Origin of the sequence: Erwinia sp. MYb375, assembly GCF_037479175.1 — a bacterium.
In the GTDB taxonomy this organism is placed as follows: Bacteria; Pseudomonadota; Gammaproteobacteria; order Enterobacterales; family Enterobacteriaceae; genus Erwinia; species Erwinia rhapontici.
Genome location: NZ_JBBGZS010000010.1, coordinates 1 through 57,130, shown reverse-complemented (window position 1 = coordinate 57,130; position 57,130 = coordinate 1). Strand labels below are relative to the sequence as shown.

The following is a 57,130-nucleotide window of genomic DNA, read 5'->3' as shown; positions in this document are numbered from 1 at the left end:
AGAGCATGGCTCGTGCTGTCGTCCCGTTTTTTACCGTGCATGGTTATGCCAGTAAAATATTGCAGCTTCGTTTGTAGCACAGCTTTACAAGACTGTCTTCTGTTGTCTCGCTTCAGCATAGTTCGAAAAAGGCAGCGTTGCCGTTTTTGTTAGTGCAGCGTACTCTGCGTTAACTGAAACAATGAGAGGATTTTGTGATGCAAGCACGAGTTAAGTGGGTTGAAGGGATGACGTTTTTGGGAGAATCCTCATCCGGCCATCAGATTTTAATGGATGGCAATGCAGGGGATAAAGCACCCAGCCCGATGGAAATGGTGCTGATGGCTGCCGGGGGATGTAGTGCGATTGATGTCGTGTCGATTCTGCAGAAAGGCCGCCATGATGTCGCCGACTGTGAAGTCAAATTGACGTCGGAACGTCGTGAAGAGGCGCCACGTATTTTCACCCATATTAACCTGCACTTTATTGTCAGCGGCAAAGCGTTAAGTGATAAAGCGGTTTCACGTGCGGTCGACCTCTCTGCGGAGAAATACTGCTCGGTGGCGATTATGCTGGGGAGCGCGGTGAAAATTAGTCACAGTTATGAGGTGATCGACCTCGCCTGATCGGATGGACCGGGTGACAGTTTGAAGTGGCATCCCAGGCACCGTCACCCTGTCAGATAAGAGGTCAGCCGATTTTTTTGCCTTCGATCAGGCGTTTGACCAGTGGTCCCATAATCAACTCCATCGCCAGCCCCATTTTCCCACCTGGCACCACCAGGGTTTTGATATGGGAGATAAACGAACCCTGCAACATGGAGAGAAGATAGGGAAAGTCGATATCTTCCAGCCCCTGGAAGTGGATGACGACAAAGCTTTCATCCAGAGAGGGGATGCCGCGTGCCGCAAAGGGGTTAGAGGTATCCACCGTGGGTACGCGCTGGAAGTTAATATGGGTTCGGGAGAACTGTGGCGTAATAAAATTAATGTAGTCCTCCATGGAACGCACCACCGAGTCCATGACCGCTTCACGTGAGTGACCGCGTTCACCGGTATCGCGTACCAGTTTCTGAATCCACTCCAGGTTAACGATCGGCACCACGCCCACCAGCAGGTCCACCTGGTCTGCTACATTGTGTTGTGGCGTCATGACACCGCCGTGCAGTCCTTCATAAAACAGGACGTCAGTCGGTTCCGGCAATGGCTGCCAGGGCGTAAAAGTGCCCGGTACCTGATTCCACGGTACCGCTTCATCATAGGTGTGCAGATACTTGCGTGATTGTCCGGTGCCGTTTCGGCCATACTCGCTGAACGTCTGTTCCAGCAGGCCGAAATCATTGGCTTCAGGGCCAAAATAGCTGACGTGCTTTCCCATATCGCGCGCTTTGCGGATCGCCATATCCATTTCCGGGCGGGTAAAACGGTGGAAACTGTCCCCTTCGACCTCGGCTGCCCGCAGATTAAGCTGCTGAAAAATCTTCCTGAACGCTAGGCTGGTGGTGGTGGTTCCCGCCCCGCTGGAACCGGTGACGGCGATAACCGGATGTTTGGCTGACATGACGTGCAACTCCCTTCAATAGGTCGGACGGATCATAGGTAACACGTTTTACCCGTCCAAGTCATTATGGCTTCACGTATACTTATTCACGAAACTGGCCGCGCGGCATGATGTTGACGGATTCATGCAATTCCGACCACACCAGCACCACCTCGCCGCTGTTGAGCTGGCGACGGACATCGTCGACTTTCTGTTTTAGCGAGCGCTCCTGCTCGCCATAGTCGGTGCCTTCACGCAGCACGAAGGATTCAATCAAATTGTCGAGCGTCTCGGTATCCAGGTCTTTCCAGGGGATAATCATCACTTCTCCAGCCAGGTGTTAAGCCACTGAGGGATGCGCTGTTCCAGCCACATCGCAGGTTTACGCAGCGTGCCGCCGACGAAACCGACGTGCCCGCCGTGTTGCGTCAGCTGATACTCAACGCAGGCGGGCAGTAATGCCGGATCAGGGATGACCTCAGGGGTCATAAAAGGGTCATCTTTCGCGTGGATAACCAGTAACGGTTTACGCACGCCGGGGAGCAACGGCATGGCGCTGCAACGATGATAGTAGTCGCTGGCATCAGCAAAACCGTGCGCGCGTGCGGTAATCGCATCGTCAAAGTCGCGTAGCAGGCGCAGCGATTTAAGCTGAGCCAGGTCGATGGGGAGTGTTCCCGGCCACGCGCGGAGTTTGCGTTCGGCATTCTGCTTCAGCAATCCCAGCAAGTAACGTTGATAGACGCGTGAAAATCCCTGCTCCAGCCGCAGACTACAGGGTTCCAGCATCAGCGGGGCGGAAACCACTACACCGGCATCCAGCAGGCAGTTCTCACCCTGCTTGCCCATCAGGCAGGCCAGCATATTTCCGCCCAGCGAAATCCCCACCGCCGCGGTAGGAACCTGGCCCCATTCATCGCGCAGCCACTGCAAAAAGTAGCTGGCGTCTTCCGTCTCACCGGAGTGATAGATGCGGTTGAGCCTGTTCGGCACACCACTGCAACCGCGAAAATGCATCACTACGCCAAGCCAGCCGCGATCTTTCCACGCCTGAAGCAGGCCGTGCGCATAAGGGCTGTGAAAACTGCCCTCCAGCCCGTGGAACAGGACCACTCGGGGTTTGTGGCGTGCGGCCGCCGGATCTTCACTCCATGCCAGATCGACAAAGTCACTATCCGGCAACGTCAGGCGCTGCCAGTGCGGTTGCAGGGTAATGCGGCGACGGATCAGGCGCGGCAGAATGGTTTGCAGATGCGGATTGCTGGTGCCCGTTAGTGGACGAAAAGCGTTATCCGTCAGGGGGCTAAAATTTATCGGGTAAGAGCTTGTAGGATCCATAGCACGCTGTTAGCTTCGTCAGGTTGTTAATTTTTCAGAGGGGTGGGGAGCACCCGTTCTATGGAACTGAGTCTGTTTTTATCAATGTTGGGCTTTCTGTGGGTCGCGGCGATTACGCCAGGCCCTAATAATATGTTACTCACCGCCTCAGGTGCTAACTTTGGTTTTCTGCGCTCTCTGATGTTACTGATCGGCATTATGATCGGGATGCAGGTGATGCTGCTGATGGTGGCCTTTGGCGTGGGTGGTTTGATTCTGCTTTATCCTTCCCTCCATCTGTTCCTGAAAATAGCGGGCAGTGCCTACCTGCTCTGGCTGGCGTGGAAAATCGGCAGCGCGGAATACGAAAAACTGGAAACGGGTAACGCACCGGCAGCGCCGATGCCGTTCTGGCAGGGCGGTCTGTTGCAACTGATTAACCCGAAAGCCTGGCTAATGGCGCTGGGTGCCGTGGCCAGCTTCAGTCTGGCTGGTGAAGCCTACAAAAACTCGGTGATCGCCATCAGCATTGGCATGGCGCTGGTCAATCTGGTTTCCGGGGTGATTTGGTTAGGTTTCGGCACGCTGATAGGCCGCATTCTGCGTAGCCGCCGGGCCTGGACCCTTTTCAATGTCTTTATGGGGTTGTTAACAGCGGCGTGCGTATTGCTGATCTGGCATTAAAACCGCGGGCGCGGCGTGCCTCGCCCTAGGGTATTTGCTTCGGACCTGCGGTATTCCCCATTTCCCGTAGGGGCCGGGCATACCCGGCCCGGTTACTGCTTAAACCCATCGGTTTTCAGCAGGCTGTTCAGCACGGTGAGGTCGGTCTCGAACGCCAGTGTATCGTTTTCCAGCAGGCGCAAATGCTGCTGGGCAAAGGCGGAGTTCAGTGCTTGTAACGCATTCAAACACTGCTGTTCCACTTCCTGCGTTTTGCCGTGTGTGCTGAGTTGGCCGGAGAGTAACAGGCCGCGTTTCACTACCGTTGTGACCTGCGTCAGGTAACGATCCAGAAAGGCACTGCCGGGTTGGACGTCGTTAGGATCGTCCTGCATACAATCGAGAATACGTTCAGCGTAGCCCATCACACCGTCCAGCTCACTTTGCAATAACGCAGGCAGCGCGGGGTGTTGTTTCAGTTTGTGCAGTTCGAGCCAGTACACGGCGAAAGGACGCTGAGCGGTCGTCAGGACCGGTTTTTCCTCCGGCGCAGGTGGCTCCGGGGCTTGCTCCTCATACTCCTGCGCTTCTTTCTCTCCCGGTGCCCACACTGACTCATCTGCCTGTGGTCTGGGGGGAAAACGAGGCGTTGTGTCGTCTGTTTCCACCTCTTCCGCTTCGTCAGGATCGCGGCTAAACATATTAAGCCGTGAAGGAATCGCTTTACTGCTTTGCTTCAACGCAGTGCGGGCCGACTTCTTTTCAATCCAGATAGCCAGGAACAGAATGGCAGCCAGCAGGTAGAAAAAGTTCGCGTGCCAGACGTCGATATAGGTCACGAAGTACACCATTCCACCCAGCATCAGCAAACTAATCAGCAAGGTAGTGAATGATTTGAAGCGCATAAAAACAGCCAGAAAATAACCTAAGACAGCCATCCAGTAGGGGGCGGCAATAAGGTCACCATACGACAGCCATAGAATGCCAGTGGGCAGGCTCCAGTAAAAGCAGCGGCGGCGGTACATATACAGATGCAGCAACATTCCGGCGCTGGGCCATACCATAAAGATCGTGCCACCTTCCAGCTTCGGGTCGGCAGCCAGTTGTCTGACATACTCGGCAGACCAGTCATTGTTACGGGTAAAGTCGATGAACCAGACAGAAACCGCCAGCACCACAAAGTGAAAGAAGAGTTTCACCACTTTGGAATTTTTATAGAAACTGCTTAACCTGTTATCCCCCGCGTTAATCTCATTATCTGGCGCAAAAACGCGGTTAAATTCAGCCATATTCATCAGTTAAACGACCTTCATGTCGGGAGTTTTTCCGCTATTGATGACCGCCAGGCGTTGCTTCATCTCTGTTTCCATCCCGACCAGCTCCTGCTCAACTTCCAGACGGCGGGTGCGTGCATCAGAGGCAATGGTCAGCGTATCTTCCAGAGTGGTCAGCAGACGCGACTGCACGTCACGCAGCGTTTCGATATCCACTACTGAGCGCTCAACCTGCGTGGCAGTTTCCACACTGCCGCTCTGCAACAGCTCGGCGTTGCGTTTCAGCATCTGATTGGTGGTATCGGCCACCTCTTTTTGCAGGGCAGCCGCCTGGCGCTGAGAATGCAGGGAGATAGCCAGCACCATCTGACTTTTCCAAATCGGAATGGTCGAAAGAATGCTGCTCTGGATTTTCTCTGCCAGCGACTGGCTGTTGCTTTGCATCAGACGAACTTGCGGCGCGGTCTGGATAGCAATGGTTCGCGACAGCAGCAGGTCGTGCAGGCGGCGCTCAAAGCGCTGTACTGCTTCCAGCAGGTCACGCACGCGCTGTGCATCCATCGCATCACAGCTGTTTTGTGCCGTACTCTGTGCGTCAGCCAGTATCCCTGCTTCGATCTGTTGCAACTTCTGCTTGCCCGCAATGATATGCAGGCTGATCTGCTGGAAGAACTCGCGGTTACGCTGGAACAGCTGTTCAAGGGTGGCGATATTACGCAGCAGGGCGAGCTGAGCCTGCTGTAACTTTTCGGTCAGAGTATCGACCTGCTGGGTCAGCGTCTGATACTCCAGCAGCGTGCGCTCCATACTGTTGAACAGTTTGCCCAGTACCGGGACAGAGGCCAGCCAGCTTTTCTTTTGCCCCAGCACGCCGGGGTCGATGCTTTTTACCTTCATCAGCAGATCGGTGATCTGCTGGCCGATCTCACCGGCATCTTTCGCCCGCACTTCGCTCATTAACATTTCGGAAAAGCGCGAAATGCTGTTCATGGTATTAGCCCCATACGCAATCGCCATCAGCGGATCGTTAATATCGATCTGCGCCATCAGCTCGGTAACCTGCTGTTGTTCGGCGTCTGTTAAGGGTGTCCTGGTGAGGGATGTTTCAGTCAGTTCTGCGTTGAGTGGATGTTCCGTCATATTTTGTATCCTTGTGCAAAAGTGGGGGAATCATCAAGCGGGCTAAGGTATCAGGAAATTCGGTCTATAAAAATACTGTGGTGCAGGGGAAATGCGCGACGTGTAAACCCAGTTTATTCTGAAAATACGCTTAACTAAGGCTTTTACCATTTTTTGGCAAATCAATTCACAATTCTTCCTAAGCAAATTTTGATATAAAAAAGAATTTTTAATTACTTTATTACGATAGTAGCGCCCGGTTACAAAGGAGGTGTTCACCAATAACAATAATCTCTGGAGCGGGCTATGGCGGGTAAATTCACACTTTCAATTCTGGCAGCGGCATTGTCACTGACAGCACTCAGCGTTCAGGCAGTCGATGTCACCATCGCGTATCAGACATCAGCAGAACCGGCAAAAGTCGCTCAGGCTGACGGCACCTTTGCCAAAGAGAGCGGGGCGAAAGTCGACTGGCGTAAATTCGACAGCGGCTCCAGCGTGATCCGCGCACTGGCTTCCGGCGACGTACAGATCGGCAATATCGGTTCCAGCCCACTGGCGGTCGCCGCCAGTCAAAAACTGCCTATCGAAGTGTTCCTGCTGGCTTCCCAGCTGGGCAACTCTGAAGCGCTGGTGGTGAAAAAGGACATCAAAAGCCCTAAAGATCTGATTGGCAAGCGCATCGCCGTGCCCTTTATTTCGACCACGCATTACAGCCTGCTGGCGTCGCTGAAGCACTGGGACATTAAGCCGGGCCAGGTACAGATTATTAACCTGCAACCCCCGGCCATTCTTGCAGCCTGGCAGCGTGGTGACATCGATGGTGCTTACGTCTGGGCACCGGCGGTGAATCAGCTGGAAAAAGACGGCAAGGTGCTGACCGATTCCGCCCAAGTCGGGAAATGGGGGTCGCCAACGCTGGATGTGTGGGTAGTGCGTAAAGACTTTGCCCAGCAGCATCCGGAAGTGGTGACTGCCTTTGCCCGCAGCGCACTGGACGCGCAGAAAGCCTATCTTGATAACCCGCAGCAGTGGCTGAAGCAGGAAGACAACCTGACCAAGCTGTCGCGCTTCAGCGGTGTGCCGAATGCCGACGTTCCGGTTCTGGTGGAAGGAAATACCTATCTGACAGCGAAACAGCAGGTGGAGCAGCTTAACGGCCCGGTTAACAAGGCGATTGTGGATACGGCCCAGTTCCTGAAAGAGCAGGGCAAAGTGCCGGACATCGCAACGGATTACAGCAGCTATGTCACCGACCGCTTTGTGAAACCCCTCGCACAATAACAGGAGCCAGAACCATGCTGTCAGTCTCTCATCTTCGCGCCAGCTATGCAGGACAACTGGCATTACAGGATATCAACCTGTCGATCGGCAATGGAGAGCTGGTGGTGGTTCTGGGCCCATCGGGCTGTGGTAAGACGACGCTGCTGAACCTGATTGCCGGATTTATTCCGGCAGACGGTGGCAGCATTACGCTGGACGGCCAGCCGGTGAGCGGGCCGGGCGCCGACCGGGGCGTAGTGTTTCAGCATGAAGGCTTGCTGCCGTGGCGCAATGTACTGGATAACGTCGCATTCGGGCTGCAGCTGGCAGGAGTGGAAAAAAATGCCCGCCGGGCAATCGCACGCCAGATGCTGAAAAAAGTCGGGCTGGAGGGTGCTGAAAAACGCTTTATCTGGCAGCTTTCGGGCGGTATGCGCCAGCGCGTTGGCATTGCCCGCGCACTGGCGGCTGACCCGCGTCTGCTGCTGCTGGATGAACCCTTCGGCGCGCTTGACGCGTTTACCCGCGAACAGATGCAGGAGCTGCTGCTGAAATTATGGCGCGACAGTGGCAAACAGATCCTGTTGATTACGCACGATATTGAAGAAGCCGTGTTCCTCGCCAGCGAACTGATCCTGCTGTCTCCGGGGCCGGGCCGTATTGTCGAACGCCTGTCACTCGACTTTGGGCGCCGCTATGCGACGGGGGAAGCCTGCCGCGCGATTAAATCCGATCCTGCCTTTATTGAACGGCGTGAATATGTACTCGGCCGGGTGTTTCAGCAGCGAGAGGTATTTGCATGAGCTCCCTGATTAACGAAAAAAGCACGGTGCGCCGTGTGAAATGGCGCTGGCCGCTGTCGCGTCAGCTGACACTCAGCGTCGGTACACTTCTGGTGCTGCTTGCAGTGTGGTGGGGGGTTACCGCCTTACAGCTGATTGAACCGCTGTTTCTGCCGCCGCCGCAGAAGGTCTTACACCAGTTATTGACCATCGCCAGCCCTGCCGGGTTTATGGATGCCACACTGTGGCAGCATTTGGGTGCGAGCCTGACGCGCATTGTGATTGCGCTGGTGGCCGCGACGTTGATTGGCGTTCCGGTGGGCATTTTTATGGGGCTGAATAACACCGTGCGCGGCATTCTCGACCCGCTGATTGAACTGTACCGTCCGGTGCCGCCGCTGGCTTATTTGCCACTGATGGTGATCTGGTTTGGTATTGGCGAAACCTCAAAAATTTTACTGATCTACCTGGCGATTTTTGCGCCGATAGCGATGTCGGCGGTGGCCGGGGTAAAAAGTGCTCAGCAGGTCCGTCTGCGTGCCGCCCGCTCACTCGGTGCCAGCCGCTGGCAGGTGCTGTGGTATGTGGTGCTACCCGGCGCGCTGCCGGAGATCCTGACAGGTATTCGTATTGGTCTTGGCGTCGGCTGGTCGACGCTGGTGGCCGCTGAACTGATCGCCGCCACCCGCGGACTGGGCTTTATGGTGCAGTCAGCTGGCGAGTTTCTCGCCACCGATGTGGTGCTGGCCGGTATCTCGGTGATCGCCCTGATAGCTTTTGCGCTGGAGCTGGGGCTACGCGCCTTGCAGCGCCGCCTTACCCCCTGGCATGGAGTACAACAATGAACGAACGTATTAAAATTAAGGCGCTTGGCCCTTATATTGGTGCTCAGGTCAGCGATGTCGATTTGACCCGCCCGTTAAGTGATGCCCAGTTTGAGCAGCTTTATCATGCACTGATCCGCCATCAGGTTCTGTTCCTGCGTGACCAGCCATTAACCCCGCAGCAGCATCGTCAGCTGGCGGCACGGTTTGGCGACCTGCATATTCACCCGGTTTATCCGCATGCGCCGGATGTGGAGGAGATTATCGTGCTGGATACCCATGACGATAACCCGCCGGATAACGATAACTGGCATACCGATGTGACGTTTATTGAAACCCCTCCAGCCGGGGCGATCCTCGCGGCGAAGCAGTTACCCGAAACCGGAGGGGATACGCTGTGGACCAGTGGTATTGTAGCGTATAACGCGCTGTCTGAACCGTTAAAGGTGCTGCTGGGCGGGTTACAGGCCGAGCATGATTTCCGCAAAGCCTTCCAGGAATACAAATATCGCGGCAGTGAGGAAGAACATCAGCGCTGGCAGCAGGCGGTGGCGAAGAATCCGCCCGTGTTACATCCAGTGATCCGCACTCATCCGGTCAGCGGTAAAAAGGCGTTATTTGTTAATGAAGGCTTTACCACGCGTATTGTCGGTCTGACAGAGAAGGAGAGTGATGCGCTGCTGCACTTCCTGTTTGCTCATGTCACCAAACCTGACTTCCAGGTGCGCTGGCGCTGGCAGGTGGGTGATGTGGCCATCTGGGATAACCGCGTGACCCAGCACTATGCCAATGCGGATTATTTACCGGCACGGCGCATCATGCACAGAGCAACGATATTAGGGGACAAGCCCTTTTAACAAAACGGATTGTACGGAGCGAGACAAGGCGCGAGGAGACTCAGTAACACAATCGCAGCCCGGTACAGCCCGTTTTAATTGTCGATCATCAGGTTGCGGGAGAAGGTATGAACATCCGCACCCGGCTTAAGGCGATACAGTTTGGCCTTGCGTGCGCCTGTTGCCACGCTTTCCCCGGTTTCCTCAAACATCGCTGAGGCGTCAAAACGACGGATCAGGCTTTTACGCTGCACCGGGCGGTCGAGGATCGTTTCGGTCACGTCCTGCAGCTGGGTGAGGGTAAAGGCGGCAGGCAGGCAGTAGACGGGCAGCAGGGAGTAGAGCGTTTTTTGCCGCAGCCGTTGCAGGGCTTCGGCAATAATCAGCTGGTGGTCAAAGGCGATATCGCTGCGCTGTGCCAGCCCGGCCAGCGGTTGCCACTGCACATCGCTCACGTCCTCACTTTCTGCGCGGCAGTTTTCCGCGGCGATCAGCGCATACCAGGCGGTGGTCAGGCTCCAGCCGCGGGGATCACGATCTGGCCCTGACCAGGTGGCTAGTTGTTCCAGCCACGGAGGATTGACCGTGGTTTTCTCACGCAGTTTACGCAGCGCCGTGGCTCGCGTGGATTCATCCTGTTGCATATCAATAAACCCTCCCGGTAGCCCCCACCATCCGCGTTGCGGATGATTAGCACGTTGTACCAGTAACACGCACAGCTGTTCCTGCCACAGGGTAAACAGCACGCTGTCGACGGTGACAAGCGGTGCGGCATAGCGTGAGGCATCGTACTGCGCCAGATACTCTTCTTCTGATGACATCATAGGGTTCCTGCAGGAAGTGTCGCTGGGACACACTACCAGTCCCGGCGTAATGATTCAATCACGCCGCCTTTTTTGATGAGTTTTATTTTATTTAAAATCATGGTGTTAACTAGTTTTTCTCGCCACAAGTTATTTTTTACTTGTTAATTAGTGTCTCTTGGTCAATTATATAAATGTCCCTGAGACATTAATAGGTAAAAAGGAGTCTGCGATGATGAAACTGCAATTAACACTCGATGGTCAGGATGCCATGCTGGAAAGCGGCCGTTTTCCTGACGGTGCGGTCTGGGGACGTGTGCTGTCGTCGCTTGATCCGCAGGCCACCACCCTGACGCTGCGTGCCAGTGCGATGCAGACTCTGGATGACCTGATGCTGGTCGCGCAGGTGCTGGATGCGGTACGCCAGCGCTGCCTGCTGCGCCAGACGACTCTTGAGCTGCCGTGGCTGCCCTATGCCCGCCAGGACCGCACCATGCGTGACGGTGACAGTTTTGCGTTGAAAGTGTTTGCCGGTTTTCTTAATCAGCTGTGCTTTGACCGCGTGGTGGTGCTTGACCCGCACAGCGATGTGGCCGCAGGCGTTGTTGACCGTCTGGTGGCGATCCCACAGCATCGCGCTCTGATCCACAGCCGTACACTGCGGGCTGAACTGGCGCAAGGCATGATGCTGGTAGCGCCCGATGCGGGCGCGTTGAAGAAGGTGCATGCGTTGGCGCAGCAGGTTAACGCCGTGGAATACGGCATTCTGGGCAAACACCGTGATATTGCCAGCGGTGCACTGAGCGGATTCGAGCTGTTGAAAGGCAATGTGATGAACCGGGATGTGCTGATTGCTGACGACCTCTGCGATGCAGGGGGCACCTTTATCGGTTCAGCTGCGGTGTTACGTGCTGCCGGTGCGCGTTCGGTCAGCCTGTATGTCACGCACGGGCTGTTCAGCAAAGGAGTGGATCACCTGCTGAGCCAGGGTATCGACCGCATCTGGACCACCACATCACTGGCGGGACATGAACTGGCGCAGGAACGTGTAGAACTGATTGATATCGACACCATTTACCGCAGTGAAGGAGCATCCCATGCAAATTAATCCGATTCTGGCTATCGACGGCTACAAAACCACACATCGCGAACAGTACCCGGCGGGAACGAACCGCGTGTACTCCAACTTTACCCCGCGTGGAAATCGTTATTTCCACTCACCGCTGGCGGATGATGCGCTGGTGTTTTTCGGCCTGCAGGGTTTTTTACAGTGGTTTATGGTCGATTTGTTTTACGACAAATTCTTTGCCCAGCCGGAAGAGCAGGTGGTGGGCGAGTATCAGCAACTGATGGACAGCTACCTGGGAAAAAATAGCGTCAGCGTGGAGCATATCCGCGCACTGCATCGCCTGGGCTATTTGCCGCTGGCGATCAAAAGCCTGGATGAGGGCAGCAAAGTTCCAATGAAAATTCCGGTGCTGACCATCACCAATACCGTTGATGAGTTTTTCTGGCTGGTTAACTACCTTGAGAGCGTGATGTCGGCAGAGCTGTGGAAGTCTTCCACCAATGCTACCGTGGCGCACCACTATCGCCAGATCTGTCAGCAGTGGGCGGAACGGACCTGTGACGATATGACACATGTCGATTTTCAGTGTCATGACTTCTCGTTCCGCGGCATGTCAGGCCTGCATGATGCTGCACAATCGGGGGTGGGCCACCTGCTAAGTTTTACCGGTACTGACAGTCTGCCTTCTATTCTCTATGCGCAGCAGTACTACCGTCCGGCAGCAGGGACGTTTATTGCCGGGAGTATTCCTGCCACCGAGCACAGCGTGATGTGCATGGGGGAAGAGCAGGGTGAGATCGCCACCTTCCGTCGTCTGCTGACGGAGCTTTATCCGGCCGGCTTTGTTTCGGTGGTGTCCGATACCTGGGATTACTGGAAGGTGTTGACCGAATACAGCCGCGAGCTCAAACCCGAGATCATGGCGCGTGAAGGCCGTCTGGTGTTCCGCCCTGACAGCGGTGACCCGGTGGAGATACTGTGCGGCAGCGGCGACGATGCCGACCGCGATCCGGCACGCAGTGCACAGCAGAAAGGATCGGTTGAAGTGCTGTGGGAGATCTTCGGCGGCACGATTAATGCGAAGGGCTACAAGGTGCTGGACCCGCATGTTGGCCTGATCTACGGCGACTCGATTACCCTTGAGCGCGCCAATCTGATCCTGAGCCGTCTGGAGGCCAAAGGTTTTGCCAGCAGCAATGTGGTGTTCGGCGTCGGGTCTTATACTTACCAGTACAACACGCGTGACACCTTTGGTTTCGCGATGAAAGCGACCTATGGTGAAGTGAACGGTGAGGGACGTGAGATCTTCAAACAGCCTAAAACGGACAACGGCATGAAAAACTCTGCGCGGGGCCTGTTACGGGTGGAAAAAGATGATGAAGGGAAATATCGGCTGCTGGACGGTCAGAGCTGGCAGCAGGAGCAGGGCGGGGAGCTGAAAATCCGTTTCCTGGATGGAAAGCTGTATAACGTGGAGGACCTGACCACGCTGCGCCAGCGTCTGGCGGCGGAGTAACGGGACGCGGGTCGGGCATGCCCGACCCCTACGAATGCGCCATCCCGGAAAATCAGTGTCGTAGGGGCATGGCATGCCGCGCCCGGTTGTGTCCCAGAGTGCGCCATCCCGGAAAATTAGTGTCGTAGGGGCATAGCATGCCGCGCCCGGTTGTGTCCCAGAGTGCGTTATCCCGATAAATCAGTGTCGTAGGGGCGTGGCATGCCGCGCCCGGTTTTGTCCCAGAGTACGCCATCCCGGAAAATCAGTGTCGTAGGGGCGTGGCATGCCGCGCCCGGACTGCTGCATCAGGCGTTCATGATCGACTCTAATTCTTCCTGCGCTTCCAGCCATTCCATTTCACACTCTTCCAATGCTGATTTCGCCGTTGCCTGCTGTTGCAGTGCAGCGGTCAGATCGGCTTTGCGGCTCTGTTCGTAAATGGCGCTGTCAGACAGTTTATTTTCGGCGTCAGCCAACTGGGCATTGTGCTTCTCCATCTGCTTTTCCAGTTTCTCAATTTGCTTACGCAGTGGCTGAGTCTGGGTGCGCAGTTCTGCATCGCGGCGTTTCTGGTCTTTACGGGCCTGAGCGCTGTTGGCGCTGTCGGCTTTCGGGGCGGCCTCTGCGCTGGTCTGACGTTGCAGATCGCTCAGCCACTGCTGATAATCTTCCAGGTCTCCTTCAAAGGCTTCGACTTTGCCATCGTGCACCAGGTAGAGATCGTCGGTGGTCGAACGCAGCAGGTGGCGGTCATGCGACACAACGACCAGTGCGCCTTCGAAATCGATCAGCGCCTCGGTCAGCGCCTGACGCATATCGAGGTCAAGATGGTTTGTCGGTTCATCCAGCAGCAGCAGGTTCGGACGTTGCCAGACCACTAAGGCCAGTACCAGACGCGCTTTCTCGCCACCGGAGAAACGGCGTGTTTCTTCCGTGACTTTATCGCCCTGGAAGCCAAAGCCGCCAAGATAGTCGCGCAGCTGTTGTTCAAGCACTTTCGGTGCCAGGCGCACCAGGTGCTGAATGGGGGACTCATCGGCGCGTAAAAACTCCAGCTGATGCTGGGCGAAGTAGCCAAGCTTGATGCCTTTCGACAGGCCGATATCACCTTCCAGCGGGGCCAGTTCACCGGCCAACAGCTTAATCAGCGTCGATTTACCCGCACCGTTACGCCCCAGCAGACCAATACGTGAGCCGGGCACCAGGTTGAGTTTGATCGAGTTAAGGATTTTTCTGTCGCCATAACCCGCGCTGACTTTTTCCATTTTCAACAGGGGATTCGGCAGGCTTTCAGGTTCGCGGAAGCTGAAGGTAAACGGGTTATCAACGTGAGCCGGGGCGATAAGCTCCATACGTTCCAGCATTTTGATGCGGCTCTGCGCCTGTTTCGCCTTGCTGGCTTTCGCTTTAAACCGATCGATAAAGCTTTGCAGGTGCGCCACTTTTTGCTGCTGATGTTCGAACATCGACTGCTGTTGTGAAAGCTTGGTCGCACGCTGGATTTCGAACGAGCTGTAGTTGCCGGTGTACTCGAAGATGGACTGCTGCTCGATGTGCAGGATCTTGTCGACCACCGGGTCAAGGAAGTCCCGATCGTGCGAGATCAGGATCAGCGTACCACTGTAGCTTTTCAGCCAGCGTTCCAGCCAGATCACGGCATCAAGATCAAGGTGGTTGGTCGGTTCATCCAGCAGCAGAAGGTCTGAGCGGCAGATCAGCGCCTGCGCAAGGTTAAGGCGCATACGCCAGCCGCCAGAGAAATCACTCACCGGGCGCTGTAATTGTTCCTGGCTGAAACCGAGGCCATCCAGCAGACTGGCGGCGCGTGACTGAATGGTCCACGCCTGAACAGCATCCAGTTTGCCATGCAGCGTGGCGATGGCATGACCATCGTTAATTTCATTCGCATGGGCTAATTCAGATTCAAGCTGACGAAATTCGCGGTCACCATCGATAACATACTCAATGGCCGGAATGTCCAGCGCCGGGGTCTCCTGATTGACCCACGCCAGTGACCAGTTACCCGGGTAACTGAAGCTGCCGGCATCGGCGCTTATCTCGTTTTTTAGCAGGGCCAGCAGCGTCGATTTGCCGCAGCCATTTTTGCCCACCAGGCCCACTTTCTGGCCGGGATTGATCGTGGCCGTTGCATTGTCGAGCAGGACGCGGACACCGCGACGAATTTGTAACGAGGAGAATACAATCATAAGCGCCGTAAGTTCAGAGTATGTTAAATTACACCATCATAATCAGTTTTCGGAATCACATAGTTCCGTTGCGTCGAGCATGGTAGCGGAAATATCCCGCCATGACGACGATTTGGAGGGGAATGATGTCGCAGCCGCCTAAAGTCCTGCTGTTGTACGCCCATCCGGAGTCTCAGGATTCGATTGCTAATCGCGTTTTGTTGCAGCCGGCCCGTCATCTTGACAATGTGACGGTGCACGATTTGTACGCACACTATCCGGATTTTTTTATTGATATTCATCGTGAGCAGCAACTGCTGCGCGACCACGACATCATCGTTTTTCAACATCCTCTTTACACTTACAGCTGCCCGGCGCTGCTGAAAGAGTGGCTGGATCGCGTCTTGTCCCGTGGCTTTGCCAGCGGGGTGGGCGGTAACGTGCTGGAAGGCAAATACTGGCGCAGCGTGATCACAACTGGGGAACCGGAAGCGGCTTACCATCAGGAAGGGCTGAACCGCTACCCGATGTCGGACATTATGCGTCCGTTCGAATTGACCGCACAGATGTGCAATATGCACTGGATGACGCCCATGATCATTTACTGGGCGCGGCGCCAGTCCGCTGATGTGATGAAAAATTATGCCCGTGCCTATGGTGACTGGTTGTCAAACCCGTTGCCACACGGAGGAGTGTAGATGGAAGGTCAAAGTCTTCTGACCGCAGGCGTGGTGTATCTGTTTGCGGCGGTGATTGCAGTGCCAATCGCCGCTCGCCTGGGGATCGGCGCGGTGCTGGGGTATTTGCTGGCGGGGATCGCTATCGGGCCCTGGGGATTGGGTTTCATCAGCGACGTCGATGAGATCCTGCACTTCTCCGAGCTGGGCGTGGTGTTCCTGATGTTTATCATCGGGCTGGAGTTGAAACCCTCCAAACTATGGGAGCTGCGACGTTCGATATTTGGTGTCGGTGCTGCTCAGGTGATCCTCAGTGCGCTGGTGCTGGGCGGGCTGTTGTGGCTGACCGATTTCTCCTGGCAGGCGGCCACTATTGGCGGGATCGGCCTGGCGATGTCTTCAACGGCAATGGCGTTGCAGCTCATGCGCGACAAAGCGATGAACCGCAATGAGTCAGGCCAGCTCGGTTTTTCCGTGTTGCTGTTCCAGGATCTGGCAGTGATCCCAGCGCTGGCGCTGGTACCGCTGCTGGCAGGCGGCGACAGTGGTCACACCGACTGGATGAAGGTCGGTATGAAAGTACTGGCCTTTGGCGGGATGCTGGTGGGTGGACGCTATCTGCTGCGGCCCATTTTTCGTTTTATTGCGGCTTCCGGTGTACGCGAAGTCTTTACGGCGGCGGCGCTGTTACTGGTGCTCGGATCGGCGCTGTTTATGGATGCGCTCGGGCTGTCCATGGCGTTGGGCACCTTTATTGCCGGTATCCTGCTGGCGGAAAGTGAGTACCGACACGAGCTGGAAATTGCCATCGATCCCTTTAAAGGGTTGCTGCTCGGATTGTTCTTTATCTCGGTTGGTATGGCGTTAAACCTCGGTGTGCTCTATACCCATATTGTTGAGATTCTGATAGGTGTTGTGACTCTGGTGGCGGTGAAAACGGCGGTGCTGTATCTGCTGTCACGCATCTATGGTCTGCGCAGCTCCGAGCGGTTGCAGTTTGCCGGGGTGCTCAGCCAGGGCGGGGAATTTGCTTTCGTGTTGTTCTCTGCGGCAGCGTCAGCGAAGCTGTTCAGTGGCGATCAGATGCCATTGCTGCTGGTCACGGTCACGTTGTCGATGATGACCACTCCGCTGTTGATGCAGGGCGTGGATAAAATCCTTGAGCGTCGCTTTAATGAAGTGGATGACAACCAGGAAAAACCGTTTGTTGAAGACGATAAGCCTCAGGTGATTGTAGTGGGCTTTGGTCGCTTCGGTCAGGTTGTGGCGCGTTTGTTGATGGCCAATGAAAAGCGCATTACGGTACTCGAACGAGATATCAGTGCAGTCAGCCTGATGCGTAAATATGGTTACAAAGTGTATTACGGTGATGCCACAGAGCTGGAGTTATTACGTGCCGCGGGAGCAGAAACGGCGCAGTCTATCGTGATAACCTGCAACGGCCCGGAAGATGCGATGGAGATCGTTCATCTGTGTCAGCATCATTTCCCGCACTTGCAGATCTTGGCGCGTGCACGTGGCCGTGTTGAAGCACATGAACTGTTGCAGGCGGGGGTGACGCAGTTCTCCCGTGAAACGTTCAGCAGTGCGCTGGAACTGGGGCGTAAGACTCTGATGACGCTGGGTATGCATCCGCATCAGGCGTTCCGTGCCCAGCAACATTTCCGCCGTCTGGATATGCGAATGTTGCGTGAGCTGATGCCGAATCATACTGACAGCCAGCAGATTTCAAGAGTGAAAGAGGCCAGACGCGAGCTGGAAGATATCTTCCAGGCCGAAATGCAGCATGAGAAGCGGCAATATGATGGCTGGGATGAGGCGGATTAATTTTTAGCTATCGTAATCGAACGCTCATCGCCGATAACGCCAAATTTCCTATGGAATAAAACTATGCGTAAACGTTTTATCGCTGGTGCGACTTGTCCAAAGTGCCAGGCAAAAGACACACTCGCCCTGTGGCGGGAAAATAATATTGATGTGGTGGAGTGCGTGAAGTGCGGCCATCAGATGCGGGAAGCCGATAAACAGGCTCGTGAGCAGGTGCGCGAAAATGAGCAAGTTATCGGTATTTTCCACCCTGAGTAACGCGCTGATTCAGCTTTTTTTACGTTGTTCCTTACAGCCGCATTGAAATTCGATACAATCGTCGCCACTTAGAGCCATTAAGGCTGACAATGGCAGTCAATGAATCAGGGCTCAAGCTCTCAACGGTTAGGAGTAATCATGAAAGTAGCAAAAGACCTCGTGGTCAGCCTGGCATACCAGGTACGTACAGAAGACGGTGTGTTGGTTGATGAGTCTCCGGTGAGTGCACCGCTGGACTACCTGCACGGTCATGGTTCCCTGATCTCCGGGCTGGAAAAAGCACTGGAAGATCATGTGGTCGGCGATAAGTTTGATGTGAATATCGAGTCAAACGATGCGTACGGTGCCTACGATGACAATCTGGTACAACGCGTCCCAAAAGACGTATTCATGGGTGTTGATGAACTGCAGGTTGGCATGCGCTTCCTGGCAGAAACCGACCAGGGTCCAGTGCCGGTAGAAATTACCGAAGTGGAAGATGAGCACGTAGTGGTTGATGGTAACCACATGCTGGCAGGTCAGAACCTGAACTTTAACGTTGAAGTTATCGCTATTCGCGAAGCAACGGAAGAAGAACTGGCCCATGGCCACGTTCACGGCGAAGACGGCCATCACCATGACCATGACCATGATCACGACCATGGTCAGGGCGGTTGTGGGACTGGCGGTTGCGGCTGCAGCCACTAATATTCCGTCGTCTTTCGTGCTGTAGCTGCGTTGGCTATCGCACGACATACTGAGGAATATCAGCGATAAAAGGTCACCTTCGGGTGGCCTTTTTGCTTTGTCTGAGAGAATTGGGGCGGACATGCCCACCTCCTACGAAGCACCCATGCCGAGCCTTGCGAAGAATCAACGTAGGGTCGAGGCATGCCTCGACCGGGTGTCAATAGTGAGGTGGAGGAGTCTCTTCAGACGGATCCGCAAGCATCGATGGCGCGGCGGCTTTGAGCTTGTCGGTCAGTAGACGCATCAGTTCACGCAGTCGGGCCATTTCCAGCTCGTGTTGCACCACCGTCAGGTTAAGTTCCTCAATGGTGTGCTCCTGGAACGCCAGCTTACTCTCCATTATCTCCAGCCGTTGCTCCAGCAGTGATTGTTGCATTCTGTTTCCTCTTGTTACTACCGGCCCGTCTTCCGGGCTCGCGAATTGTCCGATTCTAACGGTAAAATGCAGGTAGAAGTAAGAGTATTGGCGTAAATTGGCCGCCAGAGGTTGAAAAGGCGCGAACGAATCACCATTCCTTGTGTTGAAACTTTCGGATAATCACGCGGTCGGAAGTTAACTTCGAGTTTTTATGGCGAGATTGTTTTGTGATCCCGCCCCCGGCTATATTACAGACCGCAGGTCTGCAAACGATTTCCGAGGTGAGATGCTTCGGTTTTGGAGAAATGGATGAAATCACTGTTTAAAGTCACAATGTTAGCTACCACTATGGCTGTTGCACTGAATGCTCCACTGGTTATGGCTGCTGATGCTGTTCCGGTTAAGCCGACTGCACAGCAGCAGGCGCCAAAAAATGCCGCATTCAAAAATGACGACCAGCAGTCAGCTTATGCACTGGGCGCGTCTTTGGGTCGCTACATGGAGAACTCCCTGAAGGAGCAGGAAAAACTGGGTATCGCACTGGATAAAGACCAGCTTATCGCGGGTGTGCAGGACGCGTTTGCCGGTAAGAGCAAGCTTTCTGACCAGGAAATTGAACAAACACTGCAATCTTTCGAAGGTCGTGTGAAAGGTGCAGCGCAGGCGAAGATGGAAAAAGACGCAAAAGAGAACACCACGAAAGGTGATGCTTATGCGGCGAAATTCGCGAAAGAAAAAGGCGTGAAGAAAACTGAAACCGGTCTGCTCTACCAGGTAGAGAAAGAAGGGACGGGTGATGTGCCAAAAGACAGCGACACCGTTGTTGTGAACTACAAAGGTACGCTCATTGACGGTACTGAGTTCGACAACTCTTACACCCGTGGTGAGCCACTGTCATTCCGTCTGGATGGTGTTATCCCGGGTTGGACCGAAGGTCTGAAGCACGTTAAAAAAGGTGGCAAGATCAAGCTGGTGATCCCACCGAATCTGGCTTACGGTAAAAATGGCGTTCCGGGCATCCCGGCTAACTCCACCCTGGTCTTCGATGTTGAACTGCTCGACATCAAACCAGCAGCGAAAGCGGATGATAACGCCGAGCAGGCGGCCCCGGCCGCGGCTGATGCGAAAGCCAAGAAATAGTCTGATAATCGCCACCTTCGGGTGGCGTTTTTTTTGCTTTACCCCCTGTTTTCACTTCTTCTTTGCGCCAGGTTGTATTTAACGACAAAGGGCGGGACACGCCTTTCCCATATTTGCTAGACTAACCCGCGCGCAATTAATAAGAATGAGTCTGCCCTGGCGCCGTGTGACAGGCTCTTGTCAAAGGGTGGTGTCGTTGATGTCTAATTCACTTTTCTCCGGTGATGTTGCGGATTCGGAGCTGCTGGAGCAGCACCCCTTTACGCCCGGTGATTTCGAAATTTTAAAATCTTACGAGTCCGTTGTTGATGGCCTCGCGATGCTGATTGGCTCGCACTGTGAGATCGTTCTGCACTCGCTGGAGGATCTGAAGTGTTCTGCTGTACGCATTGCTAACGGGGAACATACCGGGCGTAAAATCGGCTCACCGATTACCGATCTTGCCCTGCGTATGCTGCATGATATGACCGGGGCGGACAGTAACGTTTCCAAAGCCTATTTTACCCGGGCGAAAAGCGGTGTGCTGATGAAGTCGGTGACGATTGCCATTCGTAATCGCGATCAGCGTGTGATTGGTCTGCTGTGCATCAACATGAACCTTGATGTGCCTTTCTCGCAGATTATGGCGACGTTTATGCCACCGGAAACTCAGGAAGTAGCCTCCTCAGTGAACTTTGCCTCCTCGGTGGAGGACCTGGTAATGCAGACGCTGGAGTTTACGATTGAGGAAGTCAGTGCCGACCGTAACGTATCGAATAATGCCAAAAATCGCCAGATTGTACTCAATATGTATGAGAAGGGCATCTTTGATATCAAAGATGCCATCAATCAGGTGGCGGATCGTCTCAATATCTCCAAGCACACTGTCTATCTCTACATCCGTCAGTTTAAAAATGGCGATTTCCACGGGCAGGATAAGTAATGCGTTTCTGCCTGCTGGTCACCGGGCCAGCCTATGGCACGCAGCAGGCAAGCAGTGCCTGGCTGTTTGCTAATGCTCTGTTGGAACAGGGACATACGCTTGACAGTGTTTTCTTCTACCGTGAAGGGGTCCTGAATGCCAGCTTGCTCAATGCCCCCGCCAGCGATGAGTTCGACCTCACCCGTCATTGGCAATCATTGCAGCAGAAACAGGGCGTGACGCTGAATATCTGCGTGGCTGCTGCCCTGCGCCGTGGCATTACCGACCAGCAGGAAGCCACCAATCTGGGGCTGCCTGTCGCCAATCTGGCAGACGGGTTTCAGCTCTCGGGGTTAGGGGCGCTAGCTGAAGCCGCGTTGACCTGCGATCGTCTGGTGCAGTTCTGATGGCGCGCATTGCATTTGTATTCACTCAGGGGCCGCATGGTTCCAGTGCCGGCCGTGAAGGGCTGGATGCGGTGTTAGCCACGTCAGCGCTCAGCGATGAAATTGCACTTTTTTTTGTCAGCGATGGTGTGCTGCAACTCACTCAAGGCCAGCAGCCGCAGCGGATTTTGGCGCGTGACTATATCGTAACATTTGGTGTGTTGCCGCTGTATGACATTGATCGTTGTTATCTGTGCGCAGCAGCACTGGCAGAGCGCGGTATGATTTCTGATGCAGTGCGGGTGCTGGCGGCTGAAGTCCTGGCCCCGGATGCCCTTCGTGCCAAGCTGAATGATTATGACCGGGTCATGACCTTTTAGAGGAAACCATGCTGCATACCCTGATGACCTCGCCTTTCCACTGTGACCTGTCAGCCATGCTACGTCTGCTGGCTGACGGTGATGATGTTTTGCTGCTGCAGGATGGGGTTATCGCCGCGCTTGAGGGCAGTTCCGCCCTTGAAGCGCTGCTAAATGCCCCCATCTCTGTGTACGTTCTACAGGAAGATCTGGATGCTCGTGGGCTAATTGCTCAAATTTCGACCAGGGTAACAACAGTAAGCTATACTGGTTTTGTTACCCTGGCGGTCAAGCATTCGCAACAAATGACCTGGTAAGTGCGGTAATCCTGGTTATTTCTTGACTCTTTTTCAGACCAGCTCTAAAATTCTGCGGCCTCGTGATTCCGCGAGGCGATTTATTACGTGTTTACGAAGCAAAGCTAAATCCCAGGAGCTATTTAATGGCAACAGTTAACCAGCTGGTTCGCAAACCACGCGTACGCAAAGTTGCAAAGAGCAACGTGCCTGCGCTGGAAGCCTGCCCGCAGAAACGTGGTGTATGTACTCGTGTATACACTACTACCCCTAAAAAACCGAACTCCGCACTGCGTAAAGTATGTCGTGTTCGTTTGACCAACGGTTTTGAAGTTACCTCCTACATCGGCGGTGAAGGTCATAACCTGCAGGAACACTCCGTGATCCTGATCCGTGGCGGTCGTGTAAAAGACTTGCCAGGTGTGCGTTACCACACCGTTCGTGGCGCGCTGGACTGCTCAGGTGTTAAAGACCGTAAGCAGGCTCGCTCCAAGTACGGCGTGAAGAAGCCAAAGGCTTAATGGTTCTCCGTTAAGTAAGGCCAAACGTTTTATCTTTAATGTCATAATAAACTCGTAGAGTTTTGGACAATCCTGAATTAACAACGGAGTATTTCCATGCCACGTCGTCGCGTCATTGGTCAGCGTAAAATCCTGCCAGATCCTAAGTTCGGATCAGAATTGCTGGCCAAATTTGTCAATATCCTGATGGTAGATGGTAAAAAATCTACTGCTGAAACTATCGTTTATCACGCGCTGGAGACCCTGGCTCAGCGTTCTGGTAAAAACGAGCTGGAAGCATTCGAAGTAGCCTTGGACAATGTCCGCCCAACCGTGGAAGTTAAATCCCGTCGCGTTGGTGGTTCTACTTATCAGGTACCAGTTGAAGTCCGTCCGGTTCGTCGTAATGCTCTGGCAATGCGTTGGATCGTTGAAGCTGCTCGTAAACGCGGTGATAAATCAATGGCTCTGCGCCTGGCGAACGAACTTTCTGATGCTGCAGAAAACAAAGGCACTGCAGTGAAGAAACGTGAAGACGTTCACCGTATGGCCGAAGCCAACAAGGCGTTCGCTCACTACCGCTGGTAACAGCACTGTAGTTGTTATAAACCCAGCGGGCGTCCCAGTGACTCACCTGCTGGGCTTTTTTAACTTAGAACGTCTAAGAATCAGAGGAATCAAATGGCTCGTAAAACACCCATTGAGCGTTACCGTAACATTGGTATCAGCGCACACATCGACGCCGGTAAGACGACCACTACCGAACGTGTTCTGTTCTACACCGGTGTAAACCACAAAATCGGTGAAGTACATGACGGCGCAGCCACCATGGACTGGATGGAGCAGGAACAGGAACGTGGTATTACCATCACTTCCGCTGCGACCACCTGTTTCTGGTCTGGTATGGCTAAGCAGTTTGAGCCGCACCACGTAAACATCATCGACACCCCGGGACACGTTGACTTCACCATTGAAGTTGAGCGTTCTATGCGTGTGCTTGATGGCGCAGTAATGGTTTACTGTGCAGTTGGTGGCGTTCAGCCACAGTCTGAGACCGTATGGCGTCAGGCTAACAAATATAAAGTTCCACGCATTGCGTTCGTTAACAAAATGGACCGCATGGGTGCTAACTTCCTGAAAGTTGTTGAGCAGATGAAAGCGCGTCTGGGTGCAAACCCGGTGCCATTGCAGCTGGCCATCGGCGCAGAAGAGAAATTCACCGGTGTTGTTGACCTGGTGAAAATGAAAGCGATCAACTGGAACGATGCCGATCAGGGCGTTACCTTCGTTTACGAAGAGATCCCAGCTGATATGCAGGAACTGGCTGAAGAATGGCGTGCGAAGCTTGTTGAAGCCGCAGCTGAAGGTTCTGATGAGCTGATGGAGAAATTCTTTGGTGGCGAAGAGCTGACCGAAGAAGAGATCAAAACTTCTCTGCGTAAGCGCGTACTGAACAGCGAAATCATTCTGGTTACCTGTGGTTCTGCATTTAAGAACAAAGGTGTCCAGGCGATGCTGGATGCGGTTGTTGAATACCTGCCAGCACCGACTGACGTTACCGCTATTAACGGTATGTTAGACGACGGTAAAGACACTCCGGCTGTTCGTCACTCAGACGACAAAGAACCGTTTGCTGCTCTGGCGTTCAAAATCGCTACCGACCCATTCGTGGGTAACCTGACCTTCTTCCGCGTCTACTCTGGCGTTGTGAACTCAGGCGATACCGTGTTTAACCCGGTTAAATCTGCTCGTGAGCGTCTGGGCCGTATCGTACAGATGCACGCCAACAAGCGTGAAGAGATTAAAGAAGTTCGCGCAGGCGACATCGCTGCAGCTATCGGTCTGAAAGACGTGACCACTGGTGACACCCTGTGTGACCCGGACAACGTGATCATTCTGGAGCGCATGGAGTTCCCTGAGCCAGTAATCTCGATCGCTGTTGAACCAAAAACCAAAGCTGACCAGGAAAAAATGGGTCTGGCTCTGGGTCGTCTGGCGAAAGAGGATCCATCATTCCGCGTATGGACTGATGAAGAAACTAACCAGACCATCATCGCTGGTATGGGTGAGCTGCACCTCGACATCATCGTTGACCGCATGAAGCGTGAATTCAACGTTGAAGCGAACGTGGGTAAACCTCAGGTTGCTTACCGTGAAGCAATTCGCGCGAAAGTTACCGATATCGAAGGTAAACACGCCAAGCAGTCTGGTGGTCGTGGTCAGTACGGTCATGTTGTTATCGACATGTACCCACTGGAGCCGGGCGTTAACCCTAAAGGTTACGAGTTCGTCAACGATATCAAAGGCGGCGTGATTCCTGGTGAATACATCCCTGCTGTTGATAAAGGTATCCAGGAGCAGCTGAAATCAGGCCCGCTGGCTGGTTATCCGGTTGTAGATCTGGGTGTTCGTCTGCACTTTGGTTCATACCATGACGTTGACTCCTCAGAACTGGCGTTTAAACTGGCAGCTTCTATCGCGTTCAAAGACGGCTTTAAGAAAGCGAAGCCGGTACTGCTTGAACCAATCATGAAGGTTGAAGTTGAATCTCCAGAAGAGAACACCGGTGATGTTATCGGTGACTTGAGCAGACGTCGTGGCCAGCTGAAAGGTCAGGAATCAAACGCTACTGGCGTTCAGATTCATGCTGAAGTTCCGCTGTCTGAAATGTTTGGTTACGCGACCCAGTTGCGTTCTCTGACTAAAGGCCGTGCTTCGTACTCCATGGAGTTCCTGAAGTATGATGATGCGCCGAACAACGTCGCTCAGGCCGTAATTGAAGCTCGTAGCAAATAAGCTACAGTTTAAATATTGATCCTATGCTCTCACCAAAGGGTGAGAGCATTAAAGTAAGGAATATCGTCGTGGCTAAAGAGAAATTTGAACGTTCCAAACCGCACGTCAACGTAGGTACTATCGGCCACGTTGACCACGGTAAAACTACCCTGACTGCAGCTATCACCACCGTTCTGGCTAAAACCTACGGCGGTTCTGCTCGTGCATTCGACCAGATCGATAACGCACCAGAAGAAAAAGCACGTGGTATCACCATCAACACTTCTCACGTTGAATATGACACCCCAACTCGCCACTACGCGCACGTTGACTGCCCAGGCCACGCCGACTATGTGAAAAACATGATCACCGGTGCTGCTCAGATGGACGGCGCGATTCTGGTTGTTGCTGCAACTGACGGCCCAATGCCTCAGACCCGTGAGCACATCCTGCTGGGTCGCCAGGTTGGCGTTCCATTCATGATCGTATTCATGAACAAATGCGACATGGTTGACGACGAAGAGCTGCTGGAGCTGGTTGAAATGGAAGTGCGTGAGCTGCTGTCTGCTTACGATTTCCCTGGCGACGACATCCCGGTTGTTCGTGGTTCTGCACTGAAAGCACTGCAGGGCGACGCTGAGTGGGAAGCTAAGATCATCGAACTGGCTGGTCACCTGGATAACTACATCCCAGAACCAGAGCGTGCGATTGATAAGCCATTCCTGCTGCCAATCGAAGACGTATTCTCCATCTCCGGCCGTGGTACTGTTGTGACCGGTCGTGTAGAGCGCGGTATCGTTAAAGTGGGTGAAGAAGTTGAGATCGTTGGTATCAAAGATACCGTGAAATCAACTTGTACCGGCGTTGAAATGTTCCGTAAGCTGCTGGACGAAGGTCGTGCGGGTGAGAACTGTGGTATCCTGCTGCGTGGTATCAAGCGCGAAGATATCCAGCGTGGACAGGTTCTGGCTAAGCCAGGTTCAATCAAGCCACACACCAAGTTCGAATCTGAAGTGTACATCCTGTCCAAGGATGAAGGCGGCCGTCATACTCCGTTCTTCAAAGGCTACCGTCCACAGTTCTACTTCCGTACAACTGACGTGACCGGTACCATCGAACTGCCAGAAGGCGTTGAGATGGTCATGCCAGGCGACAACATTCAGATGGTTGTTACCCTGATCCACCCAATCGCAATGGACGACGGTCTGCGTTTCGCAATCCGTGAAGGTGGTCGTACTGTTGGCGCGGGTGTTGTTGCTAAAGTTATAGCTTAATCGCTGATAATATTTGACGCAACGCACAGGAAAAGGGCATCATTTGATGCCCTTTTTGCACGCTGTAACATAGAACCTGACTCATCAGTGATTTTTTCGACCATAATCATTGCTGAGGCAGGCTCTGTAGCACGGCGTTAAAGCCAATAGTTTTCAAGCTACGGCTTGGAATTAAAGGATATGCCGAGTTACGCCTAACAGCATCATTCGGTTCGGTTGCCTCGTCTGACGAGGCAAAAGTGTTTCTGATTTATTGTGGCAGGTTGGTTTATGAGTGCTAATACCGAAGCTCAAGGAAACGGGCGCGGCCTGGAAATATTGAAGTGGTTAGGTGTTGTGGTGCTTTTGGTCGCCGCTATCGCCGGTAACTCCTATTATCGCGATGTAACATTACCTCTGCGCGCCCTCGCTGTCGTGGTCCTGATGGTAGCAGCAGCTGGCATTGCTCTGTGGACCACCAAAGGTAAAGCAACGTTGGCTTTTGCCCGTGAAGCGCGCACTGAAGTTCGTAAGGTCATCTGGCCTACTCGTCAGGAAACGTTGCACACCACGTTAATCGTTGCCGCGGTAACTGCCGTGATGTCACTGATTTTGTGGGGACTGGATGGAATTCTGGTTCGTCTGGTATCGTTTATCACTGGCCTGAGGTTCTGAGATGTCTGAAGCTCCAAAAAAGCGCTGGTACGTCGTTCAGGCGTTTTCCGGTTTTGAAGGCCGTGTAGCACAATCGCTGCGCGAGCATATCAAGTTACACAACATGGAAGAGCTGTTTGGCGATGTCATGGTTCCAACCGAAGAAGTGGTTGAGATCCGTGGTGGCCAGCGTCGTAAAAGCGAGCGCAAGTTCTTCCCAGGTTACGTGCTGGTCCAAATGGTGATGAATGATGCCAGCTGGCACCTGGTGCGCAGCGTGCCGCGTGTTATGGGCTTCATTGGTGGTACTTCTGACCGCCCGGCGCCGATTAGCGACAAAGAAGTTGATGCTATCATGAACCGCTTGCAGCAAGCGGGTGATAAACCACGTCCGAAAACTATGTTTGAGCCTGGTGAAATGGTACGCGTAAGCGATGGTCCATTTGCTGACTTTAATGGCGTGGTGGAAGAAGTCGACTATGAGAAAAGCCGCCTGAAAGTTTCTGTATCCATCTTTGGCCGTGCAACACCGGTTGAGCTGGACTTCGGTCAGGTTGAGAAGGGTTAATTACCTTTCTTATAAGGCGCCCCTGCTTTTGTTGCGGGGCGCATGAAAAATACACAATCACTGTGATCTAGTGGTTGCGAGAGGCGCGAAATTGCACTACAATTTCGCGCCTTTTGTTTTTATGCGCTGTTCTCAGCGTGTGAATATTAATCACGGGGAGCTCCTTCAGGAGCGTTATCACCCAATAGAGGAATTATCATGGCTAAGAAAGTACAAGCCTACGTTAAGTTGCAGGTTGCAGCTGGTATGGCAAACCCAAGTCCACCGGTAGGTCCGGCACTGGGCCAGCAGGGCGTTAACATCATGGAATTCTGTAAAGCGTTCAACGCCAAAACAGAATCCCTGGAGAAAGGTCTTCCAACGCCAGTTGTGATCACCGTTTACTCTGACCGTTCTTTCACCTTCGTTACCAAAACCCCTCCTGCAGCAGTACTGCTGAAGAAAGCGGCTGGTATTAAGTCTGGTTCTGGCAAGCCGAACAAAGACAAAGTAGGTAAAGTATCGCGTGCTCAGGTACGTGAAATCGCAGAAACCAAAGCTGCGGACATGACTGGTGCTGACCTGGAAGCGATGACTCGCTCCATCGAAGGTACTGCTCGTTCCATGGGCCTGGTAGTAGAGGACTAAGAAATGGCTAAGCTGACCAAGCGCATGCGCGTGATCCGTGACAAAGTTGATTCAACTAAACAGTATGACATCAACGAAGCTGTTGCTCTGCTGAAGGAACTGGCTACTGCTAAGTTCGTAGAAAGCGTTGACGTAGCTGTAAACCTGGGCATTGATGCTCGTAAATCTGACCAGAACGTTCGTGGTGCAACTGTACTGCCACACGGTACTGGCCGTTCCGTTCGCGTTGCCGTATTTGCCCAGGGCGCAAACGCTGAAGCTGCTAAAGCAGCCGGCGCTGAGCTGGTAGGTATGGAAGATCTGGCTGACCAGATCAAAAAAGGCGAAATGAACTTCGACGTTGTTATCGCATCTCCTGATGCAATGCGCGTTGTTGGCCAGTTGGGTCAGGTTCTGGGCCCACGCGGTCTGATGCCAAACCCGAAAGTTGGTACTGTAACTCCTAACGTTGCTGAAGCAGTGAAAAATGCTAAAGCAGGTCAGGTTCGTTACCGTAACGACAAGAACGGTATCATCCATACCACTATCGGTAAGGTTGATTTCGATTCTGAAAAACTGAAAGAAAACCTGGAACACCTGCTGGTTGCGCTGAAAAAAGCAAAACCATCTCAGGCGAAAGGCGTTTTCATCAAGAAAGTTAGCCTGTCCACCACTATGGGCGCAGGCGTTGCAGTTGATCAGGCTGGCCTGAACGCTGCTGCAAGCTAATCTTGTGCTTTACGCGGGCGAATTATTCATCTAGAATCTTACGCCCGTTGTTCTGTAAATATACAGAACCCGGAATTGAGCCATTCGTGGCGACATATTCCAAGAATTTTTAGGTTGGAGCCTGGCCTTATCCAGGCCTCCGTCCAAGACCGCAGGTGTTTCGTAAGAAACTTAATCTCCTGCGTAGACGGTGACAGAACCAAAAGAATATTTTTATAGTCTTTGCTGGATTCTGCTCACCGTGATTTAGCGTCTGTCTGTGGCAACACTGTTCAGGCGAAGTGAGTTCCGGGGAAATCCATCCCCGGCCAAAAATCCAGGAGCACAAGCTAATGGCCTTAAATCTTCAAGACAAACAAGCGATTGTTGCTGAAGTCAGCGAAGTAGCCAAAGGCGCGCTGTCTGCGGTAGTTGCGGATTCTCGTGGCGTTACCGTAGATAAAATGACCGAACTGCGTAAAGCAGGACGTGCAGCTGGCGTTTACATGCGTGTTGTTCGTAACACCTTGCTGCGCCGCGTCGTTGAAGGTACTCAGTTTGAGTGCCTGAAAGACACGTTTACCGGTCCTACCTTGATTGCATACTCTATGGAACACCCGGGCGCTGCTGCTCGTCTGTTCAAAGAGTTCGCGAAAGCGAATGCAAAATTCGAGGTTAAAGCTGCAGCCTTTGAAGGCGAGCTGATCAGTGCGGCTCAGATCGACCGCCTGGCAACTCTGCCTACCTACGATGAAGCAATCGCACGCCTGATGGCAACCATGAAAGAAGCCTCTGCTGGCAAACTGGTTCGCACTCTGGCTGCTGTACGCGATCAGAAAGAAGCTGCTGCTGCTTAATCAGCCAGCCTTTCTTTTCCGTTCACTTGCTTACGTATAAATTACTTTCTGAATTTAGGAACACGAAATGTCAATCACTAAAGACCAAATCATTGAAGGCGTTGCAGCTCTGTCTGTAATGGAAATCGTTGAACTGATCTCCGCTATGGAAGAGAAATTCGGCGTGTCAGCTGCTGCTGCTGTTGCAGGTCCTGCTGCTGCTGCTGAAGCTGTAGAAGAAAAAACCGAGTTCGACGTTGTACTGAAAGCTATCGGCGCTAACAAAGTTGCCGTGATCAAAGCAGTACGTGGCGCAACTGGTCTGGGCCTGAAAGAAGCTAAAGATCTGGTTGAGTCTGCACCTGCTGCCCTGAAAGAAGGCATCAGCAAAGACGACGCAGAAGCACTGAAGAAAGCACTGGAAGAAGCTGGCGCAGAAGTTGAAGTTAAATAAGCCAACCTTTCAGGTTGCAGCCTAGTCTTTTAGGCTGATGGCTGGTGACTTTTTGGTCACCAGCCTTTTTGCGCTCTATAGCGTCAATGATATTTCACACTGTTTAGTCATTGATTAGCTTAATATCTTTCTCTATCGACGACTTAATATACTGCATTCCTGACTGGGTTCCCTGCTCAGACACTTGCAGCGAAATGATTTAAGCGTGATAGAAAGAGGTATTACGAAAAGCACTCTGCTTTTCGAACAACACAAAACAGCGTTGCATGAACTGTCCTCCTGGATGGACAGCGAGGTTCTACATTTCAGCGAGCTGAGGAACCCTATGGTTTACTCCTATACCGAGAAAAAACGTATTCGTAAGGATTTTGGAAAGCGTCCACAAGTTCTGGACATTCCATATCTCCTTTCTATCCAGCTTGACTCGTTTCAGAAGTTCATCGAGCAAGATCCGGAAGGTCAATATGGTCTGGAAGCAGCATTCCGTTCCGTATTTCCAATCCAAAGCTATAGCGGTAATTCTGAGCTGCAGTACGTCAGCTACCGTTTAGGCGAACCTGTATTTGATGTTAAAGAGTGTCAGATTCGTGGTGTCACGTACTCTGCACCTCTGCGCGTAAAACTGCGCCTGGTGATCTACGAGCGCGAAGCGCCGGAAGGCACCGTTAAAGACATCAAAGAACAAGAAGTTTACATGGGTGAAATTCCACTCATGACCGATAACGGTACCTTTGTGATCAACGGTACTGAGCGTGTTATCGTTTCTCAGCTCCACCGTAGTCCTGGTGTCTTCTTCGACAGCGATAAGGGTAAAACCCACTCATCGGGTAAAGTGCTGTATAACGCACGTATTATTCCTTACCGCGGTTCATGGTTGGACTTCGAGTTCGACCCGAAAGACAACCTGTTCGTCCGTATTGACCGTCGCCGTAAACTGCCTGCGACCATCATTCTGCGCGCGCTGAATTACACTACCCAGCAGATCCTGGATCTGTTCTTCGAAAAAGTAGTGTATGAAATTCGCGACAACAAGCTGCAGATGGAGCTGGTCCCAGAGCGCCTGCGTGGTGAAACTGCGTCATTCGATATTGAATCGAACGGCACCGTTTATGTCGAAAAAGGTCGTCGTATTACTGCGCGCCATATTCGTCAGCTTGAGAAAGATGCCATTGCACACATCGAAGTTCCGGTTGAGTACATTGCCGGTAAAGTCGTTGCTAAAGACTATATCGATGAGAGCACTGGTGAACTGCTGATCGCGGCGAACATGGAGTTGTCACTGGATCTGCTGGCCAAACTGAGCCAGTCCGGTCACAAGCGCATCGAAACACTGTTCACCAACGACCTGGACCACGGTGCGTACATGTCTGAGACTGTACGTGTCGACCCAACCAGCGACCGCCTTAGCGCGCTGGTTGAGATCTACCGCATGATGCGTCCTGGTGAGCCACCAACGCGTGAAGCGGCTGAAAACCTGTTCGAGAACCTGTTCTTCTCTGAAGACCGCTACGATTTGTCTGCGGTTGGTCGTATGAAGTTCAACCGTTCTCTGCTGCGTGACGAGATCGAAGGTTCCGGTATCCTGAGTAAAGACGACATCATTCAGGTGATGAAGAAGCTCATCGGTATCCGTAACGGCATTGGTGAAGTGGATGATATCGACCACCTCGGCAACCGTCGTATTCGTTCCGTCGGCGAAATGGCTGAAAACCAGTTCCGTGTTGGCCTCGTGCGCGTAGAGCGTGCGGTGAAAGAGCGTCTGTCCCTGGGCGATCTTGATACCCTGATGCCACAGGACATGATCAACGCCAAGCCAATTTCAGCGGCAGTGAAAGAGTTCTTCGGTTCCAGCCAGCTGTCACAGTTTATGGACCAGAACAACCCGTTGTCGGAGATCACGCATAAGCGTCGTATTTCTGCACTGGGCCCGGGCGGTCTGACGCGTGAGCGTGCAGGCTTCGAAGTTCGAGACGTACACCCGACTCACTACGGTCGCGTATGTCCAATCGAAACGCCGGAAGGTCCAAACATCGGTCTGATCAACTCCTTGTCTGTTTATGCACAGACCAATGAGTATGGTTTCCTGGAAACCCCATACCGTCGCGTTCGCGAAGGCGTGGTGACCGACGAAATTCATTACCTCTCTGCTATTGAAGAGGGTAACTACGTTATCGCTCAGGCGAACACCAACCTCGACGACGAAGGTCACTTCGTAGACGATCTGGTGACCTGCCGTAGCAAAGGCGAATCGAGCCTCTTCAACCGTGACCAGGTTGACTACATGGACGTTTCCACCCAGCAGGTGGTTTCCGTCGGTGCGTCACTGATCCCGTTCCTGGAGCACGATGACGCCAACCGCGCATTGATGGGTGCAAACATGCAACGTCAGGCGGTTCCAACTCTGCGTGCTGATAAGCCGCTGGTTGGTACCGGTATGGAACGCGCGGTAGCGGTCGACTCCGGTGTTACTGCCGTAGCGAAACGTGGTGGTACGGTTCAGTACGTGGATGCATCACGTATCGTTATTAAAGTTAACGAAGACGAAATGCATTCTGGCGAAGCCGGTATCGACATTTACAACCTGACCAAATACACCCGTTCTAACCAGAACACCTGCATCAACCAGATGCCTTGCGTGAACCTGGGTGAACCGATTGAACGTGGTGATGTGCTGGCTGATGGTCCTTCAACCGACCTCGGCGAACTGGCACTGGGTCAGAACATGCGCGTCGCGTTCATGCCGTGGAACGGCTACAACTTCGAAGACTCCATCTTAGTCTCCGAGCGTGTGGTACAGGAAGATCGCTTCACCACTATCCACATCCAGGAACTGGCATGTGTGTCTCGCGACACCAAGCTGGGGCCAGAAGAGATCACTGCCGACATCCCTAACGTGGGTGAAGCTGCGCTCTCTAAACTGGATGAGTCCGGTATCGTGTACATCGGTGCGGAAGTGACTGGCGGTGATATTCTGGTGGGTAAGGTAACGCCGAAAGGTGAAACCCAGCTGACGCCAGAAGAGAAACTGCTGCGTGCAATCTTCGGTGAGAAAGCGTCTGACGTTAAAGATTCTTCTCTGCGTGTACCGAATGGCGTGTCTGGCACCATCATCGACGTTCAGGTCTTCACCCGCGATGGCGTGGAAAAAGACAAACGTGCGCTGGAAATCGAAGAGATGCAGCTGAAGCAGGCGAAGAAAGACCTGTCTGAAGAACTGCAGATCCTCGAAGCTGGCCTGTTCAGCCGTATTAACTACCTGCTGGTTGCTGGCGGTGTTGAAGCGGAAAAACTGGACAAGCTGCCACGCGAGCGCTGGCTGGAACTGGGCCTGACCGACGAAGAAAAACAAAACCAGCTGGAACAGTTGGCCGAGCAGTACGACGAGCTGAAGCACGAGTTTGAGAAAAAACTTGAAGCCAAGCGCCGCAAAATCACTCAGGGCGATGACCTGGCACCTGGCGTGCTGAAAATCGTTAAAGTGTATCTGGCCGTTAAACGTCAGATCCAGCCTGGTGACAAAATGGCAGGTCGTCACGGGAACAAAGGTGTTATCTCCAAGATCAACCCGATCGAAGATATGCCATACGATGAGTTCGGTACGCCGGTCGACATCGTTCTGAACCCGCTGGGCGTTCCATCACGTATGAACATTGGTCAGATTCTTGAAACCCACCTGGGTATGGCTGCGAAAGGCATTGGCGAGAAAATTAACGCTATGCTTAAGAAGCAGGAAGAAGTGTCCAAGCTGCGTGAGTTTATTCAGCGTGCTTACGATCTGGGCAGCGATCTGCGCCAGAAAGTTGACCTGAACACGTTCACCGACGACGAAGTGCTGCGTCTGGCAGAGAACCTGAAAAAAGGTATGCCAATCGCAACACCGGTGTTTGACGGCGCGAAAGAAAGCGAAATCAAAGAGCTGTTACAGCTCGGCGGCCTGCCTTCTTCTGGTCAGATTACGCTGTTTGATGGTCGTACCGGTGAGCAGTTCGAACGTCAGGTTACCGTTGGCTACATGTACATGCTGAAGCTGAACCACCTGGTTGATGACAAAATGCATGCGCGTTCTACCGGTTCTTACAGCCTCGTTACTCAGCAGCCGTTGGGTGGTAAGGCGCAGTTCGGTGGTCAGCGCTTCGGTGAGATGGAAGTATGGGCACTGGAAGCATACGGTGCCGCTTATACCCTGCAGGAAATGCTGACCGTGAAGTCTGATGACGTGAACGGCCGTACCAAGATGTATAAAAACATCGTTGACGGCAATCATCAGATGGAACCGGGCATGCCGGAATCCTTCAACGTACTGTTGAAAGAGATCCGCTCGCTGGGTATTAACATCGAGCTGGAAGACGAGTAATAACTCGCATCTGCTGTACTGGTTACAGGGCGCCCGGGTCACTCCGGGCGTCTCTGAGAAGTCTCACTCCGACGGGAGCTAATCCGTGAAAGACTTACTTAAGTTTCTGAAAGCGCAAACTAAGACCGAAGAGTTTGATGCGATCAAGATCGCTCTGGCATCGCCAGATATGATCCGTTCATGGTCTTTTGGCGAAGTTAAAAAGCCGGAAACCATCAACTACCGTACGTTCAAACCTGAACGTGACGGGCTTTTCTGTGCGCGTATTTTCGGGCCAGTAAAAGACTACGAGTGCCTGTGCGGTAAGTACAAGCGCTTGAAACATCGCGGTGTGATCTGTGAGAAGTGTGGCGTTGAAGTTACACAGACCAAAGTTCGCCGTGAGCGCATGGGCCACATTGAGCTGGCTTCTCCAACTGCGCACATCTGGTTCCTGAAATCGCTGCCTTCACGCATCGGTTTACTGCTGGATATGCCACTGCGTGATATCGAACGTGTTCTTTACTTCGAATCTTACGTAGTGATTGAAGGCGGCATGACCAACCTCGAAAAGCGCCAGATTCTGACTGAAGAGCAGTATCTTGACGCGCTGGAAGAGTTTGGTGACGAATTCGACGCTAAAATGGGTGCGGAAGCGATCCAGGCTCTGTTGAAAAACATGGACCTGGAACAAGAGTGTGAAACTCTGCGCGAAGAGTTGAACGAAACGAACTCCGAAACCAAGCGTAAAAAACTGACCAAGCGCATCAAGCTGCTGGAAGCGTTCGTACAGTCTGGTAACAAACCAGAGTGGATGATCCTGACCGTGCTGCCTGTTCTGCCACCGGACCTGCGTCCTCTGGTACCGCTGGACGGCGGTCGTTTCGCTACGTCGGATCTGAACGATCTGTATCGTCGCGTGATTAACCGTAACAACCGTCTGAAACGCCTGCTGGATCTGGCTGCGCCAGATATCATCGTACGTAACGAAAAACGTATGTTGCAGGAAGCGGTCGATGCGTTGCTGGATAACGGCCGTCGCGGTCGTGCGATCACCGGTTCTAACAAGCGCCCTCTGAAATCTTTGGCCGATATGATCAAAGGTAAGCAGGGTCGTTTCCGTCAGAACTTGCTGGGTAAACGTGTCGACTACTCTGGTCGTTCGGTTATCACCGTAGGTCCATACCTGCGTCTGCATCAGTGTGGTCTGCCGAAGAAAATGGCACTGGAGCTGTTCAAACCGTTTATCTACGGCAAGCTGGAACTGCGTGGTCTTGCTACCACCATCAAAGCCGCTAAGAAAATGGTTGAGCGCGAAGAGTCCGTCGTCTGGGATATCCTGGATGAAGTGATCCGCGAACACCCGGTCCTGCTGAACCGTGCACCCACTCTGCACCGTCTGGGCATCCAGGCGTTTGAGCCAGTACTGATCGAAGGTAAAGCGATTCAGCTGCACCCGCTGGTCTGTGCGGCATACAACGCCGACTTCGATGGTGACCAGATGGCAGTACACGTACCGCTGACGCTGGAAGCTCAGTTGGAAGCGCGTGCGTTGATGATGTCTACCAACAACATCCTGTCACCTGCGAACGGCGAGCCAATCATCGTTCCTTCTCAGGACGTTGTACTGGGTCTGTACTACATGACCCGTGACTGTGTTAACGCCAAAGGCGAAGGCATGGTACTGACTGGCCCGAAAGAAGCCGAGCGTGTTTACCGCTCTGGCCATGCGTCTCTGCACGCTCGCGTTAAGGTGCGTATCACCGAACACGAGAAAAACGAGCAGGATGAATGGGTGGCTAAGACCAGCATCATCGACACTACCATTGGTCGCGCCATCCTGTGGATGATCGTACCAAAAGGTCTGCCTTACTCCATCGTCAACCAGGCATTGGGTAAGAAAGCGATCTCCAAGATGCTGAACACCTGTTACCGCATCCTGGGTCTGAAGCCGACCGTTATCTTTGCTGACCAGACTATGTACACCGGCTTTGCCTATGCGGCACGTTCAGGTGCGTCTGTGGGTATCGACGACATGGTTATCCCAGAGAAGAAAGTGGAAATCATCACCGAAGCGGAAGCGGAAGTGGCTGAGATTCAGCAGCAGTTCCAGTCTGGTCTGGTTACCGCTGGCGAACGCTATAACAAAGTGATCGATATCTGGGCTGCGGCCAACGAGCGCGTTGCTAAAGCGATGATGGAAAACCTCTCTACCGAACTCGTGATCAACCGCGATGGTGTGGAAGAGCGTCAGGTTTCCTTCAACAGCATCTTTATGATGGCCGACTCTGGTGCGCGTGGTTCTGCAGCACAGATTCGTCAGCTGGCCGGTATGCGTGGTCTGATGGCGAAACCAGATGGTTCCATCATCGAGACGCCAATTACCGCGAACTTCCGTGAAGGTCTGAACGTACTCCAGTACTTCATCTCCACGCACGGTGCGCGTAAAGGTCTTGCGGATACCGCACTGAAAACAGCTAACTCCGGTTACCTGACGCGTCGTCTGGTTGACGTTGCGCAGGACCTGGTAGTGACTGAAGATGACTGTGGTACGCACGAAGGCATCATGATGACCCCGGTCATCGAAGGTGGCGACGTGAAAGAGCCACTGCGTGAGCGCGTACTGGGCCGTGTGACCGCAGAAGACGTGATCAAGCCGGGTACGGCTGACATCCTTCTGCCGCGTAACACCCTGCTGCACGAACAGCAGTGTGACCTGTTGGAAGAACACTCTGTTGACAGCCTGAAAGTGCGTTCCGTAGTAAGCTGCGAAACTGACTTCGGTGTGTGTGCTCACTGCTATGGTCGCGACCTGGCACGTGGTCACATCATCAACAAAGGTGAGGCCATCGGCGTTATCGCAGCACAGTCCATCGGTGAGCCAGGTACACAGCTGACGATGCGTACCTTCCACATCGGTGGTGCGGCATCTCGTGCGGCTGCTGAATCCAGCATTCAGGTGAAGAACAAAGGTACGCTGAAACTGATCAACGCCAAGTCGGTAACGAACTCCGCTGGCAAGCTGGTGATCACCTCGCGTAACGTTGAACTGAAAATGATCGACGAATTTGGTCGTACCAAAGAGAGCTATAAAGTTCCTTACGGTTCAACCATGGCGAAAGGTGACGGCGAGCAGGTTGCAGCGGGCGAGACCGTAGCAAACTGGGATCCGCACACCATGCCGGTCATCACCGAAGTGAGCGGTTTCATTCGCTTCACCGACATGATTGACGGTCAGACCATTACCCGCCAGACGGACGACCTTACCGGTCTTTCTTCTCTGGTGATCCTGGACAGTGCGGAACGTACTGCCGGTGGTAAAGATCTGCGTCCAGCGCTGAAAATCGTTGATGCTAACGGCAATGACGTCATGATCCCTGGCTCTGATATGCCTGCCCAGTACTTCTTACCGGGTAAAGCAATCGTCCAACTGGAAGATGGCATCAAGATCAGTTCTGGTGACACCCTGGCGCGTGTGCCTCAGGAATCTGGCGGTACCAAGGACATCACCGGTGGTCTGCCACGCGTTGCTGACTTGTTCGAAGCCCGTCGTCCGAAAGAGCCGGCAATCCTGGCTGAGATCAGCGGCATCATTTCCTTCGGTAAAGAAACCAAAGGGAAGCGTCGTCTGGTGATCACGCCGATCGACGGTAGCGATCATTACGAAGAGATGATTCCGAAATGGCGTCAGCTGAACGTGTTCGAAGGTGAACGCGTAGAGCGTGGTGACGTGGTTTCCGATGGCCCAGAGTCTCCACATGACATTCTGCGTCTGCGTGGCGTGCATGCGGTGACCCGTTACATCACTAACGAAGTGCAGGAAGTTTACCGCCTGCAAGGCGTTAAGATTAACGATAAGCACATCGAAGTCATCGTTCGTCAGATGCTGCGTAAAGCGACCATCGCCAGCGCTGGAGGCACTGACTTCCTCGACGGTGAGCAGGTTGAGTTCTCTCGCGTTAAGATCGCTAACCGCGATCTGGAAGCTAACGGCAAAATCGCTGCAACATTTGCACGCGACCTGCTGGGTATCACCAAAGCTTCCCTGGCAACTGAGTCGTTCATCTCTGCGGCCTCGTTCCAGGAAACCACGCGCGTACTGACCGAAGCAGCCGTTGCGGGCAAACGCGACGAACTGCGCGGCCTGAAAGAGAACGTTATCGTTGGCCGACTGATCCCAGCCGGTACCGGTTACGCGTATCATCAGGATCGTATGCGTCGTAAAGCCGCGGGCGAAGCGCCAATCGTGCCAGTAGTCACTGCCGATGAAGCCTCTGCCAGCCTGGCTGAACTGCTTAACGCAGGAAACCTGGGCGGTAACGACGATTAATCGTCAACGGCCTGTGGCATAATAAAAAACCTCGCTTCGGCGAGGTTTTTTTTCGACTAAACAAAATCACATGGACAAAAAATGCAAAATAAAAAGGTCGTGATGGCGCTGGTACTGCTGGGGTTAAGCGCGGGTACTCAGGCAGAAGAGTGGGTTAACACCCCGGTGCAAAAGACGTTTAAAAACTGGCAGGTGACGTGCAACAATCTCAATGACTGTGAGGTGCGTAATACCGATGAGGTATTGCGGATTATCATCAAGCGTAAGGCTGGTGCAGAGTCTCAGCCTTCCCTCAATTTTCAGCAATGGGGCGATCAGAAACCAACAGGGATCTGGCTGGATGGCAAACCCTGGCATTCCAACATTGAGATTTCACCGTCAAAAATCAGTGATGACTATAGCGCGGGCGGCAGTGAAAAACTGGCTGATGTACAGCAGTGGGTTCAGGCCACTAAAAATGCCATGACCATTGCGCTCACACCCGGTACACCCGATTCTGAAGCTGCCTCCCTCGGCGGGCTCAATGCGGCACTGCTGCTGGTGGACGAACGACAGGGGCGTCTGGGAAATCAGACGGCATTGCTGAAAGTGGGCAACAATGAACCATCGATGGTACCCGCGCGTCCTGCCCCCGCGGTATTTAACTTCCAGGTGCCAAAGGTCGTGCCGTTAACCAATGAGGCTGCGCTTATCGATGGTGCCATTGCCGCTAATAGTAAGCTGCTGGCAAAAGAGAGCTGTGAGCCGGACAAAGAAGCACGTGAGCGCAGTGAAGCGCAGCCACTGAATGACAAGCAGGCGCTGGTGCTGGTCAATTGTGGTCTGGGAGCTTATCAGTCTTCCAGTATGCTGTTTATCAGTGAGCGCAATAATCCCCAGGACTCAAAGCAGCTGACTCTGCCATTACCCGGCAATGATGAAGACGGCAAACCCAGGGTGATGAGCTGGTTTACTGAAGCAACCTACGATCCGCAAACGGGTGAGCTGTATTATTCCGGGCGCGGGCGGGGTATTGCTGACTGTGGAGATAATGGCGGTTGGAAATATGATGGTAAGACATTCCATCTGACACATTACAACAATCAGCAGAGTTGCAATGGTGGTGAGCCGGGAGACTGGCCATCCGTCTGGGCAACGGCAGGAACTGAGTAACCCTGCGGGAAGGGGATGCTCTGGTTAGCGCCATCAGCAGCAGCCTGAGGGCGAGAGTAAAACCTCGCTTCGGCTTTTTTTAATTAATTCAGAGAGTAATAATGAATAATAACAAGATGTTGATGGCGCTCATGCTACTGGGTTTAAGTACGGGAGTTCATGCAGAAGAGTGGGTTAATGCGCCGGTACAGAAGGTCTTTAAAAACTGGCAGGTCACCTGTAACAACGTGAATGACTGTGATGTGCGCAACACTGACAAGACGCTACGTATCATTCTTAAACGTCAGGCGGGTGCGGAGGCACAGCCTTCGATCAGCTTCCAGCAGTGGACAGCATTGAAAGCAGACGGGATCTGGCTGGATGGTCAGGCCTGGTCTTCAGATATCCAGATTGCCACACCACAGAGCAGTGATGAGCACGTTGTGGGCAGCAGCGATCAATTGGCGGTGATCCAGGCGTGGGTGAAGCAGGCCAAGGATGCGCAGACGATGGCCTTTACTGCCGGACCGGAAAGCGTTTCTCTGGAGGGGCTGACTGCCGCGCTGCTGTTGGTGGATGAACGACAGGGACGTCTGGATAACCAGACAGCCTTGCTGAGGGTGGGCAACAAGCCCTCTTCAGCCGTTCTGCCCCGACCCGCACTTGTGGCACTGAACTTCCCGGTTCCTGCCGTCGTGCCTCTGACCGATCCTGCCGCACTGGTTGACGGAGCAATTGCTGCCAATGGCAACCTGCTGAATCAACTGCAGTGCCCTCAGGATGATGATACTCGCGCACGCAGCTATGCTGAACCGCTGAACGACACGCAGGCGCTGGTCATGGTCAACTGTGGTCCGGGGGACTTTAAAACATTAAATGTCGTGTTCATCAGTGCACGTGATAAACCGAAAGACACACGGCGGCTGACGCTGCCGCTGCCGCTAAACGGCACTGACGGCAAGCCGATGCAGGAAACGATGTTTGCCCAAGGCGGATATGATTCAGCCGTCGGCCATCTCTATTTCTCCGATCGGGGTAATGAGGCCGCCGAGTGTGGTAGTAATGGTGGCTGGATCTATGACGGCAAGACATTCCACCTGGCACGCTTTAAAAATCAACCTGGCTGCAACGGCGGTCAACCGGCTGACTGGCCCTCTGTCTGGGTAACGGAAGGTAAAGAGTAGGGGATTAACGTGGTGGGTATCAGCCTTTCACATCCCTGGCCCTCTGGGAAATTTCATATTTTCCTCAGCAAAATCGTGGTTAAGGGTGACTGCTGTTATCTTCATGCCGACATTAATCCTAAGGAGTCCGACATGAAGATTGTTAAAGCCCTGGTACTGACCAGCCTGGTCAGTACTTCTCTGCCTCTACTGGCTGCCGGTGATGAAGGGATGAAGAATCCGCTGAGCGTGCACGTGCTTAACCTGCAGACCGGTGTACCGACCTCCGGTGTGACGGTTGAACTCGAACAGCAGCAAAAGCAGGGGTGGGTGAAACTGGCTTCTGGCGTCACGGATAAAAACGGACGTATCCCGGCGCTCTATCCGGCTGGGAAAACGATGGCTGCGGGTGACTACAAAGTGGTCTTCAAAACCGGTGATTACTACAAACAGCAAAAGCAGCCGACTTTCTTCCCGGAAATCCCGGTGATTTTCCATGTGGAAAACAGCGACAGCCATTACCACATTCCTTTGCTGCTCAGCCAGTACGGCTACTCTACCTATCGCGGTAACTGATCGTTCGTCAGAGCATAAAAAAAGGGCAACGCAGTGGAACGTCCGCGTTGCCCTCGGGTACATCCTTCGACCCAGGCCACATCACTATAAGTTGCGGACATCCTCACAGGTCAGTCCGATATCCTTCAGTTGCGCATCACTCAGACGCGACAGAATCTTGCGGGTGCAGGAACGTATACGTCTTGCCTGCCAGCGATGATAAGGCATAAGAAAGATTGCGTTAATCAGCGTCCAGCTAAAAGGTTTCGCTGCTCTGTTCTCTTCAAACTCCATCACTGCCTCCTCATCACCTTGGGTATGACGACTATTTTGTCGATAAACACCGTTATGATACAGATGCAAAAAACACCTTTTATTGACATACAGATTGCGAGATAGTGTGACTGAATGGTGATTATTACCGCTATCTGTACTGGTTTATCCAAAATAGAGTGGGAGGGGAGCATACGATGACACGTTATCAACGGCTGGCAGAACTGCTGGCTCAACGTATTGAGCAAGGGTTGTATCAGGCCGGCGAGCGATTGCCATCCGTACGTTCACTCAGTGGCGAACATGGCGTCAGCATCAGCACGGTTCAGCAGGCTTACTATCTGCTGGAAGAGAAACAGCTGATTACGCCGCAGCCCAGGTCCGGCTACTTTGTCACCCCACGCAAGGCGGCACCACCGCTGCCGCCGATCACTCGTCCGGTTCAGCGCCCGGTGGAGATCACCCAGTGGGATGCGGTGATGGATCTGCTCAATGCCCGACTGGATGACAATATGCTTCAGCTCGGTAGCGGTATGCCGAATATTGATTCTCCTACGCTCAAGCCGCTATGGAAAATTATCAGTCGCCTTGGGCAGCAGCAGGACCCACGACTGTTGAGTTACGATAATCTGTATGGCGTGCCGGAACTGCGTGAGCAGGTCGCACGCCTGATGATCGACAGCGGCTGTCAGGTCACCGCCGACGACATTGTGATTACCACGGGTTGCCATGAAGCACTGTCGGTGTCGATCAGAGCGGTATGCCAGCCGGGGGATATTATTGCTGTAGAGTCACCGGCCTTTCACGGCACCATGCAAACCCTGCGCGGTTTTGGGATCCGCGCTATCGAAATCCCTACGGATTCCGTTACCGGCATCAGTCTGGAAGCGCTGGAGCTGGCGTTTGAGCAATGGCCGATTAATGCCGTGGTGGTGGTGCCAAACTGCAATAACCCGCTGGGGTTTGTGATGCCAACGCAGCGTAAGCAGGCATTGCTGACGCTGGCGCAGCGCTTTGATGCCGCGATCATTGAAGATGATGTTTATGGTGAACTCGCTTTTGACTATCCTCGTCCGGTCACCATTAAGTCGCTGGATATGGATGGCCGTGTTCTGCTGTGTAGCTCATTTTCTAAAACGCTGGCGCCTGGCCTGCGGGTGGGGTGGGTAGTGCCGGGGCGTTATTTTGATCGTGTTTTGCATATGAAATATATCAGCACCGGTTCAACGGCCACTCAGACACAGATGGCGGTCGCCGCTTTTATTCGCCAGGGGTATTACCAGCCTCATCTGCGGCGTATGCGCAGTTACTATCAGCGTAGCCTGGAGACCTTTACCCGGCGGGTGCGACATCACTTCCCCTGTGGGATCTGCGTGACTCGTCCCCAGGGGGGATTTCTTATTTGGGTCGAACTGCCAGAACCTTTTGATGCGTTGCGCCTGAACCAGGATCTACGTGCTTCCCATATTCAGATTGCTGTCGGGTCGCTGTTCTCCGCATCAGGTAAATACCGCAACTGCCTGCGCCTCAGCTATGCGCAGTCGTTTACCGATAAAACTGAACGTGCTCTGGAGGTGCTGGGTAAGGCGGTAGAGCGGGCGATGCTGGCATGTGCACCGGTATCCTCGCGGGTACAAGAAGAGGGTGAAGGCAGGGTCAGTGAGAAGGAAAACTACTGACCCTGGCGAGTGGCAGGATTGCCATCCGCACTGCCACTATAGCGGCTGCCATTCCTGATAAAAGCGCGAATAAACAAGGCTGCGTAATGTCTTCAGCCCTGTTTTTCCGTGTTGCAGCAGATTGCATTTTATTGCGAAACACGCCCTGAGATTCGAACGTGCCGAGCACCTGCCCGAACGTTTTTTACCGATACTTTGTCATGGTGATCAGGAATGTGACGTGCTTTGTGGCTCCAGCAGGTCCAGTAGCTGGTGGGTCGCTGCACGCCAGTCGCTGGCTTTTGTAATCGCGCTCACCACCGCTATACTGCCCACCCCGGTGGCCAGAACCTGAGGAACGCGTTCCAGGCTGATCCCGCCGATGGCCACGGTAGAAATCCCCTTCAGTCGCTGTATGTGGCGCGTTAACTCTTCCAGTCCCTGCGGATCAGAGGGCATGGCTTTTGTCTGGGTAGGGAATACGTGCCCCAGGGCAATATAGGAAGGTTGTTCGGCCAGCGCGCGATCCAGTTCGGCATCGTCATGGGTTGAAAGACCCAGGCGCAGCCCGGCAGCATGAATGGCATCCAGATCGGCAACATCCAGATCTTCCTGACCCAGATGGACGCCGTAAGCCTGATGTTTTATCGCCAGGCGCCAGTAGTCATTAATAAACAGGCGGGCTTGATAGTGTTTACCCAGGGCAATGGCATCAACGATCTGTTGTTCAACTTCATGCTCAGCACAGTCTTTAATGCGCAGCTGCAGTGTACGTACGCCCGCATCAAGCAGGCGTTCAATCCACTCCACCGTATTGACCACCGGATAAAGCCCCAATCTGGCATCAGTTGGGGGGAAAGCTCCACGACTCATAGTTGTTCCTCTGATTTCAGGGTGTCAGCGCGATGATACCGTTCACCGCCACGGCGACGAAACTCGTCAGACATCTGTGCCATACCTATTTCGATCGGCCGGGCTTCGGCCTCCTGCCGTGCTGCGTATTCACGCACTTCCTGGGTGATCTTCATTGAACAGAATTTTGGCCCACACATTGAGCAGAAGTGTGCCACTTTGCCGGATTCCTGCGGCAGGGTTTCGTCGTGATAAGCACGGGCAGTGTGCGGATCGAGGGCGAGATTAAACTGATCTTCCCAGCGGAATTCGAAACGCGCTTTCGACATGGCGTTATCACGAATCTGTGCCCCGGGATGGCCTTTAGCCAGGTCGGCGGCATGGGCTGCGATTTTATAGGTAATCAGCCCCTGTTTGACATCTTCTTTATTCGGCAGGCCGAGGTGTTCTTTGGGCGTCACGTAACACAACATCGCGCAGCCAAACCAGCCGATCATGGCGGCACCAATACCGGAAGTAAAGTGATCGTAGCCTGGTGCAATATCGGTGGTCAGCGGGCCAAGGGTATAAAACGGGGCTTCGTGGCAGTGCTCAAGCTGTTCCGTCATATTGAAGCGGATCATCTGCATGGGCACATGTCCCGGGCCTTCAATCATCACCTGGACGTCATATTCCCAGGCAATTTTGGTCAGTTCGCCCAACGTGCGTAGTTCTGCGAACTGCGCTTCATCGTTGGCATCCTGAATGGAGCCCGGGCGCAGGCCATCGCCCAGCGACAGTGAAACATCGTAGGCGGCGCAGATTTCACAGATGTCGCGGAAATGCTGATAGAGGAAACTCTCTTTATGGTGTGACAGGCACCATTTCGCCATGATTGCCCCCCCGCGCGAAACGATACCGGTCAGGCGTTTCGCGGTCATCGGCACATAGCGTAGCAGCACACCGGCATGAATAGTAAAGTAATCAACGCCCTGTTCAGCTTGTTCCAGCAGCGTATCGCGAAAAATTTCCCAGTTGAGATCTTCTGCCACACCGTTCACTTTTTCCAGCGCCTGATAGATGGGCACCGTGCCAATCGGTACCGGGCTGTTACGCAGGATCCACTCGCGGGTTTCGTGAATGTAACGCCCGGTGGAAAGGTCCATCACCGTATCTGCCCCCCAGCGGGCTGACCACACCAGTTTTTCCACCTCTTCTTCGATGGAAGAGCTGACCGCGGAATTGCCGATATTGGCGTTAATTTTCACCAGAAAGTTGCGACCGATAATCATCGGCTCCGATTCCGGGTGATTAATATTGGCCGGGATAATCGCGCGTCCTGCCGCAACCTCCTGGCGAACGAACTCAGCAGTGATATTGTCAGGCAGCTGTGCACCAAAACTGTGACCAGGATGCTGTTGCAGCAGCACCTCACCGCGAATACGCTCGCGTCCCATATTTTCGCGCAGGGCAATGTATTCCATTTCCGGGGTGATCACGCCCAGCCGGGCATAGTGCATCTGAGTCACACAGTGGCCGTCCAGCGCCCGGCGCGGACGTGGCAAATTATCAAAGCGCAGAGCGTCCAGCCCTTCATCTGCCAGGCGTTGCTGGGTGTAGGTAGAGCTAAGTTCAGCGATCTGTTCGGTATCACCCCGTTTAATGATCCAGTTGCTGCGCAAAGGATTCAGCCCCTTGTGAACATCAATCGACGCCGCCGGATCGCCGTAGGGACCCGCTGTATCGTAGACCGGTATCGGTTCATTCGCTTCCAGCACGGGTTCGTCTTTGCTACCGCCCACGGTGGACGGGCTCAGTTGGATTTCGCGCATCGGCACACGGATATCCGGCTGCGAGCCGGTCAGATAAATGCGTTTTGAGTTGGGGAAGGCAGTGCCCTGCAGGGAGTCGATAAACTGTTGTGCTTCTGCACGCTGTTCCCGGCGGCTGGTTTTTTTCTCAATGAAAGGTTTTTCAACGGTAGACATAGCAAGTTCCTGATAATAAGACGGAAGTTTGCTTGCCTGGAGGCGGGAGTAATGAGAACGATGTGACAAAGTACGGTATCACACCGTAATAGCTGATTTACTCTTGTTCCCTTCGCAGGTACTAACCTGATCAGGTTCCGCGGATCCCGAATTAACGGTCTCAGCCCTGGGGCACTCCGACAAGATATCGACTGGTTTTTCAGTCAACGTAGGGGCGAGGCAGGCCTCGTCCTAACCCCTCAAGCATAAAGGGGCTTTTTGGAAACTACAAGAAGTTCACATTCTGATAACGAATCACGCAGGGCGGGCAAGCGAGCACGAGTTAGCAGCGCTTTGATTATCATCATTTTTTTCTAAAGCCAGTTTGATGAATTTATCCTCCAGCGTAAATCGAGCCTCCAGCGCTTCACCGACCACTGACAATGCCCGCTGGAATTCGACGTAGTTATCATCATCGATGGCTGTTTCCAGATGCGAATCATAAATCTGCATTATCTGATCGGTATTGGCTTTTAAAGAGGGGTAAATTAACGAGGCTTTCGCCAGTTGCTCGGTCCCTTCCAGTTCCTTGATAAAACGTTCGTAGACGGTGAAATGACCGGTGGAAAGGTAGTCCACCAGATGCTGGCAGAATGTATCCAGCGCGTTTTCATCGAGCGTCGTCAGCGTTTCCTTGTTAGGCTTAATGCCAGCCATTTGGTAATAGGTAACCAGCAACTGCTTGCGTGAGCGCAGGCAAAAGTCTACCAGCTCACTGCATCCGCCGACGCGCGCGGTGAGGACTTCTAACTGGTTAAGCATGTTCAACTCCGTGAATGTTATATTTTAACGTCTGACCTCAATCCAGTCTTTAAGCTGAGGATGATGAGCAAAATGATGGAACAGGAAATTTTAAGCGTAGACGCTGGCTGGTGGATTGTCAGCCAGGAACATAAAATTTGGTTACCAAAAGGTGAATTGCCGCATGGTGATGCAGGCTCATTGGGCCTGACAGGGCGATCAGGGGCGCCGATTGGAGAGTGGCAGGGCGAGAAGGTATGGTTGATCCGCGGTATGTACCCCCAGGATATGGGATCGCTACGCCAGTTACTCGATCAAGACTCGGGCCTGTTCCAACTTGCCGGACGCGGTATTCAGTTATCAGAATTCTATCGTTCACACCGCTGGTGTGGCTACTGCGGCCATGAAATGCAGCACAGCAAAACCGAATGGGCGTGTCTCTGCGGGCATTGTCGGCAACGTTACTATCCGCAAATTGCACCTTGCATTATCGTGGCGATCCGCAAAGGCGAAGAGATTTTGCTGGCACAGCATACGCGGCACCGTAACGGGATTTTCACGGTACTGGCTGGCTTTGTCGAGGTGGGCGAAACCCTTGAGCAAACGGTGGCACGTGAGGTGATGGAAGAAAGCAGTATTCGTGTGAAGAATCTGCGCTATGTCTCTTCTCAGCCCTGGCCTTTCCCCCAGTCACTGATGATGGCGTTTATGGCCGACTATGCTGGCGGTGATATCAAGATTGACCCTAAAGAACTGTTGTCTGCGGGGTGGTATCGTTACGATGCGTTGCCGCAGTTACCTCCGGCAGGAACGGTGGCGCGTCGGCTGATTGAAGACACCGTCGCAATATGTCGCGCAGAAGCCGAATAATACTATTTTTAATCCTTCTTTCTGATAAAGGTTTTTTAGCGACATATTCTCCTGGTTCATTTTTGTGAATCAGGAGTGATATTAATTGATAAAAAAAAAAAAAACAACCACGACTTTATATCTGCAGGAAATTCAAATATCATCCCATGTCATAAAGGGCACCACTTATCAGATACAAGAGTGCTTTCATTAAGAATGCTTAAAAATAATAAAATTTCACCCGTTCATCTTACGGGGGTTCTCTTCTGTTAGCGTTCATTTAATTCGGTACTGCTTTCCAGAAATAGCTTTCTGGATAAAGGTGACTCGATCACGTCTTCAGCTTAATGCTGACGTCAGCAGCTGAGTCTTCTGCATGATGTTCCGTACGTTGTGAGTGAATACAATGTCTGAGAAGAAAAAACAATGTTATCTGTGGGGGATCTGGTTTTGCTGGAGCATAAGTATCCTTGCCTTTGTGCTATCAATAAGAACGGCCTTATTAATTTCTCAGGGTGCGATGCTGTGCCTGATTATGCTGCTAGCTATCCCTTTTCTATACAATAAAAGGACGATTAAAAACGTGTTTAATTTCAATCGCAAGGCAGAGCCTCAGTCCAGTGAGAAATTACCTTCACAGGTCAAGTTGGAACAAAATGTGCTGCCACTTTCTCCCTCGTATGATGAGAATAATACGAAAGAAACCGTTATCTCTATGGGTACTGTATTACGGGGTGAAATTACCAACGAAAATAATATTTCAATCAATGGTCTTGTAGAAGGTGACCTGACCAGCCAGAAGGTGACGCAGATTGGTAAGGAAGGTAAGGTCATCGGGACAGTAAAGTCCGTTAAGTTGGTGGTCAATGGTCTGCTGAAAGGAAGCTGTTATGCCAAGACGGTCGTTATTATGTCACGTGGCAGAATCGAAGGTGAGGTGTTTGCCACCGAGTTCTCCATTGAGAAAGGTGGCGTATTTATAGGAAATTCTCATCAGATTGAAGAGCCACAGCTGCCGACGGAGAAGAAAGAAAAAAAACGGATGGTCACTATGGGTGACCATTCACCTTCTCTAACCGCTGTTGAAAATACGCAGGAAAAAATCGATAGTTCATCAGGAAAAAATGTGGCGGTTGGCAATTAAAAGTAAGCGAAAATCGTTGTTATCTCGATGAATTTCAACTTCTCCCCTGTTTCTGTTAACGCTGGATTCAGGGGAGGGCGTGCTCAGTTAGCTCAATTTTTCGAGTGGTCAATCATCGTCAATTCCAATAAATGTTACACTAGCAGCCTGTATGGTGAGAGAGTCTCGTGATGAGTGAACTGAAGAACGATCGATATCTGCGCGCGTTGCTGCGCCAGCCAGTGGATGTCACCCCGGTATGGATGATGCGTCAGGCCGGACGTTATCTGCCGGAGTACAAAGCAACTCGCGCTGTCGCCGGTGACTTTATGTCGCTGTGTAAAAACGCGGAACTGGCCTGTGAAGTTACGCTGCAACCACTGCGGCGTTATGCACTGGATGCGGCGATCCTGTTCTCCGATATCCTGACCATTCCCGATGCGATGGGACTGGGGTTGTATTTTGAAGCAGGTGAAGGCCCACGTTTTTCATCACCTGTCACCTGCCGTGCTGACGTTGAAAAATTGCCTGTTCCTGACCCGGAGCAGGAACTGGGTTATGTAATGAATGCGGTACGTACCATCCGCAAAAACCTCAACGGTGACGTGCCGCTGATCGGGTTTTCTGGCAGTCCGTGGACGCTGGCTACCTATATGGTGGAAGGCGGCAGCAGCAAAGCGTTCACGAAACTGAAAAAGATGATGTACGCCGAGCCTAAAACACTGCATCTGATGCTGGATAAGCTGGCCGACAGCGTCACGCTGTATCTCAATGCGCAGATCCGCGCGGGTGCCCAGTCAGTGATGATTTTTGACACCTGGGGCGGCGTATTGACCGGACGCGACTACCTGGAGTTCTCGCTCCACTACATGCACAAAATCGTTGATGGTTTGCTGCATGAAAATGAGGGGCGTCGTGTACCCGTTACGCTGTTCACGAAAGGTGGCGGGCAGTGGCTGGAAGCGATGGCTGCAACAGGCTGTGATGCGCTGGGCCTTGACTGGACAACGGATATTGCCGACGCACGTCGCCGTGTGGGTCACAAGGTCGCGTTGCAGGGCAATATGGACCCGTCGATGCTGTACGCCTCTCCCGAACGTATTGAACAGGAAGTGGCGGGCATTCTTGAGGGCTTCGGTCAGGGCGAAGGGCATGTGTTCAACCTTGGCCACGGTATTCATCAGGATGTACCACCCGAAAACGCCGGTGTGTTCGTCGAGGCCGTGCATAAGCTCTCACGTCCTTACCACCAGGAATAATCAGTTAGGGGGAAAATATGGATATTGCAGCATTACGTAATGAGCAGCGCCAGCGCGCAGCGGAAGTGAGATGTCAGGATGACTTCGATGTAATGCCTCCCCGCCTGATTGGTGGCGCAGATGTCGGTTTTGAACAGGATGGTGCGGTGACCCGCGCCGCCCTGGTGATTCTGGAATATCCCTCACTGCAGGTTATTGAGCATCAGGTGGCGCGTGTTGCCACGACCATGCCCTATATTCCCGGTTTCCTGTCATTTCGTGAAACCCCCGCTCTGCAAGCGGCGTGGCAACAACTGTCCAATCATCCCGACCTGTTATTCGTTGACGGGCACGGAGTGGCCCATCCCCGTCGTCTTGGCGTGGCCAGCCACTTTGGCCTGCTGGTCGACGTCCCTACCATTGGCGTAGCGAAAAAACGCCTGTGTGGGAAATTTGAACCTCCGGCAGCAGAACCGGGCAGTTGCCAGCCTCTGATGGACAACGATGAGCTGCTGGGCTTCGTGCTGCGCAGCAAGGCGCGTTGTAATCCTCTGTTTATCTCTCCCGGACACCGCGTAAGCCATGCAACAGCACTTGACTGGGTACAGCGTTGTTTGCAGGGCTATCGTCTGCCTGAGCCTACGCGCTGGGCAGATGCTGTTGCCTCGCGCCGCGCGGCTTTTACCGCGCTGTCCCGGGGTTAACCGTGCTGCCCTGTGGCTTTTCAGGTACACTGCGGCAAGTGCATTAATTCTGAGATCCCGATATGTTACGTAACCCGATTCATCTGCGGCTGGAAAAGCTGGAAAGCTGGCAGCACGTTACTTTTATGGCCTGTTTGTGTGAACGCATGGTGCCCAACTACCGTGCGTTTTGCCAGCAAACCGGTTTTGGTGATGGCCAGCTCTACCGCCGTATTCTCGATCTTTTATGGGAAACTCTGGTGGTGAAAGACGCGAAAGTGAACTTTGACAGCCAACTGGAAAAACTGGAAGAAGCGATCCCTTCAGCCGACGACTACGATCTGTATGGCGTTTACCCGGCAATTGATGCCTGTGTTGCGCTCAGCGAGTTGCTGCATTCTCGTCTGAGCGGTGAAACACTGGTCCATGCTATTGCCGTGAGCGAGACATCAATTACGACGGTGGCGATGCTGGAAATGACCCAGGCAGGTCGCGAAATGACCGAAGAAGAGCTGAAGGTGAATCCCGCTGTTGAAGAGGAATGGGACATCCAGTGGGAGATATTCCGCCTGCTTGCCGCCTGCGAAGACAGGGACCTGGAGCTGATAAAAGGGTTACGATCTGACCTGCGTGAATCCGGTATTAGTAATATCGGTATAAATTTTCAGCAGTAAGGCGACAAAACGTGACTTCAGGCCTGATTTGTAGCGCCTTTGGGCTTCACATTCGCCCCCAGTCTGGTCTACATTTGGGGGGCTGAAAAATGTGGCTATCGGTGCGTGTATGCAGGAGAGTGCCAGAATCTGGTTTTTCCCTCGCACTTGATGCTTAGCAAGCGATAAATACACTGTAAGGATAACTTATGAACAAGACTCAACTGATTGATGTAATTGCGGACAAAGCGGACCTGTCTAAGACCCAGGCTAAAGCTGCTCTGGAATCCACCCTGGCTGCGATTACTGAGTCTCTGAAAGACGGTGATGCTGTACAACTGGTTGGTTTTGGTACTTTTAAAGTTAACCACCGTGCTGAGCGTACTGGCCGCAACCCGCAGACTGGTAATGAGATCAAAATTGCCGCTGCAAACGTACCGGCATTTGTATCTGGTAAAGCACTGAAAGACGCTGTTAAGTAATCGTCTGACGGTGAAGAGTTTAAACAGGGGGGCGGATTCGCCCCTTTTGTTTATCTCTCTCCCTACGTGGATCATTCTGTATCCTTTTACTGCCTTCTGCTTTACCGCTGTTGTGATACTCTTTTCGCATGAAACTGACTTCTGTAGTCCAACGACTCTCTCTTAGCATGCTAATTCTGTTAGCAGGCTGCAGTTCGCATTCTGATCTGCCGGACTTTACCGCCAGCGGCTATCTTGCCGATCGGGGTACGGTGCGCATCTGGCGTAAGAACCAGCACGAGCAGGTTTCACATCTGATGACGGTGTATACCCCGTTTAATGGTGCCGCTACGGAAACCAGCGACTATCTCTGGCAGCAGGGCAAGCTGATTTCGGTAGAACGTCATGTTATCGGTGATAAGCCTGACGATGTGACGCTGCGCTTTGACCAGGACGGCAGCCTGAGCTTTATGCAACGCCAGTTGTCCGGGCGGCGCGAAGCCCTCTCTGCGGATGAGATTGCGCTGTATCAGTTTGATGCCCAGCGGATGCTAAAAATCAGTGATGATCTGCTATCAGGGAATGTCTTGCTCAGGCAGGGTAGCTGGCAACAGGATGGCACAATCACCACCTGTCAGGGGAAAACCGTGCGCCCTGAGCTGGATCAGACTGAGCTGGGTCGTATCGCCCGTCAGCAGCGAGACACGTCCGGGCCAGTGAGTATCGCCTGGCTGGAGGCTCCGGGAGGCACGCAGCTGCTATTGATATCTGCCAGTGACCTCTGTAAGACAGAACCTAAAGAAGAGGGATTTTAAGCATAAAAAAAGGCGATCGTTGATCGCCTTGATGCTGAATCGTTAAAAGCGGATCGACGATCCGCTTTGATGCGTTATTTACGGTCTATCGCGCGGTAACCGATATCGTTACGACAGAAGCTCCCTTTCCATGAGATCGGTTTGGCAAGCTCATAAGCACGTTTCTGTGCAGCAGCAACGTCTTCGCCCAACGCCGTAACGCAGAGAACGCGGCCGCCATTGGTCACGACCAGTTCGTCCTGCAGTGTGGTACCAGCATGGAACACTTTGCCATCCGCCACCTCTTCCAGAGGCAGGCCATGGATCTGCTCACCGTTAACGTAATCTCCCGGGTAGCCGCCAGCGGCCAGCACCACACCCAGTGATGGACGGGGATCCCAGACTGAATCTTTTTCATTCAGCTTGCCATCAACGGCCGCCAGGCAAAGATCGACCAGATCGGATTGCAGACGCAGCATGATCGGTTGAGTTTCTGGATCGCCGAAGCGGCAGTTGAATTCGATCACTTTCGGCTGACCGCTTTTATCGATCATCAGGCCGGCATACAGGAAGCCTGTATAAACATTCCCTTCACCCGCCATTCCGCGCACGGTTGGCCAGATCACTTCGTCCATCACACGCTGGTGGATTTCATCTGTGACCACTGGGGCAGGAGAGTAAGCGCCCATGCCACCGGTATTCGGGCCGGTATCACCATCACCAACGCGTTTATGATCCTGGCTGGTGGCCATTGGCAGCACGTTCTCGCCATCGACCATCACGATAAAGCTGGCTTCTTCGCCGTCAAGGAACTCTTCCACCACAATACGGTGACCCGCATCGCCAAAAGCGTTGCCTGCCAGCATATCCTGAATGGCATCTTCGGCTTCCTGCAACGTCATGGCCACGATCACACCTTTACCTGCCGCCAGACCATCGGCCTTGATGACAATCGGTGCGCCTTTCAGACGAACGTAAGCCAGAGCAGGCTCCACCTCGGTAAAGTTCTGGTATTCGCCGGTTGGGATCTTGTGGCGTGCCAGGAAGTCCTTCGTGAACGCTTTAGATCCTTCCAGCTGTGCAGCGGCCTGGGTTGGGCCAAAGATCTTCAGGCCAGCTGCGCGAAACGCATCCACCACGCCGATGACCAGCGGTGCTTCCGGGCCAACGATAGTCAGATCGATCTTCTCATCGCGGGCAAAAGCCAGCAGGGCAGGAATATCTGTCGGGCTGATCGCCACGTTTTGTAACGCAGGCTCCAGCGCAGTGCCCGCATTACCTGGGGCAACAAAAACGGTATCAGCCAGTGGAGACTGAGCGGCTTTCCATGCCAGCGCATGTTCGCGGCCGCCATTACCAATCACTAAAATTTTCATCTGAAGCTCCGTAATTAATGGCGGAAGTGGCGCATGTCGGTGAAGATCATCGCAATGCCGTGTTCGTCAGCGGCAGCGATCACTTCATCATCACGAATCGATCCACCCGGTTGGATCACGCAGGTGATGCCAACCGCAGCAGCGGCATCGATCCCATCGCGGAACGGGAAGAATGCATCGGAGGCCATAGACGAGCCGTTGACTTCCAGACCTTCATCGGCGGCTTTGATACCGGCAATTTTGGCGGAGTAAACGCGGCTCATCTGACCAGCGCCTATGCCGATGGTCATATTGTCACGTGCATAGACGATAGCGTTGGATTTCACGAACTTCGCCACTTTCCAGCAGAACAATGCATCACGTAGTTCCTGCTCGGTAGGCTGACGCTGGCTAACCACGCGCAGCTGGCTTTCGTTTACCATTCCGAGGTCACGATCCTGTACTAACAAGCCACCGTTAACACGTTTGAAGTCCAGACCCGCCTGACGCTGCTGCCACTGGCCGCACGTCAGTACACGCACGTTCTGTTTCGCGGCAGTCACTTTCAGTGCGGCTTCCGTCGCAGAAGGGGCGATAATCACTTCAACGAACTGGCGGCTGATAATGGCCTGCGCAGTGGTTTCGTCCAGCTCGCGGTTGAAAGCAATAATGCCGCCGAAAGCAGACGTCGGGTCAGTTTTGTAGGCGCGCTCGTAGGCATCAAGGATCGAACCGCCAACCGCTACGCCACAGGGGTTAGCATGCTTGACGATGACGCAGGCCGGTTGATCAAACTCTTTCACACACTCCAGCGCCGCATCGGTATCGGCGATGTTGTTATAAGAGAGTGCCTTACCCTGGACCTGCTGTGCTGTTGCGACAGAAGCCTCGCTAACATTCTCTTCTATATAGAAGGCAGCATCCTGATGGCTGTTCTCACCGTAACGCATATCCTGCTTTTTAATGAAGTTCAGATTAAGAGTACGGGGGAAGCGGCCGGAAGGCTCGGTGGTGTCACCGTGATAAGCAGGCACCAGGCTACCGAAGTAGTTGGCAATCATGCTGTCATAGGCGGCGGTGTGTTCGAAGGCTTTAATCGCCAGATCGAAACGTGTGGACAGCGTCAGGGAGTTATCGTTGGCATCCAGTTCGGCAACAATGGCCTGATAGTCACTGCTCTTGACCACAATCGCCACGTCTTTGTGGTTCTTGGCGGCGGAGCGCACCATGGTTGGGCCACCGATATCGATGTTCTCAACCGCATCTTCCAGCGAACAACCTTCACGGGCAACGGTTTCGGCAAATGGATAGAGGTTTACGACAACCATATCAATCGGGGAGATGCTGTGTTCGGCCATGATGGCATCATCCTGACCGCGGCGTCCTAAAATGCCACCATGCACTTTCGGGTGCAGCGTTTTGACGCGTCCATCCATCATTTCCGGGAAACCGGTGTAGTCAGACACTTCAGTAACAGGCAGGCCGGCATCTGCCAGCATGCGTGCAGTGCCGCCGGTGGAGAGCAGCTCGACGCCACGTTGAGAAAGCGCCTGAGCGAATTCGAGGATACCGGCTTTATCAGACACGCTGAGCAGCGCGCGGCGTATAGGACGACGTTGTTGCATGATTTATCCCTTGGCTTTGGATCGCATATAAAGAGCGTTATATGAAGCTTAGACTTTCTCTTTCTTCTATATAGGAAGAAAACAGAGTTTAAGGTTCATGTAACGCCCCTGAAGGGGCTTCCGTTACGCGCGGGCATTGTAGCGAAAACGATTGCGCGATGCTCGTCAAAATTGTGGTCCCACGACGAATGTGGATAAGTTTGTGCATAAGCGGGTATAAGCAGGGGTTTTGCTGGGGATTGCAGCAAACAGTCAAATTATCGCAAATTAGCCCTTGTCACCTGTCGAGAACTCCCTATAATGCGCAACCACTGAGACGGCACAACGGCTTACGGCCAGCGGCTCAGGAGGTTCAGGAAGCATCTGAACCGCCGGAAAAAATCTCTCAAAAAGAGGTTGACTCCGAAGGAGGAAAGCGTAATATACGCCACCTCGCAACAGGAAGCTTCGGCACTGATTGCACCGCTCTTTAACAATTTATCAGACAATCTGTGTGGGCACTCGCAGGATTGATATCAGTCACCTCCGGGTGACAAAAAATATCAAGTCTTAAGAGTGAACACATAATGAAATTCATTATGACGTTTTACACTTGAGCATCGCTGCACTTGTTGCAGCAAATCGAACTTTTAATTGAAGAGTTTGATCATGGCTCAGATTGAACGCTGGCGGCAGGCCTAACACATGCAAGTCGAACGGTAGCACAGGGGAGCTTGCTCCCCGGGTGACGAGTGGCGGACGGGTGAGTAATGCCTGGGAAACTGCCCGATGGAGGGGGATAACTACTGGAAACGGTAGCTAATACCGCATAACGTCTTCGGACCAAAGTGGGGGACCTTCGGGCCTCACACCATCGGATGTGCCCAGGTG

The 57,130-nt window shown here is 53.1% G+C and carries 54 protein-coding genes, 1 rRNA gene and 1 riboswitch; of the genes, 41 read left to right on the top strand and 14 right to left on the bottom strand.

Translation table 11 applies throughout. The annotated features are described in order from the left end of the window. Positions 1–197 precede the first annotated feature (197 nt). Positions 198–605 carry an OsmC family protein gene (locus tag WH279_RS00335; protein ID WP_339454552.1) on the top strand — a complete coding sequence of 136 codons (408 nt, stop codon included), beginning with the start codon at positions 198–200 and terminating at the stop codon, positions 603–605. A 64-nt stretch (positions 606–669) separates the two neighbouring features. Here WH279_RS00335 and WH279_RS00330 read toward each other — a convergent pair whose 3' ends face one another. The 3 genes from WH279_RS00330 to WH279_RS00320 form a co-directional block, all read right to left on the bottom strand. Next, positions 670–1,539 carry a phosphoribulokinase gene (locus WH279_RS00330; protein ID WP_200642665.1) on the bottom strand — a complete coding sequence of 290 codons (870 nt, stop codon included), beginning with the start codon at positions 1,537–1,539 and terminating at the stop codon, positions 670–672. A gap of 82 nt (positions 1,540–1,621) precedes the next feature. Further along, positions 1,622–1,840: a YheU family protein gene (locus WH279_RS00325; protein ID WP_133846705.1), complete on the bottom strand. Its 219-nt coding sequence runs from the start codon at positions 1,838–1,840 to the stop codon at positions 1,622–1,624. Further along, positions 1,840–2,856, bottom strand: coding sequence for a hydrolase (locus WH279_RS00320; RefSeq protein ID WP_339454542.1), 1,017 nt, complete (start codon positions 2,854–2,856; stop codon positions 1,840–1,842). The genes WH279_RS00325 and WH279_RS00320 overlap by 1 nt, the downstream gene beginning before the upstream one ends. A 60-nt stretch (positions 2,857–2,916) precedes the next feature. Between WH279_RS00320 and WH279_RS00315 the strand changes: the two genes are divergently transcribed. Further along, a complete protein-coding gene (locus WH279_RS00315; RefSeq protein ID WP_339454540.1) occupies positions 2,917–3,519 on the top strand; it encodes a LysE family translocator in 603 nt (200 codons plus the stop codon). A 92-nt stretch (positions 3,520–3,611) separates the two neighbouring features. On the opposite strand, the gene WH279_RS00310 is transcribed toward WH279_RS00315, so the two are convergent. Continuing rightward, positions 3,612–4,793: a hypothetical protein gene (locus tag WH279_RS00310; protein ID WP_339454538.1), complete on the bottom strand. Its 1,182-nt coding sequence runs from the start codon at positions 4,791–4,793 to the stop codon at positions 3,612–3,614. Between the two features lie 3 nt (positions 4,794–4,796). After that, positions 4,797–5,912, bottom strand: coding sequence for a toxic anion resistance protein (locus WH279_RS00305; RefSeq protein WP_339454536.1), 1,116 nt, complete (start codon positions 5,910–5,912; stop codon positions 4,797–4,799). Between the two features lie 285 nt (positions 5,913–6,197). Here WH279_RS00305 and tauA point away from each other — a divergent pair, with 285 nt between their 5' ends. From tauA to tauD, 4 genes are read left to right on the top strand one after another with little or no spacing between them, the layout of a single operon-like run. After that, entirely contained in the window at positions 6,198–7,175 is a 978-nt protein-coding gene (tauA, locus tag WH279_RS00300) for a taurine ABC transporter substrate-binding protein (RefSeq protein WP_339454534.1), read from the top strand. A gap of 14 nt (positions 7,176–7,189) precedes the next feature. After that, positions 7,190–7,957: a taurine ABC transporter ATP-binding subunit gene (tauB, locus tag WH279_RS00295; RefSeq protein WP_339454532.1), complete on the top strand. Its 768-nt coding sequence runs from the start codon at positions 7,190–7,192 to the stop codon at positions 7,955–7,957. Continuing rightward, on the top strand, positions 7,954–8,781 hold the full coding sequence (tauC, locus tag WH279_RS00290; protein WP_339454530.1) for a taurine ABC transporter permease TauC: 828 nt from the start codon (positions 7,954–7,956) through the stop codon (positions 8,779–8,781). The genes tauB and tauC overlap by 4 nt, the downstream gene beginning before the upstream one ends. Beyond that, complete coding sequence (gene tauD, locus WH279_RS00285; protein WP_339454528.1) at positions 8,778–9,617, top strand: taurine dioxygenase; 840 nt, start codon at positions 8,778–8,780, stop codon at positions 9,615–9,617. Before tauC ends, tauD begins: the two co-directional genes overlap by 4 nt. A 74-nt stretch (positions 9,618–9,691) precedes the next feature. Here the strand turns inward: tauD and WH279_RS00280 are convergent, their stop codons facing one another. Further along, on the bottom strand, positions 9,692–10,417 hold the full coding sequence (locus WH279_RS00280) for an NUDIX hydrolase (protein ID WP_339454889.1): 726 nt from the start codon (positions 10,415–10,417) through the stop codon (positions 9,692–9,694). A gap of 214 nt (positions 10,418–10,631) precedes the next feature. Between WH279_RS00280 and prs the strand changes: the two genes are divergently transcribed. Both prs and WH279_RS00270 read left to right on the top strand, forming a co-directional pair. Continuing rightward, entirely contained in the window at positions 10,632–11,507 is an 876-nt protein-coding gene (gene prs, locus WH279_RS00275; RefSeq protein WP_339454526.1) for a ribose-phosphate diphosphokinase, read from the top strand. After that, the gene (locus WH279_RS00270; protein WP_339454524.1) at positions 11,497–12,984 is read left to right on the top strand and encodes a nicotinate phosphoribosyltransferase; all 1,488 of its coding nucleotides are present in this window, start codon (positions 11,497–11,499) and stop codon (positions 12,982–12,984) included. The genes prs and WH279_RS00270 overlap by 11 nt, the downstream gene beginning before the upstream one ends. 287 nt (positions 12,985–13,271) lie before the next feature. Here the strand turns inward: WH279_RS00270 and WH279_RS00265 are convergent, their stop codons facing one another. After that, positions 13,272–15,173 (bottom strand): ABC transporter ATP-binding protein, encoded by a 1,902-nt coding sequence (locus tag WH279_RS00265; protein ID WP_200644202.1) that lies wholly within the window; start codon positions 15,171–15,173, stop codon positions 13,272–13,274. A gap of 125 nt (positions 15,174–15,298) precedes the next feature. Between WH279_RS00265 and kefG the strand changes: the two genes are divergently transcribed. From kefG to slyD, 4 genes are all read left to right on the top strand, one after another. Continuing rightward, the gene (gene kefG / locus WH279_RS00260) at positions 15,299–15,850 is read left to right on the top strand and encodes a glutathione-regulated potassium-efflux system ancillary protein KefG (protein ID WP_200644203.1); all 552 of its coding nucleotides are present in this window, start codon (positions 15,299–15,301) and stop codon (positions 15,848–15,850) included. After that, positions 15,851–17,656: a glutathione-regulated potassium-efflux system protein KefB gene (kefB, locus tag WH279_RS00255; RefSeq protein ID WP_200644201.1), complete on the top strand. Its 1,806-nt coding sequence runs from the start codon at positions 15,851–15,853 to the stop codon at positions 17,654–17,656. A 63-nt stretch (positions 17,657–17,719) separates the two neighbouring features. Then, complete coding sequence (locus tag WH279_RS00250) at positions 17,720–17,914, top strand: YheV family putative zinc ribbon protein (RefSeq protein WP_133846693.1); 195 nt, start codon at positions 17,720–17,722, stop codon at positions 17,912–17,914. 138 nt (positions 17,915–18,052) lie between these two features. Continuing rightward, entirely contained in the window at positions 18,053–18,601 is a 549-nt protein-coding gene (gene slyD, locus WH279_RS00245) for a peptidylprolyl isomerase (RefSeq protein ID WP_133846694.1), read from the top strand. 199 nt (positions 18,602–18,800) lie between these two features. Here slyD and WH279_RS00240 read toward each other — a convergent pair whose 3' ends face one another. After that, positions 18,801–19,019, bottom strand: a complete 219-nt coding sequence (locus tag WH279_RS00240) for a SlyX family protein (protein WP_133846695.1) — start codon at positions 19,017–19,019, stop codon at positions 18,801–18,803. Positions 19,020–19,310: 291 nt separating this feature from the next. On the opposite strand from WH279_RS00240, the gene fkpA reads away from it, so the two are divergent. From fkpA to uraH, 20 genes are all read left to right on the top strand, one after another. Next, positions 19,311–20,141: an FKBP-type peptidyl-prolyl cis-trans isomerase gene (gene fkpA, locus WH279_RS00235; RefSeq protein ID WP_339454516.1), complete on the top strand. Its 831-nt coding sequence runs from the start codon at positions 19,311–19,313 to the stop codon at positions 20,139–20,141. Positions 20,142–20,340: 199 nt separating this feature from the next. Beyond that, complete coding sequence (locus WH279_RS00230) at positions 20,341–21,063, top strand: helix-turn-helix transcriptional regulator (RefSeq protein WP_200644199.1); 723 nt, start codon at positions 20,341–20,343, stop codon at positions 21,061–21,063. Then, the gene (gene tusD / locus WH279_RS00225; RefSeq protein ID WP_200644198.1) at positions 21,063–21,449 is read left to right on the top strand and encodes a sulfurtransferase complex subunit TusD; all 387 of its coding nucleotides are present in this window, start codon (positions 21,063–21,065) and stop codon (positions 21,447–21,449) included. The genes WH279_RS00230 and tusD overlap by 1 nt, the downstream gene beginning before the upstream one ends. Then, positions 21,449–21,808: a sulfurtransferase complex subunit TusC gene (gene tusC, locus WH279_RS00220; RefSeq protein ID WP_339454511.1), complete on the top strand. Its 360-nt coding sequence runs from the start codon at positions 21,449–21,451 to the stop codon at positions 21,806–21,808. The genes tusD and tusC overlap by 1 nt, the downstream gene beginning before the upstream one ends. An 8-nt stretch (positions 21,809–21,816) precedes the next feature. Then, positions 21,817–22,104 (top strand): sulfurtransferase complex subunit TusB, encoded by a 288-nt coding sequence (gene tusB / locus WH279_RS00215; RefSeq protein ID WP_200644196.1) that lies wholly within the window; start codon positions 21,817–21,819, stop codon positions 22,102–22,104. Positions 22,105–22,229: 125 nt separating this feature from the next. Next, positions 22,230–22,604: a 30S ribosomal protein S12 gene (gene rpsL, locus WH279_RS00210; protein WP_003852912.1), complete on the top strand. Its 375-nt coding sequence runs from the start codon at positions 22,230–22,232 to the stop codon at positions 22,602–22,604. A 96-nt stretch (positions 22,605–22,700) separates the two neighbouring features. Beyond that, positions 22,701–23,171, top strand: a complete 471-nt coding sequence (gene rpsG / locus WH279_RS00205) for a 30S ribosomal protein S7 (RefSeq protein WP_200644195.1) — start codon at positions 22,701–22,703, stop codon at positions 23,169–23,171. Positions 23,172–23,264: 93 nt separating this feature from the next. After that, the gene (gene fusA / locus WH279_RS00200) at positions 23,265–25,379 is read left to right on the top strand and encodes an elongation factor G (RefSeq protein ID WP_133846701.1); all 2,115 of its coding nucleotides are present in this window, start codon (positions 23,265–23,267) and stop codon (positions 25,377–25,379) included. A gap of 68 nt (positions 25,380–25,447) precedes the next feature. Further along, positions 25,448–26,632, top strand: a complete 1,185-nt coding sequence (gene tuf / locus WH279_RS00195) for an elongation factor Tu (RefSeq protein ID WP_167864269.1) — start codon at positions 25,448–25,450, stop codon at positions 26,630–26,632. Positions 26,633–26,902: 270 nt separating this feature from the next. Further along, positions 26,903–27,286, top strand: coding sequence for a preprotein translocase subunit SecE (gene secE, locus WH279_RS00190; RefSeq protein WP_339454502.1), 384 nt, complete (start codon positions 26,903–26,905; stop codon positions 27,284–27,286). 1 nt (position 27,287) lies between these two features. Further along, complete coding sequence (nusG, locus tag WH279_RS00185) at positions 27,288–27,833, top strand: transcription termination/antitermination protein NusG (RefSeq protein WP_062749168.1); 546 nt, start codon at positions 27,288–27,290, stop codon at positions 27,831–27,833. A gap of 198 nt (positions 27,834–28,031) precedes the next feature. Further along, the gene (rplK, locus tag WH279_RS00180; RefSeq protein ID WP_062749165.1) at positions 28,032–28,460 is read left to right on the top strand and encodes a 50S ribosomal protein L11; all 429 of its coding nucleotides are present in this window, start codon (positions 28,032–28,034) and stop codon (positions 28,458–28,460) included. A 3-nt stretch (positions 28,461–28,463) separates the two neighbouring features. Beyond that, a complete protein-coding gene (gene rplA / locus WH279_RS00175; protein WP_227535276.1) occupies positions 28,464–29,168 on the top strand; it encodes a 50S ribosomal protein L1 in 705 nt (234 codons plus the stop codon). Positions 29,169–29,500: 332 nt separating this feature from the next. After that, complete coding sequence (rplJ, locus tag WH279_RS00170; RefSeq protein WP_133847001.1) at positions 29,501–30,004, top strand: 50S ribosomal protein L10; 504 nt, start codon at positions 29,501–29,503, stop codon at positions 30,002–30,004. Between the two features lie 67 nt (positions 30,005–30,071). Beyond that, positions 30,072–30,437 carry a 50S ribosomal protein L7/L12 gene (rplL, locus tag WH279_RS00165; protein ID WP_048914311.1) on the top strand — a complete coding sequence of 122 codons (366 nt, stop codon included), beginning with the start codon at positions 30,072–30,074 and terminating at the stop codon, positions 30,435–30,437. 325 nt (positions 30,438–30,762) lie between these two features. Further along, positions 30,763–34,791 (top strand): DNA-directed RNA polymerase subunit beta, encoded by a 4,029-nt coding sequence (rpoB, locus tag WH279_RS00160; protein ID WP_133847000.1) that lies wholly within the window; start codon positions 30,763–30,765, stop codon positions 34,789–34,791. An 85-nt stretch (positions 34,792–34,876) separates the two neighbouring features. Next, entirely contained in the window at positions 34,877–39,100 is a 4,224-nt protein-coding gene (gene rpoC, locus WH279_RS00155) for a DNA-directed RNA polymerase subunit beta' (RefSeq protein ID WP_200644089.1), read from the top strand. Between the two features lie 81 nt (positions 39,101–39,181). Continuing rightward, the gene (locus tag WH279_RS00150) at positions 39,182–40,252 is read left to right on the top strand and encodes a DUF1176 domain-containing protein (protein WP_339454496.1); all 1,071 of its coding nucleotides are present in this window, start codon (positions 39,182–39,184) and stop codon (positions 40,250–40,252) included. 101 nt (positions 40,253–40,353) lie between these two features. Then, complete coding sequence (locus WH279_RS00145) at positions 40,354–41,415, top strand: DUF1176 domain-containing protein (protein ID WP_339454494.1); 1,062 nt, start codon at positions 40,354–40,356, stop codon at positions 41,413–41,415. Positions 41,416–41,547: 132 nt separating this feature from the next. After that, on the top strand, positions 41,548–41,970 hold the full coding sequence (uraH, locus tag WH279_RS00140) for a hydroxyisourate hydrolase (RefSeq protein WP_339454492.1): 423 nt from the start codon (positions 41,548–41,550) through the stop codon (positions 41,968–41,970). A gap of 84 nt (positions 41,971–42,054) precedes the next feature. On the opposite strand, the gene WH279_RS00135 is transcribed toward uraH, so the two are convergent. Continuing rightward, entirely contained in the window at positions 42,055–42,243 is a 189-nt protein-coding gene (locus WH279_RS00135; protein ID WP_133846996.1) for a DUF1127 domain-containing protein, read from the bottom strand. 176 nt (positions 42,244–42,419) lie between these two features. Here WH279_RS00135 and WH279_RS00130 point away from each other — a divergent pair, with 176 nt between their 5' ends. After that, a complete protein-coding gene (locus tag WH279_RS00130) occupies positions 42,420–43,901 on the top strand; it encodes an aminotransferase-like domain-containing protein (protein WP_200644086.1) in 1,482 nt (493 codons plus the stop codon). A 207-nt stretch (positions 43,902–44,108) separates the two neighbouring features. Here the strand turns inward: WH279_RS00130 and thiE are convergent, their stop codons facing one another. From thiE to rsd, 3 genes are all read right to left on the bottom strand, one after another. Beyond that, complete coding sequence (thiE, locus tag WH279_RS00125; protein WP_339454489.1) at positions 44,109–44,753, bottom strand: thiamine phosphate synthase; 645 nt, start codon at positions 44,751–44,753, stop codon at positions 44,109–44,111. Then, positions 44,750–46,699, bottom strand: a complete 1,950-nt coding sequence (gene thiC, locus WH279_RS00120) for a phosphomethylpyrimidine synthase ThiC (RefSeq protein WP_339454487.1) — start codon at positions 46,697–46,699, stop codon at positions 44,750–44,752. The genes thiE and thiC overlap by 4 nt, the downstream gene beginning before the upstream one ends. A gap of 90 nt (positions 46,700–46,789) precedes the next feature. Next, positions 46,790–46,888, bottom strand: a riboswitch (TPP riboswitch). A gap of 105 nt (positions 46,889–46,993) precedes the next feature. After that, on the bottom strand, positions 46,994–47,500 hold the full coding sequence (gene rsd, locus WH279_RS00115; RefSeq protein WP_200644084.1) for a sigma D regulator: 507 nt from the start codon (positions 47,498–47,500) through the stop codon (positions 46,994–46,996). 75 nt (positions 47,501–47,575) lie between these two features. On the opposite strand from rsd, the gene nudC reads away from it, so the two are divergent. The 7 genes from nudC (at position 47,576) to WH279_RS00080 (ending at position 53,301) form a co-directional block, all read left to right on the top strand. Then, on the top strand, positions 47,576–48,349 hold the full coding sequence (nudC, locus tag WH279_RS00110; RefSeq protein WP_339454888.1) for an NAD(+) diphosphatase: 774 nt from the start codon (positions 47,576–47,578) through the stop codon (positions 48,347–48,349). Between the two features lie 385 nt (positions 48,350–48,734). Then, positions 48,735–49,472 (top strand): bactofilin family protein, encoded by a 738-nt coding sequence (locus WH279_RS00105; RefSeq protein ID WP_339454483.1) that lies wholly within the window; start codon positions 48,735–48,737, stop codon positions 49,470–49,472. Positions 49,473–49,642: 170 nt separating this feature from the next. Beyond that, on the top strand, positions 49,643–50,710 hold the full coding sequence (gene hemE / locus WH279_RS00100; protein WP_200644082.1) for a uroporphyrinogen decarboxylase: 1,068 nt from the start codon (positions 49,643–49,645) through the stop codon (positions 50,708–50,710). Between the two features lie 17 nt (positions 50,711–50,727). Further along, positions 50,728–51,393, top strand: a complete 666-nt coding sequence (nfi, locus tag WH279_RS00095; RefSeq protein ID WP_200644081.1) for a deoxyribonuclease V — start codon at positions 50,728–50,730, stop codon at positions 51,391–51,393. A gap of 62 nt (positions 51,394–51,455) precedes the next feature. Continuing rightward, positions 51,456–52,046, top strand: coding sequence for a YjaG family protein (locus WH279_RS00090; protein WP_133846988.1), 591 nt, complete (start codon positions 51,456–51,458; stop codon positions 52,044–52,046). Between the two features lie 188 nt (positions 52,047–52,234). Next, entirely contained in the window at positions 52,235–52,507 is a 273-nt protein-coding gene (hupA, locus tag WH279_RS00085; protein WP_133846987.1) for a nucleoid-associated protein HU-alpha, read from the top strand. A 167-nt stretch (positions 52,508–52,674) separates the two neighbouring features. Further along, positions 52,675–53,301 carry a DUF1481 domain-containing protein gene (locus tag WH279_RS00080; protein ID WP_445235204.1) on the top strand — a complete coding sequence of 209 codons (627 nt, stop codon included), beginning with the start codon at positions 52,675–52,677 and terminating at the stop codon, positions 53,299–53,301. Positions 53,302–53,375: 74 nt separating this feature from the next. On the opposite strand, the gene purD is transcribed toward WH279_RS00080, so the two are convergent. Together purD and purH are read right to left on the bottom strand one after the other, a co-directional pair. Next, positions 53,376–54,656, bottom strand: coding sequence for a phosphoribosylamine--glycine ligase (purD, locus tag WH279_RS00075; RefSeq protein WP_339454472.1), 1,281 nt, complete (start codon positions 54,654–54,656; stop codon positions 53,376–53,378). Positions 54,657–54,670: 14 nt separating this feature from the next. Continuing rightward, on the bottom strand, positions 54,671–56,260 hold the full coding sequence (gene purH / locus WH279_RS00070) for a bifunctional phosphoribosylaminoimidazolecarboxamide formyltransferase/IMP cyclohydrolase (RefSeq protein WP_339454470.1): 1,590 nt from the start codon (positions 56,258–56,260) through the stop codon (positions 54,671–54,673). Between the two features lie 630 nt (positions 56,261–56,890). On the opposite strand from purH, the gene WH279_RS00065 reads away from it, so the two are divergent. Beyond that, positions 56,891–57,130 (top strand): 16S ribosomal RNA (locus WH279_RS00065); the annotation flags it as partial.

What these genes read in the sequence shown, in the direction of transcription:
- WH279_RS00335 (WP_339454552.1), top strand. Translation starts at nt 198, where the DNA reads ATGCAAGCACGAGTTAAGTGGGTTGAAGGGATGACGTTTTTGGGAGAA.
- WH279_RS00330 (WP_200642665.1), bottom strand. Translation starts at nt 1,539, where the DNA reads ATGTCAGCCAAACATCCGGTTATCGCCGTCACCGGTTCCAGCGGGGCG.
- WH279_RS00325 (WP_133846705.1), bottom strand. Translation starts at nt 1,840, where the DNA reads ATGATTATCCCCTGGAAAGACCTGGATACCGAGACGCTCGACAATTTG.
- WH279_RS00320 (WP_339454542.1), bottom strand. Translation starts at nt 2,856, where the DNA reads ATGGATCCTACAAGCTCTTACCCGATAAATTTTAGCCCCCTGACGGAT.
- WH279_RS00315 (WP_339454540.1), top strand. Translation starts at nt 2,917, where the DNA reads ATGGAACTGAGTCTGTTTTTATCAATGTTGGGCTTTCTGTGGGTCGCG.
- WH279_RS00310 (WP_339454538.1), bottom strand. Translation starts at nt 4,793, where the DNA reads ATGAATATGGCTGAATTTAACCGCGTTTTTGCGCCAGATAATGAGATT.
- WH279_RS00305 (WP_339454536.1), bottom strand. Translation starts at nt 5,912, where the DNA reads ATGACGGAACATCCACTCAACGCAGAACTGACTGAAACATCCCTCACC.
- tauA (WP_339454534.1), top strand. Translation starts at nt 6,198, where the DNA reads ATGGCGGGTAAATTCACACTTTCAATTCTGGCAGCGGCATTGTCACTG.
- tauB (WP_339454532.1), top strand. Translation starts at nt 7,190, where the DNA reads ATGCTGTCAGTCTCTCATCTTCGCGCCAGCTATGCAGGACAACTGGCA.
- tauC (WP_339454530.1), top strand. Translation starts at nt 7,954, where the DNA reads ATGAGCTCCCTGATTAACGAAAAAAGCACGGTGCGCCGTGTGAAATGG.
- tauD (WP_339454528.1), top strand. Translation starts at nt 8,778, where the DNA reads ATGAACGAACGTATTAAAATTAAGGCGCTTGGCCCTTATATTGGTGCT.
- WH279_RS00280 (WP_339454889.1), bottom strand. Translation starts at nt 10,417, where the DNA reads ATGTCATCAGAAGAAGAGTATCTGGCGCAGTACGATGCCTCACGCTAT.
- prs (WP_339454526.1), top strand. Translation starts at nt 10,632, where the DNA reads ATGATGAAACTGCAATTAACACTCGATGGTCAGGATGCCATGCTGGAA.
- WH279_RS00270 (WP_339454524.1), top strand. Translation starts at nt 11,497, where the DNA reads ATGCAAATTAATCCGATTCTGGCTATCGACGGCTACAAAACCACACAT.
- WH279_RS00265 (WP_200644202.1), bottom strand. Translation starts at nt 15,173, where the DNA reads ATGATTGTATTCTCCTCGTTACAAATTCGTCGCGGTGTCCGCGTCCTG.
- kefG (WP_200644203.1), top strand. Translation starts at nt 15,299, where the DNA reads ATGTCGCAGCCGCCTAAAGTCCTGCTGTTGTACGCCCATCCGGAGTCT.
- kefB (WP_200644201.1), top strand. Translation starts at nt 15,851, where the DNA reads ATGGAAGGTCAAAGTCTTCTGACCGCAGGCGTGGTGTATCTGTTTGCG.
- WH279_RS00250 (WP_133846693.1), top strand. Translation starts at nt 17,720, where the DNA reads ATGCGTAAACGTTTTATCGCTGGTGCGACTTGTCCAAAGTGCCAGGCA.
- slyD (WP_133846694.1), top strand. Translation starts at nt 18,053, where the DNA reads ATGAAAGTAGCAAAAGACCTCGTGGTCAGCCTGGCATACCAGGTACGT.
- WH279_RS00240 (WP_133846695.1), bottom strand. Translation starts at nt 19,019, where the DNA reads ATGCAACAATCACTGCTGGAGCAACGGCTGGAGATAATGGAGAGTAAG.
- fkpA (WP_339454516.1), top strand. Translation starts at nt 19,311, where the DNA reads ATGAAATCACTGTTTAAAGTCACAATGTTAGCTACCACTATGGCTGTT.
- WH279_RS00230 (WP_200644199.1), top strand. Translation starts at nt 20,341, where the DNA reads ATGTCTAATTCACTTTTCTCCGGTGATGTTGCGGATTCGGAGCTGCTG.
- tusD (WP_200644198.1), top strand. Translation starts at nt 21,063, where the DNA reads ATGCGTTTCTGCCTGCTGGTCACCGGGCCAGCCTATGGCACGCAGCAG.
- tusC (WP_339454511.1), top strand. Translation starts at nt 21,449, where the DNA reads ATGGCGCGCATTGCATTTGTATTCACTCAGGGGCCGCATGGTTCCAGT.
- tusB (WP_200644196.1), top strand. Translation starts at nt 21,817, where the DNA reads ATGCTGCATACCCTGATGACCTCGCCTTTCCACTGTGACCTGTCAGCC.
- rpsL (WP_003852912.1), top strand. Translation starts at nt 22,230, where the DNA reads ATGGCAACAGTTAACCAGCTGGTTCGCAAACCACGCGTACGCAAAGTT.
- rpsG (WP_200644195.1), top strand. Translation starts at nt 22,701, where the DNA reads ATGCCACGTCGTCGCGTCATTGGTCAGCGTAAAATCCTGCCAGATCCT.
- fusA (WP_133846701.1), top strand. Translation starts at nt 23,265, where the DNA reads ATGGCTCGTAAAACACCCATTGAGCGTTACCGTAACATTGGTATCAGC.
- secE (WP_339454502.1), top strand. Translation starts at nt 26,903, where the DNA reads ATGAGTGCTAATACCGAAGCTCAAGGAAACGGGCGCGGCCTGGAAATA.
- nusG (WP_062749168.1), top strand. Translation starts at nt 27,288, where the DNA reads ATGTCTGAAGCTCCAAAAAAGCGCTGGTACGTCGTTCAGGCGTTTTCC.
- rplK (WP_062749165.1), top strand. Translation starts at nt 28,032, where the DNA reads ATGGCTAAGAAAGTACAAGCCTACGTTAAGTTGCAGGTTGCAGCTGGT.
- rplA (WP_227535276.1), top strand. Translation starts at nt 28,464, where the DNA reads ATGGCTAAGCTGACCAAGCGCATGCGCGTGATCCGTGACAAAGTTGAT.
- rplJ (WP_133847001.1), top strand. Translation starts at nt 29,501, where the DNA reads ATGGCCTTAAATCTTCAAGACAAACAAGCGATTGTTGCTGAAGTCAGC.
- rplL (WP_048914311.1), top strand. Translation starts at nt 30,072, where the DNA reads ATGTCAATCACTAAAGACCAAATCATTGAAGGCGTTGCAGCTCTGTCT.
- rpoB (WP_133847000.1), top strand. Translation starts at nt 30,763, where the DNA reads ATGGTTTACTCCTATACCGAGAAAAAACGTATTCGTAAGGATTTTGGA.
- WH279_RS00150 (WP_339454496.1), top strand. Translation starts at nt 39,182, where the DNA reads ATGCAAAATAAAAAGGTCGTGATGGCGCTGGTACTGCTGGGGTTAAGC.
- WH279_RS00145 (WP_339454494.1), top strand. Translation starts at nt 40,354, where the DNA reads ATGAATAATAACAAGATGTTGATGGCGCTCATGCTACTGGGTTTAAGT.
- uraH (WP_339454492.1), top strand. Translation starts at nt 41,548, where the DNA reads ATGAAGATTGTTAAAGCCCTGGTACTGACCAGCCTGGTCAGTACTTCT.
- WH279_RS00135 (WP_133846996.1), bottom strand. Translation starts at nt 42,243, where the DNA reads ATGGAGTTTGAAGAGAACAGAGCAGCGAAACCTTTTAGCTGGACGCTG.
- WH279_RS00130 (WP_200644086.1), top strand. Translation starts at nt 42,420, where the DNA reads ATGACACGTTATCAACGGCTGGCAGAACTGCTGGCTCAACGTATTGAG.
- thiE (WP_339454489.1), bottom strand. Translation starts at nt 44,753, where the DNA reads ATGAGTCGTGGAGCTTTCCCCCCAACTGATGCCAGATTGGGGCTTTAT.
- thiC (WP_339454487.1), bottom strand. Translation starts at nt 46,699, where the DNA reads ATGTCTACCGTTGAAAAACCTTTCATTGAGAAAAAAACCAGCCGCCGG.
- rsd (WP_200644084.1), bottom strand. Translation starts at nt 47,500, where the DNA reads ATGCTTAACCAGTTAGAAGTCCTCACCGCGCGCGTCGGCGGATGCAGT.
- nudC (WP_339454888.1), top strand. Translation starts at nt 47,576, where the DNA reads ATGGAACAGGAAATTTTAAGCGTAGACGCTGGCTGGTGGATTGTCAGC.
- WH279_RS00105 (WP_339454483.1), top strand. Translation starts at nt 48,735, where the DNA reads ATGTCTGAGAAGAAAAAACAATGTTATCTGTGGGGGATCTGGTTTTGC.
- hemE (WP_200644082.1), top strand. Translation starts at nt 49,643, where the DNA reads ATGAGTGAACTGAAGAACGATCGATATCTGCGCGCGTTGCTGCGCCAG.
- nfi (WP_200644081.1), top strand. Translation starts at nt 50,728, where the DNA reads ATGGATATTGCAGCATTACGTAATGAGCAGCGCCAGCGCGCAGCGGAA.
- WH279_RS00090 (WP_133846988.1), top strand. Translation starts at nt 51,456, where the DNA reads ATGTTACGTAACCCGATTCATCTGCGGCTGGAAAAGCTGGAAAGCTGG.
- hupA (WP_133846987.1), top strand. Translation starts at nt 52,235, where the DNA reads ATGAACAAGACTCAACTGATTGATGTAATTGCGGACAAAGCGGACCTG.
- WH279_RS00080 (WP_445235204.1), top strand. Translation starts at nt 52,675, where the DNA reads ATGCTAATTCTGTTAGCAGGCTGCAGTTCGCATTCTGATCTGCCGGAC.
- purD (WP_339454472.1), bottom strand. Translation starts at nt 54,656, where the DNA reads ATGAAAATTTTAGTGATTGGTAATGGCGGCCGCGAACATGCGCTGGCA.
- purH (WP_339454470.1), bottom strand. Translation starts at nt 56,260, where the DNA reads ATGCAACAACGTCGTCCTATACGCCGCGCGCTGCTCAGCGTGTCTGAT.